Genomic DNA, 55479 nt, shown 5'->3' with positions numbered 1-55479 from the left:
GCTGGCAGGCGACGATGCCGGCGCAACTGCCCAGCCCGACGAGGTTGACGATGTTGGCGACGTAGGTGCCGTACTGCGGGGTGCCCAGGCTGACGTACTGGTCGACCTTGCCGGCGCCGCCGAGGGACTTGACGTACCAGCGGCTGACCAGGCCGCCCTCGGAGTGGGTGACCAGGTCCACCCGGGCGGCCCCGGTGGCGGCGCGGATCTGGTCCACGTAGGACGACAGGGCCCGGGCGGACTCGCGGATGTCGCCGAAGCCGAGGTTCGGCAGTTGGTAGATCCATACCCGGTAGCCGTCGGCGCGCAGTCGGGCGGCGATCGGCTCGTAGGCGATGGAGACGCCGATCAGGCCGCCGACCACGATGACCGGGTCGGCGGCCGCGGCGGCGGCCCGCTCGGCGGCGGTGACCGTGCTGGCGGGGGTGGCGGCGGTGGGGGCGTCCGCGTGGGCGGTGGTGACGGCGCTCGGCCCGGTGGGCGCGGCGGCGTGGGCGGCGGTGGCCGGCAGGAGCAGGGCGGTGGCGGCGGCGGTGGCGGCCAGGACCGTTCGGAGCAGCATGGGCTGCACCTCCGATGGGAGGAGGCACCCGGGTTGACCGGGAGGGACGGGTGGGATCCGATCGATCGTGGGAACGATGATGCGTGTCCGATTTCACACACGTCAATGAAAAGTTACGCGCCGGTAACCAGTTGTGCCGCCAGAAGCAGGAACCGGCATTTCCGACGGCGGTCCACGCCCCCCGGCGGTCGTCCCCGGATGGCATGCTGGGCGCCGTGTCCGCCCCACCGCCGCCGGAGAAGCCGCTGAAGGTGATGCCCTGGTGGCTGGCGCTGCTCGGGCTGCTGCTGGCCGTCGCCCTCGGTTGGCTCGCGCTCGACCGGCTGCTCGCCGAGGCCGACCGGGCCACCCAACCCGACGCCCGGGCCACGCTGCGCGTCGACGCCATCCGCACCGGGCTCACCGTGGTCGCCGGCACCGGCGGCGGGCTGGCGCTGCTCCTCGCCGCCCGGCGACAGTGGATCAGCGAGCGCGGCCAACGACACCAGGAGGCCGTCGCCGACCGCGACCAGGCTCACCGCGACCGGGTGCAGGCGCACGCCGAGACGGTCGCCGAGGCCGCCGCGCGGCACCAGGAACGCCAGGCCACCGCCGCCGAGCACGACGCCGCCGAGCGCCGACTCACCGAGCTGTACGTCCGCGCGATCGAGCTGGTCGGCAGCGACAACCCGGCGGTACGGCTGGGCGGCCTGCACGCCCTGGAACGGCTCGGTCAGGACAACCCGGGGCAGCGCCCGACCACGGTGGCGGTGCTCTGCGCCTACCTCCGGATGCCGGCGTCGGACGACCCGCGCGAGAATGAGGTGCGCCGCACCGCCCAGCGGACGCTCACCCGGCACCTGCGGGCGGCGGAGGCGGACACCTGGTGGCCCGGGATCGCGCTGGACCTGACCGGCGCCCGGCTGGACGGCTTCGACGCCGCCGGCTGCACCCTGGTCGACCTGGACCTCACCGGCGCGGTCTGCACCGGCACCACCAGTTTCGCCGGGGCGGTCACGCACGGCCGGCTGCGGCTGACCGCCGAGTTCACCGACGTCGTGTTCGACGACCTCACCGGCGACGCCGACCTCGTGCTCGACGACGCCCGGATCACCGGCCGGGCCGGCTTCGACCGGGCCGACCTCGGCGGCGAGCTGACCTGCCGGGGGGCGAGCTTCGGCGAGGTCTCCTTCCGAGAGGCCACGCTGCGGCAGCCGAGCAGCTTCGACCGGGCCACGTTCGCCGGCCCCGCCACCTTCCGCGAGGCGCAGTTCCTCAGCGGACTGTCCATGGAACACACCACGTTCGGCGGCTACGCCGGGTTCCACCGGGCGCGCTTCGCCGACCTGGCGCTGTTCCGCTGGACCGAGTTCGGCGAGGAGGCCTGGTTCGAGGGGGCCCGCTTCGAGGGCGGCACCAACTTCGGCCGGGCGGTGTTCCACGGTCGGGCCCGCTTCGAGGGCGCCTCGCTGGCCCGCCGCCCCCTGGTCGACCGGGCCCGCGCGTCGACGGCGGTCACCCACCTCTGGCCCCCGGACGTCACCGTCACCCGACGCGACGGCGACTGGCTCGTCCTCACCGACCCGTGACGGCCGCTCAGTTGCCCAGCGCCTGCACCTTGGCGATGGTCTCCTGCACGTGCTGGCGGGCCGGCTCGCCGCCCTGCGCGGCTTGGGCGAGCGCCTGCCGGTAGGCGTCGATGACGCCGATCAGCGGGCCGGCCGTGGCACCCTCCAGCGCGCCCGCGACCAACGCCCGCGCCTCGGCCGCGTCCTGCGCGGCGGCGGCCGTGCGGGCCTTCGCCTCGTCCAGCTTCCGTGCCGCCGCCGCCAGCCGCGCGATGACCTCCGCAGCGCTCACAAGCCCTCCCCGCGTCGCCTCGGGCCAGCCTACCGCCCGCCCCCGGAGCCTTCCTCGGTCAACCGAGGGCCGGGCCGGGCGGGGCGGGCGGCTCAGCGCAGGAGGCGGAACAGGGCCAGGTAGAGGCAGAACAGCGACGGGGAAACCAGCGCGCAGATCACGAAACCCAGCGGCACGTAGCGCCCGGCCGGGGCCTCCCCGTCGGCAAGCATCGGCCGCCCCCACCTCGCCAGCACGAGCTGACCGGCCACGAAGGACATCAGCGGCACACCCGCGCAGGACACCGCCGCCACCAGGTCCATCCCGGAGACCGGCAGCGGCGTGCCGGCCAGCGCGACAAGCATCAGCAGCGACCCGATGAGCGCGCATCCGGCGTAGACCGCGACCGCCCGGCCCGGCGCGGACCACGTCGGCAGCAGCACCGGCCGCCGGGCCAGCGCCTCGGTCTCCTGCCCGTGCCGGTCGGCCTCGTCGGCCAGCCGCCCGGCCGCCGCCAGCTCCACCGCCGGGTCGCCGGTCGGCACGCTCCCCCCGGGATACGCCCCGACGCCCGGCCGCCTCGGCGCGGCGGCTGCGCCGCCGACCGTCCCGTCCCCCGTTTCGGGTCCGTGTCCAGGGCTCGCCACGGATCCGGCGCCCGAGCCGGGCGCGGCCGTCCTGCCCGGCGCGGGTCCGGCCGGCGGCGCGTCCGGGACGGACGCCATCGGCGTGCCGAGCGCCGCCCCGAGCCGGTCGAGGTACGCGCCCTGGGCGGCCAGTCGCGTCCCGAGCGTGTCCACGTCGGACTGGAGGCCACGGCGGCGCTCCGCCTCGGCGGCGACCGCCCGTTCCCCGCCGCGCTGCCGGGCGGACAGTTCCCGGACCAGCGCCGCGTACTCGTCGAACCCACTCATGATGCGTCCTGGTCGGCGGCGAACGGCACCATCAGGGCGGTGCGGTGCTCGTGCCGGTCGACCAGCAACGCGCGTCCCTCGCGTGGCGTCCAGGCGAGGTCGTGCACGCCCAGGTGCAGACCCAGGTCGGCGGCCGGCACGTTCACCGCGACCAGCGCGGTCACGTCGTCGCGGTGCCCGCTGCCGCCGAGGTCGTCGGCGAGCCGGCGCAACCCGCGCCACCAGCCGAGCACGTGCACGCCGCGCGCCGGGCCGTGCCGCAACACCGCGCGCAGGTCGTCGTGGCCGGAGCGGAACGTGCCCGGATCGGTGGCGGCCAGCGCGCCGGCGGCGGCGTCCATCCCGAACGCCACCAGGTAGGTGCGGCCCGAACCGAGCTCGTCGCCGGCCGCCTCGGCGAGGAAGGCGCGCAGCGCGTCGGCGTCGAGCCGGCGCACCGCCTGGCCGGCGGCGGCAAGCGTCATGGCCAGGTCGTCGGCGAGGTCGGTGGTGCCCGGGGCCAGCGGCGCGAACAGGAACCGGGCGGTGCCCGGAGCGTGCTGGCGGGCCAGCGACAGCACGGCGCAACGCAGCAGCTCGGCGCCGGCGGCGGCGGTGCCGACCACCGCCAGGTGCCGGCCGGGGCTGGTGTCGAGGGCGAACCCGGCCGCGCTGCCGGCGACGTCCACGACGCGACCGAGCAGGGCGTACGGCGGGTCGGCGCCGGGCGCCAGCGCGGCCCAGGCGGGGTCGTCGGTGAGCCGGGGCGTCTCGTGGCCGCGGAAGACCGACGGCGGTCGGGAGCCCGGCGGCCGGGCCGCGTGCAGCTCGTGGCGCAGCGCCGCGAGGTCGGCCGCGGCGGCGTGCGCGTCCGGGAACCGCACCTCGACGTCGGCGCCGGGCGCGCCGGCGGCGGTGTTCACCACGGCCGTGCCCACGGTGAGTCCGCGCGCGGCGTCGTTGCGCGGGTCCAGCACGGCGTCCCCGCCGGGCAGCGCGATGCGCAGCGGGAACTGACCGAAGATCGCCTCGGCCCGGCCGTAGAGGGCCTCGATGCCGGTGGTGCTCTGGCTGGCCAGCACCAGGTGCAGGCCGTACGAGCGGCCCTTGCGGGCCAGTTCCTCGATCAGGTCGACCGCCTGCCGGGCCAGCGCGTCGTTACCGGCGAACAGCACGTGGAACTCGTCGACGACGGTGACGACCCGGGGCGGCCGGGCGTTCGGCGGCAGGTCGGCCAGCCGGCTGACGCCGTGGCGCTTGAGCAGGTCGGCCCGGTCGGTCAGCTCGGCGCGCAGTTCCCGGAGCACGGCCACGCCGTACTCGCGGTCGGACTCGATGCCGACCGCGCGGGCGTGCGGCAGCCAGGACGGGTCACGGTCGGTGGGCACGAACTCGGTGAAGCTGACGCCCTCCTTGAAGTCGAGCAGCATCAGCCGCAGCTCGGCCGGGGAATAGCGGGCGGCCAGCCCGTAGAGCACGTCCAGCAGCAGCACCGTCTTGCCGGCGCCGGTGCGCCCGCCGACCAGCCAGTGCGGCGTGGTGTCGTCGAACGCGACGGTCACCGGCTTGCGGCCGGCCCGACCGAGCACGGTCCGCAGGCCGGCGCCGGCCGATCCGGCCCACCGGGACGCCGGCAGCAGGTCGGCGAACGTGACGCCGGAGCTGTCGTCGGCGGCCTCGGCCAGCCGGCGGGCCAGCGCCGTCACCGTCGCGTGCGACGGGTCGCGGTCGAGCACCACCGGCGCGGCCAGCCCGCTGCCGTCGGTGCTGAACGGCCGCCCCGGCGGGTCGCCGACAAGCGTGTAGCGCCCGGTGACCCGCAGCTGCGTGGTCGCCCCCAGCGGCGGCGCGCCGCCTGCCGCCGCCGGCCCGACCGGCCACTGCCCGGCCGCCGACGTGGACGCGCCACCCGGCCCCGCTCCCTGCGGACCGGTCCGGCCCTCAGCGGCCGGCGGATGGCCGGCCGTCCCCGCCGGCCCGGCCGGCGCGTAGCCGGCCAGCAGCACGCAGACCGCCGCGGCCGGGCCGGCGTGGGTGAGCGCGGCCAGCCGGGCCAGCTCCCGCGCCGGCGGGGTCGAAGCGGCGACCACCACCAGCAGATCGCGGTCCTCCGGGTCGGCCCGCTGGGCGGTACGCGCGTGCCGCTCCGCGGCGTCCAGCAGCGCGGTCGTCTCCGCCTCGGTGGTCGCCGCCGCCGCGAGCACCCCGGCGTCGTGCAGCGGGCGCAGCGGCAGGAACGCCGCGCCGAACGCCGCCTGGTCGATGCCGACCACCCGGACCGCGCCGGCCGGGGCGGCGGTGAGCAGCCGCACCACCACCGCGCGCAGCAGCTCGCCGACGCGCGGGTCGCGGGCGTCCGCGTCGATCGCCAGGTGGGCGCCGGCCCCCACCGGCACCAGCACCGGGAACGCGCCGTCGACGGTGGTCGCCTCGCCGAGGCGTACCGGAACGGGGTGGGTCGCGACGCGGGCGGTGCCCGGCACCGCGGCGGCCAACTCCCCGCCGAGGCGGGCCAGCCGGGCGACCAGCTCGGGGCTGCCGACCGGGGCCGGGCCGGCGGCGCCCAGCGCCCGCCGGGCCGCCGCCCAGTGCCGCAGCGCCGCCCGGTGCCGGTCGACCGCCTTCCGGTACGCCGTCGCGAGCCTGTCCACCGTCCGCCCTCCGACGCCGTCTGCGATCGAGGGAACCCTAACGGACGGGCGCGAGCGGAGCACGACGCGCTCGGCACCCGAGGTTCGTCCACTGTTCACCCGGCGGGCGCCGGTCCCGCCGCCCACCGTTCCCGGGACCCGGCTTGCCTGCCAGTGCAACCTCGTGTGCACAGGAAGGCGACGACGTGACCTCCTCTCCCCTCTCCCGGCGGGCGCTGCTGGGTGGCGCGGCCGGCGGCCTCGGCATCGTGGTGGCCGGCAACCTGGACGCCATCGCCGGCCCGGCGGCGGCCCGGGCCGCGTGCCGGCCCGCGGCCGGCTACGGCGATCTGGTGCCCGACCCGGCCGGCCTGCTGGCCCTGCCGCCGGGCTTCTCCTACACCGTCGTCGCCGAGGCGGGCGCGACGCTGCTGGAGTCGGGGCAGCCGACCCCCAGCGACGCCGACGGCACCGGCTGCTTCCGCGGCCCGCGCGGCTCGGTGCTGGTCAACAACCACGAGATCGGCGGCAGCGAGCCCCACCCGGTGCCGGCGCTGCCCGGCCTCACCTACGACCCGGGCGCGCACGGCGGCACCACCACCATCGAGGTGGACAAGCACGGCCGGCGGCTGCGCGAATACGTCAGCGTCGCCGGCACGCACAACAACTGCGCCGGCGGCATCACCCCGTGGGGCACGTGGCTGACCTGCGAGGAGACCGAGCAGCGCGCCGGCGGGCAGTTCCTCAAGGACCACGGGTACGTCTTCGAGGTCGACCCGCACGACCGGTCCGCCAACACCGACCCGGTGCCGCTGACGTTCCTCGGCCGTTTCTCGCACGAGGCGGTGGCGGTCGACCCGTACACCCACTCGATCCACCTGACCGAGGACGCGAGCGGCCCGAACGGCCTGTACTTCCGGTGGACGCCGCCGCCCGGCTTCCGGGCCGGCAAGGGCGCGCTGCGCGCGCTCGCCCAGCGGCCCGACGGCGGCACCGCCGGCACCCTGGAAGCGATGCGCTGCCTGCGCGGCGACACGCACGTGGCCGACCTGTCCGAGGCCACCACGCCCGGCACCCGGTACAAAGTGGAGTGGGTGGAGGTGCCGGACCGGGACGCCCGGACCGTGTCGGTGCGCAAGCAGTTCACCGACGGCGAGGTGACCCGCAGCCGCAAGCTGGAGGGCGCCTGGTGGGGCGACGGCGGAGCCTACTTCGTGGCCAGCTACGCCCGGCACACCGACGGCAGCGTCAACGAGCACGACGGCCAGGTCTGGTTCTACGACCCGCGCCGGCAGACCGTCACGCTGAAGACCATCTTCGGGGTGAACACCGACCCGGAGGCCGACAGCGGCAACTACGACGGGCCGGACAACATCACCGTCTCCCCGTACGGTGGGGTGATCCTGGCCGAGGACGGCGAGGGGGTGTCGCACCTGGTCGGCGTCACCGCGCAGGGCAAGGCGTACCCGCTGGCCCGCAACGAGCTGAACGACAGCGAGTTCACCGGGCCGACGTTCAGCGCCGACGGGAAGATCCTGTTCGCCAACATCCAGACGCCGGGGTACGTGTTCGCGATCACCGGGCCGTGGGGGCGGCCGAGCAACGCACACCGCTGAATTGTGTCGGCCGGCGGTTCCCGTCACGGGAGTCGCCGGCCGGCACGCCCGGTCAGCCCGGGAAGGCGATGACGGGCAGGTCTCCCCCGTCGCCGTACGCCTTACCCTCGCTGGTCAGCACGCTGGCGTCGTGATCGAGGACGGCCATCGCCGCCGCGGCGAGGTCGGCCCGGCCGGTGAGGCGGCGCCAGTATGCCAACTCCAGCCAGTCCTCGCCCCAGGTTGGCAGAACCGCGCAGGCGGGACGCTCCAGCAACCGATGCAGCACCGCACGGTCACCCGGATCGTCGATCATCGCCAAGGCCTCGGCCACGACGACCGCCGGCACGCCGAAGCGCACCCCGTCGTGCGCGACCTCGTGCAACGGTTCGGCCACATGCATCGAACCGGCCACGTATCCGACCAACGCCGAACGGTCCAACACCAGGCGGACCGGCGGTCCAGCAGCGGTCATGCCGCCGGCGCCTGAGGATCTGTCCCGTCGAGCATCTCCCGCGCCGCCCGACGCGACCGCTCGCGCAACGCCTGACGACGACCGGGCGACCATTCCTGTTCCACCTGGGCGCGCTGCGCCCGCGCACGAGCACGACCCTCGGCGGAAACCGTCATCCCACGCCGGGCCAGTTCGGCATCGAGATCCTCGGCGCGCATCCGCGCCCGCACGGCGTCGACGACGTAGGCGCTCGCGTTCGGCTCACGCTCCAGACGCTCCGCGACGTCCGCGGGCAGCGAGAACGACTTCTTGCTCACCGGGCTGGTCACACCAGGAATGCTATCGCATCGCACCGCTAGTCACCGTGCGCCACGCGGGATCCAGCGTGCCGCTCAGGGCGCGCTGCCCGAGTCCACCACCTTCCCACCACTTGGTCGTCGACCTGATGCGAACCTCCTTACGCGCCAGGTGGCGAACGGAGACGGCCGTCACCCTGGCCACGGCGAACGCCGCCGTATGGGGCTGCGGGTGAGGGTGGTCGGCCCGCCAGAACGCGAAGACGAGGACCAGGCCGCCGTCGTTTAGGTAGGCATACTTCGACACGTTGTCGACGGTCTCGCCCCACTGGAGGAACAAGAATCGCTCCCGGAACGCGCTCTGGTCCCCGTGCAGGCGTCGGAAGTTCTCCTCCGGCGTCCGGCCCGGACAGTCGACGTGCCGCCGCTTACGGCAGCCCGGATAGGGGCAGGGTGCGACCTCACCCTGGCGCACCAGCGCCGCCGTCGACCGCAAGGCAGCGCAGAAGCGCGGCAGGACGGTCCAGTTGTCGTGGGCAGTCAGCAGTGCGCCGGCGGCCCAGAGGTCGACGACGCCCAGCGCCAGAGACTTCGCCCCGCCGACCTTCACGGCGAAGGTGGCGCGGTCACCGAAGCGTCGAGTCATCGGCGTCCTGGTGCCGGACGACGCCGTGAGCGATCGTGCGGAGCGCGTCCGCGTCCGCCGCGTCCGGGTCGACCAGCACGTCGACCGCCAGACCGGGTTCGACGATCCAGAACGCTTCGGCGTCGCTGGTCAGGCCGGGTCCGTCGGGGTGGGCGAAGTCGGCAAGCTCCCAGATGGCGGCGTCGCGCTCGTGATACGCGGCGAGGAACTCGCGGAGGGCAGTCAGATCGGCGAGACGCTCACCGTGGAGCACGTGCACCCGCAAGTCGACCTGGTAGCCGCCCTCGACCTGGCGCTCCCAGACGCGGGTGGCGAAGCGGACGTCCTCCCACTCGGTGGCGAAGTCCGACACCGAGTCACCGACGCCGGTCGGCAGATGTGCAATGTGGAAGCCGTCCAGCTCCCCGCCGCCACGCGCCATCCCGCCTTAACTCCAGACCATGGAAGGAAACGGCCCTCAGGAGGGCCCGCCGTTTCCAAGATCTCGCATTCTCCGGGTCAGCGCGACCCGGGGCGCTCGGCGACGAACACGCCGAGGCCGTGCACGCCCTCCACCCATCCCTGCGTCTGAAGCACGAGGATGGCCTGGCGGACTACTGTCGTCGAGACGCTGTGCTCTGCCTTGAGCTGCGCCGTGGACGGCAACTTGTCCCCCGGCGCGAGTTCTCCTGACTGAATCTGAGTGCGGAGCTGGTCCGCGAGCTGTTCCCACTTCGGTTTGACGGGCATATGGACTCCCAGGTCTGCCCCGCCATTCGATCACGCACGACTAGCCATGACAAGCAACGTGTTGTCGTGCTTGCATTGCGTGACTAGGCGTGTAAAGCTCGATCTGACCGGCTCCCAGGTCTGCAAACCGGAGTTGGTCTGTTCCCACCGCGCAGAGCGCTCGGCCGACCAATCCCCCGGACGGCCGGGCGTGCGTACCTGTCACCCACACGTCGCACCCCGACGGGAGGCCCGATGGGCGAGCGCACCGACGATACGTCCCCCGCAGAATCCTTTGTCTCGGCGCAGGACATCGAGGACGCCGACGACATCCTCTTCGCCCACCCGCCACGCAGGGTCGTCCGCTGGGTGTGCGGCTGCGGCGAGGACTACCCCTGCCTGGAGGTGGTCTACGCACGCCTGGTCAAGGCCGCCGTGACCGGTCCCGACGAGCCACGGTGAGCGCGCATCCGATCCGGGCGGGAGATTTTCTACGGCTCGACCGTGCGGCGAGCGTGCAGTTCTGTCGCCCGATCACCGTGCGCGTCATTCGCGAGATCACCGACCGCCGAACGTTCGACGGCTGGGCATGGATCGAGGTGTACGAGTTGAACGACAGGGGCGATGCGGTCGCCAAACGAGAGTTGTTCGTGCAGCCGGCTGGACTGCGCCGGCTGAACGCGAGGGCCGGCGAGCACCCAGCCGCGAGCCGGATTGCCCCCACCACCACACCACTGCTGGTGCCAGCATGAACACCGACACCCGCCCGCATCTACCCATGCGCCCACTCTGGATCTGCCGGCACTGCGCTCACCCGTGGCCGTGCGCGGAGGCTCGGCTCGCCCTGCTGGTCGAGTACGCGGGTGACCGCCTCGCCCTGTCGGTCTATCTGTGCGGACAGCTCTACGACGCGGCTGAAGAGCTGCATCGCCTCAACCCGACGAGGCGCCGAGTCCACAAGCGCTGTTCGCGCGATTCATCGGCTGGGCACCGCTACGCTCGCCGCCCCTTCCGTGAGGACAAGCTTCGCTACGCCTCTGCCGCGAGATCCTTCGACCTCGACCCGAGCGCCTCGGCGATGGCGGCAAACTCGGCCAGGGCTGCTTGCAGATCGTCGACGATCTCCTGAGCGATCACCTCGGGTGGCAGCAGCGAGTCGGCATCCTCCAGCGACGCATCCTTGAGCCAAGTGATGTCCAAGTTCACCTTGTCGCGGGCGATCAGCTCGTCATAGGAGAACGCGCGGAACCGCTCGAGAGCCGCGAGCTGCTTGAGGGCGGGACGGTCGATCTCCACGTGCCACGTCACAGATCAAGCTCCCGCTTGCCTGCTCCCATGGGACGCCGCTCGCCCGGCCGGCGCGGTAGGCGGCCAGGCGGTCGGCCGCGTCCGGCAGTTCCCGCAGATCGTCGAGCATGTCCTGCAACGCCTCGACCATGGCCCGGGCAAGTTCGTCGTCCCGGCCCGCCTCCACGCTGGCGATCCAGGTCTGGAGCAACCTCTCGCCACTCACCGGATCACTCTCGACAATGGGCTCCACCACGGCGAGCAGCCCTTCGACGATCGTCTCGATGTCCGCCTGACTGCGCTCGGCGGGCACGACCGCAGCGACACGACGACCGCTGCGGGTGAGGTAGACGACGTTGCCGTCGACCGCCCGGTCCACCGCCTCGGTGGGGGCAGGCGAATGCTCGGGAACCTCGAATTCGTAGGCATGAGCAGCGGACATGCCTGAGATGCTAGTCCGTCTCCACGCACCTTCGGCGTAGACAACGCCGAAGGTGCTCACCTGTGCGGTCCTCGTAGACCTTGGTACGCAGGCGCCCTCGGAACGGCGTGCGCGTACCAAGATTCAGCTATCGCGACGTCGTCGTGCGGCAGCCCGGATCCGGACCGGCGTCGGCCAGGCCGCAGTGGAACACCTCGACCGGGGCGGCGTCGACATCGGGCACCTTCGCCACGGTGAGCAGCGCCAGGCGCTTCGCGACCGGCTCGCCGGAGTCCGGGGCGTACCGGATCAGGCCGCTGACCCCCGGGTAGCCGCCGGCGGCGTTCTGCCGCAGCACCTCGGCGTGCACGCCGACCGGGTTGACCGCCCGCGGCTCCCAGCGGCGGCCGGTGTCGGCGTGCCGCAGCCGGGCGGCCAGGCTCTCCAGCGCGCGCACCATCATCATCGCGGCGTCGTAGGCGAGGCTGACCCGCTCGCCGACCGGCGGGCCGGCGCCCTCGCGGCAGCGCGGCGGGTCGAGCAGGTCGTCCGCGCCGATCCAGGTGAGGAAGCTGCCCCGGGCGTCGTCGCGGGCGGCCTGCGCGGCCCGCAGCGCGGCGCAGGTGGCCAGCGACGCCTTCGACACGTACGTGACCGGCAGGTTGCCCGGCGCGCTGGCCCGCAGCCCAGGGTTGGCCATGTAGCGGTTCACCGAGTCGTCGGTGACCAGGTGCCGGGGCGGGTTCGAGCCGCACTCCTTCAACGCCCGCAGGAACCCGTCGAACTCCGACCAGCGGCCGGCGAAGAAGAGCATCCCGGAGTAGCCGCACTCCTGGGTGAGCCGCCGGCCGCTGCGCCACTCGTCGAGCCGGGTGATCCGGTCGCCGAACCGTTCCCGCAGGCCGTCGACCAGGGTGGCGACGTAGAGGTCCCGGGTCAGCGAGCTGCCCTCGCCGGTGGTCCAGTAGACGTGCGCCTCCCCCACCCGCAGCACCTGCCGGGCGTACGCCTCGACCATGGTGACCTGATCCCGGTTGGGCGCGGACATGGCCAGGTAGAGGCTGGAGTTGGCGTCCATCCGGTCGGCCGACAGGGTGGGCGCGAGCACCGGCAGGCCGACCCGGTTGAGTTCACGCAGCGCCGCCGCCGTGCTGGCGCGGCTGTCCACCAGCCCGACCACGCCGAGCACGCTCGGGTCGTCGCGGGCCAACCCCTCCAGCATCCGCACGGCGTCGCCGGCGTGCCGCATCTGCCGGCCGGCGTTGGCCACCACGATGTGCAGCAACGCCGCGTCGTCCGCCGCCGCCGACTCCTTCAGCAGCGCGTACTGGGCGGTGGCCATCCCCTCCAGTTCCTCCCGCTCGGAGACGTAGGACTCCTCGTCCGCGCGGGTCCGGTTGCCGGTGAGGCTGCCCAGGTAGACGAGCGTCAGATAGGGGCGGCGGTGGTCGCTGCGCCGCCACACCTCCTCGGTGGCCCGGTTCTGGGCGAAGATGCGCCGCTGCACGGCCCGCAGCCGGTCCTGCCCGGGCTCGCTGTTGAAGACCTGCCCGGCGGTGTCGCTGTAGCCGACGCACTCGCCGCCGACCAGGCGCACGCTCACCCGGTCGGTCGGCCAGGGCCGGCAGTCCGGCGCCCACCGTCCGTGCGCCCACACCCCCACCCCGGCGAGCAGCATCAGGGCCACCGCCGCGGGCAGGAACCGCCGCGCCCACCAGGGCGGGTCCGGCGCGGTCAGCGCCGGCGGAGCGACCCCCGCGGGTACGCCGCCCGCGTCGGGCGTCGCCGCCAGCACCATCAGCCAGGTGCCGGGGCGGCGCAGCCGCCGGCGTTCCGGCAGCGCCTCGGCCCACTCCTCGTACGCCTCCTCGGCCTCGACCAGCGGCCGGGACGCGGCCGGTTCCGGCGGCGGGTCGGCGGCGACCGCGACCACCAGCAGCGGATCGTTGCGGCCGGTCTCGTTGCGGACCTCGTCGAAGATCCGGACCAGGGTGTGCCCGACGTTGTCCGGGCGTACGCCGTCGAGCAGCACCACCGGGTAGGCGGTGCGACGCCAGTCCCCCGGCCGCCAGAACCGCCGCCGGTAGGCCAGCCGCAGGTCCTCCAGGAACGCGTGCAGCAGCAACTTCTCCACCTGTGCCGGGTGCTCGCCGTCGCGCCAGCCGGCGGTGAGCCGCTCGGCGAAGCCGAGGAACGTCACCGACTGCCGGGGCGCGAGATACTGCTGGCGCATGAACCAGCGGTACTGCCGGCCGACCACCGGCACCCGGCCGGACACCGCGATCCGGAACACCACGCTGGGCACCGCCCGGCGCAACAGCCACAGCAGCAGTTGCAGCACCGCGCCGAGCCCGGAGTCGCCGCCCACCTGGGGGTCGTCGCCGGCGCGCCGGCCCCGCCAGTCCCGTAGCCGGCGCACCAGCGAGGCCCGGCCGCTGTCCGCGGCGTCCACGTCGACGGCGAGTGTCTGGTGCATCAGCCAGTCGGCGAGGGGATAGTGCCGGAACCGCAGCCGGGGCGCGCCGAACGCCTCCAGGGAGAGCTGCCGGTGCAGCTCCCGCAGGGCCGTCGCCACGTCGTCGGTGGGCGGCCGGTCGGTCAGGTCCAGCACCGCGTGCGGCACCCGACGCCCGGTGCCCCGGGCGGCGAAGCGACGCAGCAGGGCGGGCACCGCACCGTCGCCGGCCGGCCGGAGCAGCCACAGCAGCGGCAGCCGGCGGTCGCCGCGGCGGGGCCGTCGCAGCAGGCGGGCCAGCAGGGTGAGCAGTTCCAGCCCACCGGCCGGAAGCTGCTCGCGGGTGGGCCGCGGGCGGGTCACCGGTTCGCGCATGGTCACCTCCGGGTGACTGCGGGTGTCGCACCATTGTCGACACCCCACGCAACCCCCGCCACGGGTGTAAGGAGGGGCCCCTTGTTAACAGACGTCTGTTAACAAGGGGCCCCTCCTTACACCTCAGCCGATGGCGGCGGTGAGGGCGGCCAGGTAGCCGTAGCGGTAGCCGTTCGCGTTCGGGTGGTACGCCTCGATCACCCCGGTGACGTCGCGGATCCACGGGTCGGCCGCGCACACGCCGTGCCCGGTGAAGTACGGTCGCGCGTCGACGAACGTGGCGCCGGCGGCGCCGGCCCGGCCGGCGGTGACCCCGTTCAACACGTCGGCGGCCTGGTTGAGGATGGTCCGCTTGTAGCTGCTCATGGCGAACAGGCCGCACGAGCCGGTCTCGAACAGGCGCGGGTAGCCGAGCACCACGAGCCGCGCGTTCGGGGCCCGCCCGCGGATCGCGGCGTAGGTGGCGTCCAGCCGGGCGGGCAGCGTCGCGGTGGCGAACGCCTTGGCCCCGGCCACCGCGTTCTCGCAGCTCGACGTGCTGCCGAAGCGGCAGCTGGTCATCACGTCGGCGAAGCCGGCGTCGTTGCCGCCGATGGTGATGGTGACCAGGGTGGTCGAGGCGCTGAGCTGCCCCACCTGGTTGTTGAGCACGTCGGCGGTGACCGCGCCGCCGCAGGCCGGGAAGCGGAAGCTGGTGACCGCGTGCGCGGCGGCCCAGAGCGGGGCGTACGACTTCTGGCTGCGCAGGCAGGTGGACAGGTCGTACGGTCCGGCGCCGACGCCGGAGGAGTAGGAGTCGCCGAGGGCGACGTAGTTGACGGTGGCCGCCCGGGCGGCGCCGGGCAGGAGCACGGCGCCGAGGACGGCCGCCAACACCGCGGCGAGGGCGGTGCGGACGCGACGGGACATGACAGGACCTCCACGGGACAGGGGGGTGGTGGAGCCCGTTGACCGCGCGCGTGGCCGAGGGGTCGTGCTTGTTACTAGTCGGTAAGGCTATCGAAACATTCGCAAGAATTGAATAGCTCTCCGGCCCCGTTCGGGGCGGATGCGTTTACATGTGTCGATTAGGTTGACGGGGCGTACAACCGACGGAGGGAGTCCCACCCGTGCCACGCGCACTCTCGGCGGCGGTCGCCGCCCTGACCCTCACCACCGCCGTCACCACCGTGACCGGCGCACCCGGCCAGGCCGCCCGCACCGGATGGGGCCGACCGCACGTCTCGGCGGCCACCCCCACGCCGGGCAGCCCCGGGCTGGGCGACAGCTACTTCCCCGACTACGGCAACGGCGGCTACGACGTCGACCACTACGACATCCGCCTGCGCTACGAGCCGGCCACGGACCGGCTCAGCGGCACCACGACCATCCTGGCCACCGCCACCCAGGACCTGTCCCGGTTCAACCTCGACTTCGCGCTCGACGTCGAGTCGGTTCGGGTCAACGGCTGGGTCGCCGGCTCCGCCCGCGCCGGCGACCACGAGCTGGTGGTCACCCCGCCCCGGGCGTTGGTCAAGGGTCAACAGCTCACCGTCGTGGTGAAGTACGCCGGCGTTCCCTCGCAGACCAAGGTCTACGGCTACACCGGCTGGACCCGCACCGCCGACGGCGCGCTGGCCGTGAACGAGCCCGAGTCGGCCTGGTGGTGGTATCCGAGCAACGACCACCCGAAGGACAAGGCCACGTGGGACATCTCCGTCTCGGTGCCGACCGGCCTCGAAGTGGTCAGCAACGGCGTGCAGCCGCGCGACCCGCTCCCCGAGGCCGGCAACCGCACCCGATGGAGCTGGCGCAGCGTCAAGCCCGGCGCCACCTACCAGGCGTTCCTGGCCATCGGGCAGTACGACATCGTCACCGACACCGCGCCGAACGGGCAGCCGGTGGTGAACGCGTACAGCACCACGCTGGGCGAGCGCGGGCCCGCCGCCCGGGCCAGCATCGAACGCACCGCCGAGATCGTCGACTGGGAGAGCGGCGTGTTCGGCCCCTACCCGTTCGAGGCGCAGGGCGGCGTGGCCGGCCCGGTCGACGGCATCGGCTTCGCCCTGGAGACGCAGACCCGCCCGGTCTACGGCCCCGGCTTCTGGCGGCGCGGCTCGAACCCTTACGTGGTGGTGCACGAGAACGCCCACCAGTGGTTCGGTGACTCCGTCGCGGTGGCGGACTGGCGCAACATCTGGCTGAACGAGGGCTTCGCCTCGTACGCGGAATGGCTCTGGTCGGAGGAGCAGGACGAGGGCACCGCGCAGGAGCTGTTCGACTTCACCTACGACAGCTACCCGGCCGACTCGGAGTTCTGGCAGGTGCTCCCCGGCGACCCGGGCGCCGGCCGGGTCTTCGACGGCGCCGTCTACGACCGCGGCGCGATGGCGCTGCACCAGATCCGGCTGGCCATCGGCGACCCGGCGTTCTTCCGGATCCTGCGCACCTGGACGGCGCGGCACCAGTACGGCAACGGCACCACCGAGCAGTTCCAGGCGCTCGCCGAGCGGATCGCCGGCCGGGACCTCGACGCGGTGTTCACCACCTGGCTGTTCACCGCCGGGCGGCCCGAGGTGGGCACCTCGGCGCGTACCTCGGCGGCCCCGGCCCGGCCGGCCTCCTGGTCGAAGATCCGGGCCGCGCACGACCTGCTGCACCGCTGAGGGATCAGGTCGGGCGGGGCTCCCGCGCGAGCGGGGCCCCACCCGACCCCACCGCCGCCTCGACGGCGCGGATGTGCCGGTAGGCGAGCCAGAGCGGCGGGAACGCCCCCACCGCGAACGACAGGTCGACGAGCGTCCAGAACCAGGGGATGTCCCGGATCGGGCCGCAGATCAACGCCAGCGGCACGATGCCGACGCAGGCGATCATCCCGACCTGGACCACCCAGACGTTGCGCACCGGGTCGCGCAACGGCCCCCAGAACGCCACCGCGAGCACCAGGTGGGCGAAGGCCAGCCAGTCGGTGCCGTAGAGCAGGAACGGATAGTCCCGGTCGGCGGTCACCAGACCGGTGTGGACCCGCTCGATCCAGCTCACCAACGCCGGCAACCCGCCGGCGAGCGGATCTAGCGCGGCCAGCAGCCACCGCACCTCCAGCTCCAGCGGGAACGCGGTCACCCCGCTGAGGAAGAGCCCGACCAGCACCACCCAGAGCCAGCGGCGTGCCCGCCGCAGGCGTACCTCGACGTCCATGTCCGCAGCGTAACGATGATCTTCGTACCTTCGGGGTCCCGCCGGAGGAGACGTGCCCCACGCCCGGCGGGTGTTAACAGGGGCCCCCTCCTATACCGCAGGCGTTAACAGGGGGCCCCTCCTTACCTCGCGGCGAGCGGTTGCCGGGCCGGGGTGACCGGAGCGGGCAGGTCGCCCACGCCGCCCAGGTAGGCGTGGACCGCCGCCGCGGCGGCCCGCCCCTCGGCGATCGCCCAGACGATCAGCGAGGCGCCCCGGTGCATGTCCCCGGCGACGAAGACCCCGTCGGCCGCCTGCCAGTCGGAGCGGGCGTCGATTGCGCCGCGGCCGTTGCGGGCCACCCCGAGCTGGGCCAGCAACGGCTGCTCCTCGGTGCCCTCGAAGCCGATCGCGAGCAGCACCAGATCGGCCGGAATCTCCCGCTCCGAGCCCGGCAGCGGGGTGACGATCCGCCGGCCGTCGACCTTCTCCACCGTCACCTCGGCGATCCGGACGGCCCGGACCTGGCCGGTGCCGTCGTCGACGAACTCCTGCACCGCCACGGCGAAGACCCGCGCACCGCCCTCCTCGTGCGCCGGATAGGAACGCAGCACCCAGGGCCAGGTCGGCCACGGGTCGCGGGCGCCGTCGCGGTCGGCCGGGGGCTGCGGGTAGAGGTCGAGCTGGTGTACGCCGGCCGCGCCCTGCCGGTGGGCCACGCCCAGGCAGTCCGCGGCGGTGTCACCGCCGCCGATGATCACGACGTGCTTGCCGGCCGCGTCGATCGGCGTGCCGTCCGGCAGCACGGCGAGGGCGGGCCGACCGTCCCCGGCCGCTGCGACCACCTTGTTCGCCGCGACCAGGTGCGCCATCGCCTGGTGCACGCCGCGCAACGCCCGGCCCGGCGTGTCCGGGGTGTCCCGGCCCCGCAGCGCGCCGCAGGCGAGCAGCACCGCGTCGTGCTCGGCGCGCAACTGCTCGGCGGTCACGTCGACGCCGACGTCGACGCCGGTGCGGAGGCGCACCCCCTCGTCGACGAGTTGGGCCACCCGGCGTTCGACGTGGTGCTTTTCCAGCTTGAAGTCGGGGATGCCGTAACGGAGCAGGCCACCCGGGGCGTCGTCGCGCTCGTACACGGTGACGCCATGGCCGGCGCGGGCGAGCTGCTGCGCGGCGGCCAGCCCGGCCGGGCCGGAGCCGACCACCGCGACGGACCGGCCGGTCGGCGCCGACGCGGGCCGGGGACGCAGGCCGCCGCGGGCCACCGCGGCGTCGGCGATCTCCACCTCGACCTGCTTGATGGTCACCGGCTGCTGGCCGCCCAGGCCGAGCACGCAGGCCGCCTCGCACGGCGCCGGGCAGAGCCGGCCGGTGAACTCGGGGAAGTTGTTGGTGGCGTGCAGCGACTCCACCGCCGCGTCCCAGTTGCCGGTGCGGACCAGATCGTTCCAGTCGGGGATGCGGTTGCCCAGCGGGCAGCCGTCGTGACAGAACGGGATGCCACAGTCCATGCACCGGGTGGCCTGCTCGCGGACCAGTTCCTCGCCGGCCGGCGGGTAGACCTCCCGCCAGTCCGTGATCCGCACCGGGACCGGACGGCGGGCGGGCAGCCGCCGGTCGTAGCGCAGGAAACCGTTCGGGTCAGGCACGAGCCACCTCCTGGGCGGCCACCCGCGGCGCGGGCGGCAGGGACGCGGCGGCGGGCCCCGGCTGCGCCACCGGGGCGGCGGTCGCCGCCAGGGCGCTCATCACCGCGTCGTCGACGTCGTGGCCGGCGGCTTCGGCGGCCCGCATGATCTCCATGACCCGGCGGTAGTCCCGGGGCACCACTGCGGTGAACTCCTCCACCGCCTCCGGCCAGCGCTTCAGCAGCGCCTCGGCGACCGCCGAGGCGGTCTCCGCGAAATGCCGCTGGACCAGCTCGTGCAGCCGGTCGCGCTCCTCGTCGCGCAGCGGGGACAGGTCGACCAGCTCGGCGTTGACCAGCCGCCGGTCGAGCCGGTGCACGAACGCGGTGCCGCCGGACATGCCGGCGGCGAAGTTGCGCCCGGTCGGCCCGAGCACCACCACCGTGCCGCCGGTCATGTACTCGCAGCCGTGATCGCCGAGCCCTTCGACGACGGCCACCGCGCCGGAGTTGCGCACCGCGAACCGCTCGCCGACCCGGCCACGCAGGAACACCTCGCCACCGGTGGCGCCGTAGAGGATCGTGTTGCCGGCGATGATCTGGTCCTCGGCGCGCCGGCCCGGTTCGGCGTCGTCGCCGACGAACGGTGCGGCGTGGTCCGGCCGGACCACGATCCGCCCGCCGGAGAGCCCCTTGCCGACGTAGTCGTTGGCGTCGCCGTGCAGCCGCAGCGTCACGCCGCGGGGCAGGAACGCGCCGAACGACTGGCCGGCGGTGCCGTGCAGCAGGAACTGGACGGTGTCGTCGGGCAGCCCGCCGCCGCCGAAGCGGCGGGTCACCTCGCCGCCGAGCATCGCGCCCACGCTGCGGTGCTCGTTGCGGACGTCGATCTCGACCCGCACCGGGGTGCCGTCGCGCAACGCCGGGCCGGCCAGCTCGATGAGCCGGTTGTCCAGCGCCACGTCGAGGCCGTGGTCCTGGGCGCGGACCCCGCGCCGGGCCGTTCCCTCGGGCAGCTCGGGCAGGTGCAGCACGCGGCTCAGGTCGAGCCCGTGGCCCTTCCAGTGGTCGATCGCGCCGACCACGTCGAGCAGCTCGGTGTGCCCGATCGCCTCGTCGATGCTGCGGAAGCCCAGCTCGGCCAGGTAGCCCCGGACCTCCTCGGCGAGGAAGAGGAAGAAGTTCTCCACGAACTCCGGCCGGCCGGTGAACCGCTCCCGAAGCACCGGGTTCTGGGTGGCGATGCCGACCGGGCAGGTGTCCAGGTGGCAGACCCGCATCATCACGCAGCCCTCGACGATCAGCGGGGCGGTGGCGAAGCCGAACTCCTCCGCGCCCAGCAGCGCCGCGACCAGCACGTCCCGGCCGGTCTTGAGCTGGCCGTCGACCTGCACGGTGACCCGGTCGCGCAGCTTGTTGAGCAGCAGCGTCTGCTGCGCCTCGGCCAGCCCCAGCTCCCAGGGGGTGCCGGCGTGCTTGAGCGAGTTGAGCGGGGACGCGCCGGTGCCGCCGTCGTGCCCCGAGATCAGGATGACGTCGGCCTTGAGCTTGGCCACGCCGGCCGCCACGGTGCCCACGCCCACCTCGCTGACCAGCTTGACGTGCACCCGGGCGGCCGGGTTGACGCACTTCAGGTCGTGGACGAGCTGCGCCAGGTCCTCGATGGAGTAGATGTCGTGGTGCGGTGGCGGGGAGATCAGGCCGACGCCGGGGGTGGCGTGCCGGGTCCGGGCGATCCACGGCCAGACCTTGTTCCCGGGCAGTTGCCCACCCTCGCCGGGCTTCGCGCCCTGCGCCATCTTGATCTGGAGGTCGTCCGCGTTGACCAGGTATTCGCTCGTCACGCCGAACCGGCCGCTGGCGATCTGCTTGACCGCCGAGCGCCGTGCCGGGTCGTGCAGCCGCTCGACGTCCTCACCGCCCTCGCCGGTGTTGGACTTGCCGCCGAGCCGGTTCATCGCGATCGCCAGGGTCTCGTGCGCCTCCGCGGAGATCGACCCGTACGACATGGCGCCGGTGGCGAAGCGCTTGACGATCTCGGTGGCCGGCTCGACCTCGTCCAGCGGCACCGCCGGGCGCACGCCGGTGCGCAGCGTGAACAGCCCGCGCAGCGAGCCCGCCCTCGCGGCCAGCTCGTCGACCTTGGCGGTGTACTGCCGGAAGACGTCGTACTGGCGGCTGCGGGTGGCGTGCTGGAGCAGGAAGACGGTCTCCGGGTTGAACAGGTGCAGCTCGCCCTCGCGGCGCCACTGGTATTCGCCGCCCACCTCCAGCCGGTCGCTGGTCTCGGCGCCCGGCGCCGGCCAGGCCAGCGCGTGCCGGGCGGCCACCTCGGCGTGGATCTCGGCCAGTCCGATGCCGCCGATCGTGCTCGGTGTGCCGCGGAAGTAGCGGTCGACCAGGCGGGTGTCCAGGCCGACCGCCTCGAACACCTGGGCGCCGCAGTACGACGACACGGTCGAGATGCCCATTTTCGACATGATCTTCAGGACGCCCTTGCCGAGCGCCTTGACGTAGTGCCGGACCGCCTTCGTCGCATCGACTCCGACCAGCGCGCCGGTGGAGATCATGTCCTCGACCGACTCGAAGGCCAGGTAGGGGTTGACCGCCGCCGCGCCGTAGCCGATCAGGACGGCCGCGTGGTGCACCTCGCGGCAGTCGCCGGACTCCACGATCAACGCCACCTGGGTGCGGGTCTGCTCGCGCACCAGGTGCTGGTGCACCGCGGCGGTGAGCAGCAGCGACGGGATCGGGGCGAGGTCGGCGTTGGAGTCCCGGTCGGAGAGCACCAGGATGCGCACGCCGTCCTCGATCGCCTCGGAGACGTGCCGGCAGATCTCGGTCAGCCGGGCCTTGATGCCGGCGCCGCCGTCGCGGATGCGGTAGAGGCCGGAAACCCGGACCGCCTTGAACCCGGGCAGGTCGCCGTCGTCGTCGATGGAGAGGATCTTGGCCAGCTCATCGTTGTCGATCACCGGGTGCGGCAGCACGATCTGCCGGCAGCTCGCCGGCCCCGGGTCGAGCAGGTTGCCCTCCGGGCCGATGGTGGACGCCAGGCTGGTCACCAGCTCCTCCCGGATGGCGTCCAGCGGCGGGTTGGTGACCTGGGCGAAGAGCTGATGGAAGTAGTCGTAGAGCAGCCGCGGCCGGGTGGACAGCGGGGCGATCGGGGTGTCGGTGCCCATCGAGCCGAGCGGCTCCGCGCCGCTGCGGGCCATCGGGCCGAGCAGGATCTTCAGCTCCTCCTCGGTGTAGCCGAACGTCTGCTGCCGGCGGCGCACCGAGTCGTGGGTGTAGACGGTGTGCTCGCGCGCGGGCAGGTCGTCCAGCTCGATCAGGCCGGCGTGCAGCCACTCCTGGTAGGGCTGGGCAGCGGCCAGCTCGGTCTTGATCTCGTCGTCGGAGACGATCCGGCCGTTGACGGTGTCGACCAGGAACATCCGGCCCGGCTGCAACCGGCCCTTGGCCACCACGGTCGCCGGGTCGAGGTCGAGCACGCCCGCCTCGCTGCCCAGCACCACCAGGCCGTCGCTGGTGTGCCACCAGCGGCCCGGACGCAGGCCGTTGCGGTCCAGCACGGCGCCGACGATCTCACCGTCGGTGAAGGCGACCGAGGCGGGACCGTCCCACGGCTCCATCAGGCTGGCGTGGAAGCGGTAGAACGCGCGCTTGTCGGCGCGCATGTCCGGGTCGTTCTCCCACGCCTCGGGGATCATCATGAGCACCGCGTGCGGCAGGCTCCGCCCGGCCAGGTGCAGCAGCTCCAACACCTCGTCGAAGTTGGCCGAGTCGGACGCGGCCGGGGTGCACACCGGGAAGACCCGGCGGATGTTGCCGGGCAGGTTCGGGCTCTTGAGCAGGGCCTCGCGGGCCTGCATCCAGTTGCGGTTGCCCCGGATCGTGTTGATCTCGCCGTTGTGGGCGATGAGCCGGTAGGGGTGCGCCAGCGGCCAGGACGGAAACGTGTTGGTGGAGAAGCGCGAGTGCACCAGCGCGATCGCGCTGTCCACCCGCTCGTCGGTCAGCTCCGGGTAGAACGCCGGGAGCTGGTCGGGGGTGAGCATGCCCTTGAAGACCATGGTGCGGCCGGACAGCGACGGGAAGTAGGCCGGCTGGCCCCGCTCGGCGGTCTCCCGCTCGACCTGCTTGCGCAGGCAGAACGCCACTCGGTCCAGGTCCAGCCCGGTCAGCGGGGAACCGGCCGGGCCGGCCGGCGAGTCGGTCAGCCGGTGTGCGGCCACGAAGAGTTGCCGGACCCGGGGCAACGCCGCGAGCGCGGTCTCGCCCAGGTCGGACGGGTCGGTCGGCACCGTCCGCCAGCCCAGCACGTCGGCGCCCTCGACCAGCGCGTACTTGTCCACCACCTGGCGGGCGCGGGCCTCGGCCGCGTCGTCGTCGGGCAGGAAGACCAGGCCGGTGGCGTACTGGCCGGCCGGGGGCAGTGGGAAGTCGACGGTCGCGCGCAGGAAGGCGTCCGGCACCTGGATCATGATCCCGGCGCCGTCGCCGGTGTTGTGCTCCGCGCCCCGGGCGCCCCGGTGGTCCAGCCGCCGCAGCGCGCCGAGGCCGTTCGCGACGACCTGGTGCGAACGGCGCCCGTACAGGTCGGCCACGAAGGCCACGCCGCAGGCGTCGTGCTCGTACGCGGGGTCGTGCAGACCCGTCGTCCGCGGGGCCGGCTGCGGGCTTTGAGGGTACGGAAAGGCCACCGGTCCTCCTGTCGTCACTCAGGTTGGTGCATGGTGGGGACGACGTCGGCCCGCTGGGGTTTATTGAGTCTACGTTAGGGCGTACGGCACAAGGCCAGTTCAGATTGATCACACTTCCAGATGCTGGGACGTGTAGTCTCGCGCGGTGGATCTCGCGCGAGCTGACGTACTCGACCGGTTGGAGCGGTTCTACGACGCGGTGCCCCGCGACGGGGCGCGGACGGAGGAGTTCGACTCCCTGGTGCTGTTCGTCCGCGACGGCGCCGGTTGGCCGTTCTACGCCCGCCCCCGTCTCGACGCCACCGACGCGCCCACGCTGGCCGAGGTGACCGCCGTCCGCACCCGGCAGCGGGAACTGGGCCTGCCGGAGGCGTTCGAGTGGGTGCACGAGCACCAGCCGGACCTGCTGGCGGTGGCCCGCTCGGCGGGGCTGAGCGTGCTGGAGGCGCCGCTCATGGTGCTCGAACCGGAGCGGTTGCCCGATCCGGTGACACTCAGCGACGTACCGGTGCGGGTGCTGGACCCGGCCGACCCGGGCTTCGCGGCGGACATCGCGCTGCGCCGGGCCGTCGCCGCGGTCGGCTTCGCCCACGGTGGCACCGCGCGGGGCGAGGCCGGGCCGGCGGAGCGGGACGCCGCGCTCGCCCGGTTGGACGTGGACGCGCTGGAGGAGGAGGCGGCCCGGGTGGGCGACGGCCGGCGCGTCTCGGTGCTCGCCGGCACCGCGGCGGAGGGCGCGCTGGCCAGCGGCATGGCGATGCGGGTCGGCGACGTGGCGGAGATCGCCGGGGTGGCCACCCTGCCGTCCGCCCGGCGGCGCGGGCTGGGCGCCGCGGTGACCGCCACGCTGGCCCGGGAACTACGCGCCGCCGGCACCGACCTGATCTTCCTGAGCGCGGGCAGCGAGGAGATCGCCCGGGTCTATCTGCGGGTCGGCTTCCGCCGGGTCGGCACGGCCTGCATCGCCGAGCCGGCCGCGGTCATCTGAGCGCCGGCCCGCGCCCGGTCAGGACGGTGGTTGCCAGTCGGCGGCGGCCGCGGCGGCCGTGTTGCGCAGCCGCGGGCTGATCGTGCCGAGCGCGGCGTCCCGGGCGCGCAGCGCCAACCGGCCCCGGGCCTGCAACACTGCCGACATCCGGCGGGTCTGCCGGACCATGGTCGCCGCCCGGGGACGGCGCAGCCGGTCGTAGGCGGTCACCGCGTCCGGCAGCCGCGACTCGCGCAGCAGCCCGGCGAGCGTGGCCGCGTCCTCGAACGCGAGACAGGCGCCCTGCCCGAGATGCGGCGGCATGGCGTGCGCGGCGTCGCCGAGCAGCACGACGCCGCCCGGACCGACGCCGAAGCCGTACGCCCGGGGCAGCGGCCGCAGCTCGCGGACCTCCTGCTGCACCACGTCGGCCGGGTCGGTCGCCTCCAGCAGCGTGGCGATCGGCACGGGCCAGCCCGCGAACCAGCGCTTGAGCAGGGCGAGTTGAACCTCCGGCGGCTCCGGCCGGGGTGCGCCCGCCGCGGTGGCCACCCAGTAGATGCCGCCCCGCCGGGAGGCGCCGGCGGCGCCCCGCTCGCCCAGCGAGGCGGCCACGAACCGGTAGCCGGCGCCGAGTGTCTCGCCGTGCGCCGGCTGGTCGTCGGGGAACTGCGGGGCCCGGTACCAGGGGATGACCGCCCGCCAGGCGGCGCATCCCGAGCTCACCACAGCGGTCTCCGGGGCGAGTTGCCGCCGGATCTCGCTGTCGGCGCCGTCGGCCGCCACCACCAGGTCCGCCTCGAACAGGTGCCGACCGTCACCCACCGCGGGCCGCTCACCGGCCGCCGTGCGCACGCTGCGCACGGTCACCCCGGTACGCAGTTCCACCCGATCCCCCAACCCGGCGATGAGCGCGTCGTGCAGGTCCTCCCGGTGCACCACCACCGGCATCCGATCGGCCGGCGTGGGGCGGGGCTGCACCAGCCACTGCCCGTCCGGGCGGCGGATCCCCCCGTCGGGCAGCGGGGTGGCGATCGCGTCCAGCCCGGCACCGAGGCCGAGGGCGCGCAGCGCGCGTACCCCGTTCGGCCAGAGCACCACGGCGGTCGCCTCCGGCCGGACCCGGTCGGCCCGTTCCAGCAGCGTGACCTGCCATCCGGAGCGGGCCAGCACGCCGGCCACCGCCATCCCGCCGAGGCCGGCGCCGACCACCACCGCGCTGCGCATGGTTCCCCCGCTCAGCTGTCCCGGTCCGCCGGGCGCCCGCCGGCGTCCGTCCGCCCGCGGCGCTCGCCCTCGTCCGGCCCGCCCGTCGCGGCCCGGTCGTCGGCCGCCGGCCCGCCCGTCGCGTTCTGGTCGTCGGCCGCGGCGAGGTCGGGCCCGCCGCCGGCCGCCGCCCGGTCGGTTTCGTCGTCGCCGGTGGCGGCCCGGTCGGCCGGGTCTTCGTCGTCGGTGACGGCGCGGTCGGTCGGTTCGCCCTCGGTCGCGGCACCGTCGGGCCCGTCGGTCGCCGCGGCCTCCGCCGGGGGCAGCGCGCCGGTCGTCCGGTACGCGCGGAACTGCTCCTCGGTCACCACCCGGTAGCCGTCGGGTGCCACCGTCGCCGCCCCGGCCTCGCGGGCGGAGAGGTCGACCTGCGACACGTCGCCGGCCGGCGTCACCGGCACCGCCGGCTCACCTATCGGGATGAGGTATTCCCGTGGGCCACGCGCCTGGACGAAGTAGGCCAGCGCGCCGAGGAAGACCAGCGCCGCGGTCCAGACGTTGAGCCGGACGCCGAGGATGTGGTTGGCCTCGTCGGTGCGCATCAGCTCGATCCAGAACCGGCCCGCCGTGTAGCCCATCACGTAGAGCGCGAAGGCCCGGCCCCGGCCGAGCCGCAGCTTACGGTCGAGGACCAGCACCAGCGCGGCGACGCCGACGTTCCAGATCAACTCGTAGAGGAACGTCGGATGGTAGAGCCCCGGTTGCAGGACCGGGTTGCCCGCGTCGTCGCGGAGTGCGTGACCCGGATTGTCCGGGTCCATCACATGCACCTCCAGCCCCCACGGCAGGCTGGTGCGTCCGCCGTACAGCTCGTTGTTGAACCAGTTGCCCAGCCGGCCCACGGCCTGCGCCAGGGGCATGCCCGGGGCCAGCGCGTCGGCGACCACGGTGAGCGGGATGCCGAGCTGCCGCGCGGCGAGCCAGGCGCCGACCGCGCCGCCGGCCACCGCGCCCCAGATGCCGAGACCACCTTCCCAGATGGCGAACGCCTTGAGTGGCTGGCCACCGTCACCGAAGTATTTCTCCGGCGAGGTGATCACGTGGTAGATCCGGGCACCGATGATGCCCGTGGGCACCGCCCAGACGGCGATGTCGAGCACCGCGCCCGGCGCGACGCCACGGCGGCGCAGCCGGTACTCGGTGACCGCGCAGGCCACCACGATGCCGGCGATGATGCAGAGCGCGTACGCCCGGATCGGGACCGGGCCGAGCTGCCAGACGGCGGTGCTGGGGCTGGGCAGGGCCGCCAGGGGGGTCATCGGGGCGAGGGTCACGGGTGCACACGGTACCGGTGCGGACCGTGTGCGCGGCACCCCGGGCCGCCGCGGCGCGCGGGCCGAGACCGCGCGCGGGCCGACCACGGCGCACGGGCCGACCACGGCGCGCGGGCCGACCACGGCGCACGGGTCAAGGGCGGCGCCACGGGCAGGGGCGGCACCCGGATCGGAGGCGACGTGTCCGGGACGCGCGTCGGCCCGGTTCGGCCCGGAGTGCCCTGACCGATGCCTTTGGAGCTGACGTCACAAACGACTCACGGGGCTCGGCCGGGCAGTCGCCGAACGTCACCGCCGCACGGCACGAGCCTCGACCGACGAAGCACGGCGGGCGATGTCACCAACGACTCAGCTCCAAAGGCAGTCGCGGGCCGTCCCGGCCGCCGCCCGGCGACGGGCGGGCGGTCGGCACCGGGAGCGCGATGCACGCCGACGGGACACGGGCCTAACGACGGACACGGCCAACGACCGGACACGGCCCGCCGGCAGGACACGCCCAACGACCGGACACGCCCAACGACGGACACGCCCAACGACGGACACGTCCAACGACGGACACGTCCAACGACCGGACACGCCCAACGACGGACACGCCCAACGACGGACACGTCCAACGACGGACACGTCCAACGACCGGACACGCCCAACGACCGGACACGCCCCGCCGGCAGGACACGCCCAACGACCGGACACGCCCCGCCGGCAGGACACGCCCAACGACCGGACACGCCCCGCCGGCAGGACACGCCCAACGACCGGACACACCCAACGACAGGGTGCGGCAACGACAGGGTGCGGCACGGCTTGCCGACAGGACCCGGCCCCGACGAGACACGGTCCGCGGACGAGTGCAGCACGCCGGCTGGACGGCACGGCCCGGCCGGCGGCGGGTGGCCGGGCGCCGGGAAACTCAGCGCAGCGGGTTGCGGACGCCCTCGGCCAGCTCGGCGCTGAGCGTGCGCAGGGCGGTCAGGCCGGCGGCCTGGTCCGGCGCGTCGAGCACGCACCGCACCAGCGCACTGCCCACGATGACCGCGTCGGCATAGCCGGCGACGGTGGCGGCCTGCGCGCCGGTGCCCACGCCCAGCCCGACCCCGACCGGCAGGTCGGTTACCCCACGCAGCCGGGAGACCAGGACCGGCGCCGCCTCGGAGGTCTGCGCGCGTGCGCCGGTCACCCCCATGATCGCGGTCGCGTAGACGAAGCCGCGGCAGTGCTCGGCGGTCATCCGCAGCCGGGCGTCGGTGGAGGACGGCGACACCAGGAACGTGCGGTCCAGGCCGTGCGCGTCGGAGGCGGCCAGCCACTCGGCGGCCTCGTCGGGGATCAGGTCCGGCGTGATCAGCCCGGTGCCACCGGCCGCGGCCATGTCGCGGGCGAACGCGTCCACGCCGTACTGCTCGATCGGGTTCCAGTAGGTCATGGTGACCACCGACGCGCCGGTCGACGCGACCGCCTCGACGACACGCAGCGTGTCGGCGGTGCGCACGCCACCGGCCAGCGCGATGTCACTGGCCTTCTGGATCACCGGGCCGTCCATCACCGGGTCCGAGTAGGGGATCTCCACCTCGATGACGTCGACGCCCGCCTCGACCATGGCGGTCACGGCGGCGATGCTGCCCTCGACGGTCGGGAAGCCGGCCGGCATGCAGCCGATCAGCACGGCCCGCCCGTCGGCCCGGGCCTTGTCGAAGGCGACCCCGATGCGGCTCACGCTGTCACTCCTTGTCGAGGATGCCGAAGTACGCCCCGGCCGTGTGGACGTCCTTGTCACCCCGGCCGGAGAGGTTGACCACGATCACCGGTTCCCGGCCCAGCTCGGCGGCCAGGGCCGGGGCGATCCGCCGGGCGCCGGCCAGCGCGTGCGCGCTCTCGATCGCCGGGATGATCCCCTCGGTGCGGCAGAGCAGCTCGAACGCGGCCATCGCCTCGGCATCGTCGACCGGCTGGTAGGTGGCCCGGCCGGCGTCGTGCAGCCAGGCGTGCTCCGGCCCGACGCCCGGATAGTCCAGGCCCGCCGAGATCGAGTGCGACTCGATGGTCTGGCCGTCGGCGTCCTGCAGGACGTAGGTGCGGGTGCCGTGCAGGACGCCCGACGAGCCGCCGGTGATGCTGGCGGCGTGCCGGCCGGTCGTCACGCCCTCGCCACCGGCCTCGAAGCCGTAGAGCCGCACGTCGGCTTCGGGCACGAAGGCGTGGAAGATGCCCAGCGCGTTGGAGCCGCCGCCGACGCAGGCCGCGACCGCGTCCGGCAGCGCACCGGTCAGGTCCTGGCACTGCTGGCGGGCCTCCACCCCGATGCCGCGCACGAAGTCGCGGACCATCTCCGGGAACGGGTGCGGCCCGGCCGCGGTGCCGATCAGGTAGTGGGTGTCGTCGACGTTGGCGACCCAGTCGCGCATCGCCTCGTTCATCGCGTCCTTGAGCGTGCGCGAGCCGGCCGTCACCGGGACCACTGTGGCGCCGAGCATCCGCATCCGGGCCACGTTGAGCGCCTGCCGCTCGGTGTCCACCTCGCCCATGTAGACCACGCAGTCGAGGTCGAACAGGGCGGCGGCGGTCGCGGTGGCCACCCCGTGCTGGCCGGCGCCGGTCTCCGCGATCACCCGTCGCTTGCCCATCCGCCGGGTGAGCAGCGCCTGGCCGAGCACGTTGCGGACCTTGTGGGCGCCGGTGTGGTTCAGGTCCTCGCGCTTGAGCAGGATCCGCGCGCCCACCTGGGCGGAGAGCCGCCGGGCCTCGTACAGCAGCGACGGGGTGCCGGCGTAGTCGCGCAGCAGCGCGTCGAACTCGGCGCGGAACTCGTCGTCGCCCATCGCCTTGCGGTAGGCCGCGTCCAACTCGTCGAGCGCGGCGACCAGTGCCTCGGGGACGAACCGGCCGCCGAACCGGCCGAAGTGGCCGGCGGCGTCGGGGACCTGGCTGGCTGCGGGTACGGCGCTCATCGCGGGCGTCCTCTCGGTTCGGGTGGCCCGGGGCAGCTCAGCGCACCGGGCGGGGCGTGGCCGGGTGGTTGCCGGCGTTGACCAGCTCGGCGACCGCCTCGCGCGGACTCTTCTGGGTGACCAGGCCCTCGCCCACCAGGACGGCGTCGGCGCCGGCCGAGGCGTATCGGATCAGGTCGTGCGGACCGCGCACGCCCGACTCGGCGATCTTGACCACGCTGCTCGGCAGACCGGGCGCGATCCGCTCGAACACCGACCGGTCGACCTGGAGGGTGCGCAGGTCACGCGCGTTGACGCCGATCACCTGCGCGCCCGCCTCCAGGGCGCGGTCCGCCTCCTCCTCGGTGTGCACCTCGACCAACGCGGTCATACCCAGCGACTCGATCCGCTCCAGCAGGCCGACCAGCGCGTTCTGCTCCAGCGCGGCGACGATCAGCAGCACCAGATCGGCGCCGTGCGCGCGGGCCTCGTGCACCTGGTAGCTGGAGACGACGAAGTCCTTGCGCAGCACCGGGATGTTCACCGCGGCCCGCACGGCGGCCAGGTCGTCGAGTGAGCCGCCGAACCAGCGGCCCTCGGTCAGCACGCTGATCGCCCGCGCGCCACCGGCCGCGTAGTCACCCGCCAGGTCGGCCGGGTCGGCGATCTCGGCCAGCCGCCCCTTGGACGGCGACGAGCGCTTCACCTCGGCGATCACGGCCACGCCGGGCCGGCGCAGCGCCGCGTACGCGTCGAGCGGCGGCGGTGCGGCGGCGGCCAGCTCACGGATCCGCTCCAGCGGAATCTGCTCCTGCCGCCGGGCGACGTCCGCACGCACGCCGGCCAGGATCTCGTCGAGCACGCCTGCGGACGCCGCCGCTCCGGCGTCGTCCCCCTCCGCGTGCGCATGCTCAGCAGTCACCAACGGACTCCCCTCTCCGGGCGTCATGGGCCGATGCTAGGGGGCGCCACCTGGCGACACGTGCCGGGGGGTATGGCGCACCTCACCACATGGGCTGTGGCATGATGGCCGACTTCCGGTGAACGCGGTGTCACGCACCGCCACCCAACGCATCGACCGCCGCCCATGCCCTATCTCACCACGACCGGGCGCGCGGCGCAGGCCGGCGCCCGGCCGGCTGTGACCAAGCTCAAGGACCTCCGGCCCGCCCCAGGTCGCCCCCGCCGGCGGACCATTGACCTGTACGTCACGGTGGCGAAACGTGAGACCGGCAGCATCGTCCTCGGGCACACTCGTCGAGGCTGCCGTCGACAACCGATCTCGTGTGGGGTGAACCATGGGCGCCAACGGGCCGCACCAGAACCTCGGGCTGACGACCATCTCCCGGACCGTCGCCTCGCTCGCCGTCGGGGTGGTGCACACGCTCGAACGGGCTACGGCGGGCGACGGGCGGACGCGCACCGCGCGGGGCAACGCCTGGGAGGCGGTCTGCGCCGACCGCGCCCGGGCCGCCCAGCGGCGCGAACTGGAGCGGCTGGTGGCCGAGCTGGCCGCCGCCCGGGCCGCGGCCCGGGAACGCCGCGACGCGCGCGCGGCGCAGCGGGTCAGCTGACCGTCGGATCCTCGCCCCGGTCCAGCGCGTCCCACGCGTCCCGGGTGCCCCGCTGCACCGCCGGCCGGCCGGCGTCGACGGCCGACGCCGGCGCGGCCCGCCGGTCGTAGCGGGCCCCCATCGCCGGCCAGCCGCCGCCCCGCCACGCGGCGCACGCCCCACCGGCCGCCAGGGCCAGGCCACCCACCAGCACCAACGCCGGCCAGTGCCGGCTCACCCCGGCCTCGGTCAGGCCGACGCCGCCGCCGACCGCCAGAGCCAGCCCGACGCCGGTCAGCGACACGCCCAGCAGCCGGCGCAACCGCCCCCCGGTCGCCAGCACCGCGCCGCCGCCGGCCAGCCCGACGTAGGCCAGCGCGGACACCCACGGCAGCAGGTCCGCGCCGGTGCGGCTGCGCTGCCCGGCCGGCAGGACGTCACGGGTGGCCGGCTCCACCGACCAGGACCGGGTCGCCGCCCACGCGGCCAGCCCCGCGCCGGCCAGGCAGAGCAGCACCGCGTACGCCAGCTCGCGCCGGCTGCGGGCGGCGGTCCGGCCGGGCGCGACGGTGACCGGTGTGCTCATCGGGCCGGTCACGGGGTCGCCTCGGGCGAGCTGACCGGCAGGTCGGTGAAGAAGCAGGTGCGGTGCCCGGTGTGGCAGGCCGCGCCGACCTGCTCCACGCTGACCAGCAGCGCGTCTCCGTCGCAGTCCAGCGCCACCGAACGGACGTACTGGTGGTGGCCGGAGGTGGCCCCCTTGACCCAGTACTCCCCCCGGCTGCGGGACCAGTAGGTGGCCCGGCCGGTGGTGAGCGTGCGGTGCAGCGCCTCGTCGTCCATCCAGGCGACCATCAGCACGTCGCCCGAGTCGTGCGCGCGGACCACGGCGGCGACCAGGCCGTCCGGGCCGCGGCGCAGTTTGGCCGCGATGGCCGGGTCGAGCCGGGAGGGACGGTCCGGGGCGGGGGCCGGGGCACCGGCGGGGCGGGCGGGGGCACCGGGAACCGGCGCGTCAGAGGCGGGCACGGTTGACAATTCTCCCGCACGCGGCCCCGGCACCGGGGAGGCGCCCCGAGTGACGGGCGGCACCACGCGCAGGGCCCGGGTGAGCTGGGCCAGGTAGCGGTCCAACCGGCCGTCGGCCAGCGCCTCGGCCAGGTCCGCGCCGGCCACCGCGGCGATCTCCCCGGCGTACGGGCGGACCAGCGGGACGATCCCGGTGACCAGCCGGCCGGCGGCGGCGCCGACCTCGACCGGGTCGCCACCGCGCAGCCCGAGGCAGAGCAGCATGTCGGCACGGTAGCCCGGTGGGACGACCGGCAGGTCCAGCGCGGCGGTCAGGGCCGACCGCCGGGACACCACCCGGACCGAGGAGTTGGCCGGCCGGAGCACCGACGGGCAGAGCCGGGCCAGGTCGGCCGCGGCGAGCCGGACCCCGATCGGGTCGCCGGCCCAGCGGGCGCCGGCCACCTTGCCCAGCGTCGCGATCAACTCCTCCAGGCGCGGCTCGTCCGCGGGCTGGCAGAGCACGGGCAGGTCGATCCGGCGGCGCCACTCCGGCACCGCCCAGAGCAGCCGGGCCGGCGCGGTGACCGGGAGCCCGAACGCCCAGTCGGCGGGCTGGCCGAGCCGGTGCACCCAGGAGCGGACGTCCCGGGAGGCCACCGACACGTGCACCAGGCGGCCGTCGAACTCGGCCAGATAGGCGCGCCGGGCGGCGTACGGGTCGGCGGGGCGGGGCCGGGCGGACGGGGTGGGGCGGTCGTCGTCGGTCGCGACGAGCACGTCCACGTCGACGTCGCTGTGTGTGGTGGCGGCCCGCCGGGCGTGACTGCCGCGCAGCATGATCCCGACGACCGGGCGGTCCGCGGCCTGCCGGAGCCGGCCCGCCCAGTCGTCGAGGAATCCGGACTCGGGCAACGAAGCGGGACCCACCGCGACATGGTGCCGGAAGTCCGATCTTCGGCGCAATGACCGATGGCGGACCGGCTGTCCGCTGCGGGAGGCTTCAGCCCAGTTCCTCCTCGGCCCGCCGGTACGCCTCGATCTTGTGGTCGAGCACCTTCAGGTCCTCGGTGAGGTCGGCCATCCGGGCCAGCACCCGGACGCGGTGCGCCTCGAACAGCGCCCGCCGCGCGCCGAGCGTGCGGTCGCCCTGCCGGGCCAGCTCGGCGTAGCGGCGCATGTCCCGCACCGGCATCCCGGTCCGCCGCAGCCGGGTCAGCAGGAACAGCCAGTTGACGTCCGCCTCGGTGTAGCGCCGGCGGCCGGCCGAGTCCCGGCCGACCGGGGCGACCAGACCCTCCTGCTCGTACCAGCGCAGCGTGTAGGTGGTCAGGCCGACCCGCTCGGCCGCCTCGCCGACGCTGAGGCTCTTCTCCCGGAAACCGATGTCCACGCCGTCCAGGCTTCCAGTTGGAGCCCACTCGAAGTCAACCCGCTGTTGCCCGGGCGAGGGAATTCATCTAGCGTTGATTTCATTGGTTGACGAATTCTCGGAGGCGATCATGGACGACGCGGTGTCGGTCCGTGACCTGGTGGTCGACCGGGGCGGACGGCGGGTGCTGCACGGCATCAGCTGCGCCGTGCCCCGAGGCACGGTCACCGGGTTGCTCGGACCCAGCGGCAGCGGCAAGACCACGCTGATGCGCGCCGTGGTCGGCGTGCAGACCATCGGCGGCGGCACGGTCGACGTGCTCGGCCGGCCCGCCGGCTCCACCGAGCTGCGCCGCCGGGTCGGCTACCTCACCCAGGCGCCCAGCGTCTACGCCGACCTCACCGTGCGGGAGAACGCCCGCTACTTCGCCGTGCTGCAGGGCCGCGGCCACGCCGAGGCCGACCGCGCGGTGACCGACGTCGGCCTGGCCCCGGCCGCCGACCAACTGGTCGGCACGCTCTCCGGCGGCCAGCGCAGCCGCGCCTCGCTCGCCTGCGCCCTGGTCGGCGACCCGGAGCTGGTCGTCCTCGACGAACCCACGGTCGGGCAGGACCCGGTCCTGCGGGCCGACCTGTGGGCCCGGTTCCACGCCATGGCCGCCGCCGGCACCACGCTGCTGGTCTCCAGCCACGTGATGGACGAGGCGGCGCGCTGCGACCGACTGCTGCTGATCCGCCAGGGCCGGCTGGTCGCCGACGACACCCCGGCCGCGGTCCGCGCCGCCACCGGCGTCGACGACCTGGAGGAGGCGTTCCTCCGCCTGATCCGTGACAGCGAACCGGAGGCCACCTCATGAACGGGCGCATCCTGGCCGCCACGACCGGGCGGATCCTGCGTCAGCTCCGGCACGACCGGCGCACCGTCGCGCTGCTCGTCGTGGTGCCGGCCGTGCTGCTCACGCTGGTCTACTTCATGTACGTCGACCAGCCCACCCCGCCCGGCGCGCCGAGCACCTTCGACCGGGTCGCGCTGATCATGCTGGGCTTCTTCCCGTTCATCATCATGTTCCTGGTGACCAGCATCGCCATGCTCCGCGAACGCACCACCGGCACGCTGGAGCGGTTGCTCACGACGCCGCTGGGCAAGCTCGACCTGCTCTTCGGCTACGGCATCGCGTTCGGCCTGGCCGGGGTGCTCCAGTCCACCGTCGCCTCGCTGCTGGCCTACCAGGTGTTCGGGCTGGACACCGCCGGGAGCCCCTGGCTGGTCGTGCTGATCGCCGGCGTGAACGCGGTCCTCGCCGTGGCGCTCGGGCTGTTCTGCTCCGCGTTCGCGCGCACCGAGTTCCAGGCGGTGCAGTTCATGCCGGTGGTGGTCGCACCGCAACTGCTGCTCTGCGGGCTGTTCGTGCCGCGCGGGCAGATGGCCGGCTGGCTCCAGGCGGTCAGCGACGTGCTGCCCCTGTCGTACGCGGTCGAGGCGTTGCAGGAGGTCGGCGCGCACGCCGACGCGACCGCCACCATGTGGCGCGACGTGGCGGTCGTGGCCGGCGCGGCGGTGCTCGCGCTGGTGCTGGCCGCCGCGACGCTGCGCCGGCGCAGCGGATGAGCCGCCGCGACGCCGACGCCCAGCCGGCGAGCCCGGATGGCGACGCCGAGCCGGCGCGGCGGACGAGCCGGCGGCGCACCGGACGGCGGCCCGGCAGGCCGGACACCCGGGAGGCCATCCTGGCCGCGGCCCGGGCCTCGTTCGCCGAGCGCGGCTACGACGCCACACCGATCCGGGCGGTCGCGTCCGCCGCCGGGGTGGACCCGGCGCTGGTGCACCACTACTTCGGCAGCAAGGAGGACCTGTTCCGGGCCGCCATGGCCATCCCGGTCGACCCGGCGGAGCTGGTGCCGCGGGTTCTCGCGGGCGGCCCGGACGAGGTCGGCGAGCGGCTGGTCCGCACGTTCCTGACCGTGTGGGACTCCCCGGCCGGCGTCGCCGCGGTGGCGCTGCTCCGCTCCGCGGTGAGCAACCAGTGGACCGCCCGCCTGCTGCGGGAGTTCCTGACCACTCAGATCCTGCGCCGGGTCGTGGCGCAACTCGACCTCGACCCGGCCGAGGCGCCGTTGCGCGGCGCGCTGGTCGCCACCCAGGTCGCCGGCCTGGCCATGATGCGCTACGTGATCCGCCTGGAGCCGGTCGCGTCCGCGTCGGCGGACACGCTGGCCGCCACGATCGGCCCGACCCTCCAGCGCTACCTCACCGCCCCGCTGGAGCGGACCCGCTAACGGGTCTGCTCCAGCCAGGACGCGTAGAGCAGGGCGTAGACCGAGTCGGCGTCGCGCACCAGTTCCTCGTGCGGGCCACGCTGGACGATCCGGCCCCGGTCCACCACGATCACCTCGTCGGCCGCCTGGGCGGTGGAGAGCCGGTGCGCGATGGCGAGCGTGGTCCGCCCCCGGGTGACCGCGTCGAGCGTGCGTTGCAGGCGCACCTCGGTGGCCGGGTCGACCGCGCTCGTCGCCTCGTCGAGCACCAGCAGGTCGGGGTCGGCCACGTAGGCGCGGGCCAGCGCCACGAGCTGCCGCTCGCCGACGCTGAGCGCCTCGCCGCGCTCCCCGACCGGCGTGTCCAACCCGGCCGGCAGCCCGGCCAGCCAGTCGGCCAGGCCCAGCTCGGTGAAGGCGGCGGTGAGCCGCGCGTCGGTCAGCTCCGGGCGAGCGAAGCGGACATTTTCCGCAACCGTGGTGTCGAACAGGAAGCCGTCCTGCGGCACCATCACCACCCGGGTACGCAGCGAGTCGAACCGCACCTGACGCAGGTCGACGCCGGAGAGCAGCACCTGCCCCTCGCTCGGGTCCATCAGCCGGGTGAGCAGCTTGGCGAACGTGGTCTTGCCACTGCCGGTCTCGCCCACCACCGCCACCCGGCTCTTCGCCGGGATGTCGAGCGTCACGCCGTGCAGCACCGGCGGCCCGCCCGGGTAGGCGAACGTCACGCCGGCGAAGCGGACGTCGAGCGGACCGACCGGCAGCTCAAGGCCCTGCCGGCCCGGGTCGGCCACGTCCGGGGCGACGTCCAGCACGTCGAGCACCCTTCGCCAACCGGCGATCGCGTTCTGCGCCTCGTTGAGCACCTCGGTGGCGATCTGCACCGGCTGGATGAAGAGCGTCACCAGGAACAGGAACGCGGTGAGCTGGCCGACCGACAGGGTGCGGTCGACGCCGAGGCTCACCCCGACCACCACCACGCCGGCCAGCGCCAGGCCGGCGGCCAGTTCGCCGACCGAGCTGCCCAGGATGCTGATCCGGATCGCCCGCTGCTGGGCCACCCGCTGCCCGTCGATCGCCGCGTCCAACCGCCGCGCGGTGCGCCCGGCGATGCCGTACGACCGGATCACCGGGGCGCCCACCACGCTCTCGCCGATCACGCCGAGCAGCGCGCCGGTCCGCTGCCGGACCAGACCGTACGCGCCGGCCAGCCGGCGCTGGAGCTGCCGGATGACCAGCACCGCCGGCGCGAACGCCACGAGCACCACGAGCGTCAACTGCCAGGAGTACGCCAGCATCACCGCGGTGGTGACCACCAGCTGGCCCAGGTTGACGATGAGGATCACCCCGCCCCACTGGAGGAACTGGGTGATCTGGTCGACGTCGCTGGTCACCCGGGAGACCAGTGACCCGCGCCGCTCGGACTGCTGGTGCAGCATCGACAGGTCGTGCACGTGCCGGAACGCGCGGGTGCGCACGCCGGCCAGCGCGGTCTCGCTGACCGTGAACAGCCGGCGCATCATCAGGTAGCCGCAGGTGGTGGTGACCACCAGCACGGCGGCGGTGACCGTCACGGTAAGCGAGATGACGTCCAGGTTGAGCCCGCCGACGATGCCGTGGTCGATGCCGCGCTGCACCGCCACCGGCACGGCCACCCGGCCGACCATGTAGACCAGCGCCAGCGCCAGCGTGCCGGCGAGCCCGGTCTTCAGCTCCGGGGAGAGCGCCAGCCCGCGCCGCAGCGTCCCCCACGTCGTCTCGGTCCGCGCCTCGGCAACGGCAGTCACCGGTCCACCTCCAGGCCGGAGGTCACCGGGGTGACCTCGTCGTACGTGCGGTTCTGTTCGCGTTCCTGCTCGGCCTGCTCGTACGCGGTGACCAGGTCGGCGTAGCCGGGCACGGTGGCCAGCAGCTCGGGGTGTGTGCCGCGGGCGACCACCCGGCCCTGCTCCACGTAGATCACCTCGTCGGCGAGCGCGATGGTGGCCCGCCGGTACGCCACCACCAGGATCGACGCCGGCGCGCCGCCGTCGGCGGGGGCGCGCAGACCGGCCAGGATGGCCGCCTCGACCCGTGGGTCGACGGCGCTGGTGGCGTCGTCGAGCACCAGCAACCGGGGCCGGCCGGCGAGTGCCCGGGCCAGCGTGAGCCGCTGCCGTTGGCCGCCGGAGAGCGAGGTGCCCCGCTCGCCGACCATGGTGTCCAGCCCGTCCGGCAGCGCGGCGACGAAGCCGTCCGCCTCGGCCAGCCGCAGCGCCGCCCACACCTCGTCGTCGCCGACGCCGGCGCGGTCGAGCGTGATGTTGGCCCGCACGGTGTCGTCGAAGACGAACGGCACCTGGGCCACCAGCGCCACGTTGGCGGCGAGCGAGGCGGCGGTCAGGTCGCGCACGTCGACGCCGTCCAGGGTGACCCGGCCGGCGCTCGGGTCGACCAGGCGCACGGCCAGCGACGCGATGGTGGACTTGCCGGCGCCGGTCGGCCCGACCAGGGCCACCGTCCGGCCGGCCGGCACGGTGAAGGTCACCTCGCCGAGCACCTCCGCCCCGGGCAGGTGCGCCTCGGCCGGCTCGTAGGCGAAGTGGACGTCGGCGAAGCCGAGCGTGGCCGGCGTCCGACCGGCCGCGTCGAGCGTCGCGTCGCCGTACGGCATCTCGCCGGCGGCGTCCAGGACCCGACGGACCCGGTCCCAGCCGGCGACGCTGCGCGGCAGCTCGGCCAGCACCCAGCCGATGGCCCGCACCGGGAACGCCAGCACGGTGAACAGGAACGCCACGCTGACCAACTCGGTGACGGTGATCGCGCCCTGCCGGAACCGGACCGCGCCGACCACCAGCACGGCGAGCGTGCCCAGGCTGGGCAGCGTCTCCAGCATCGGGTCGAAGACGCCGCGCAGCCGGCCGACGGAGATCAGCGCGTCGCGCAGCTCACCGGCGCGGGCGGCGAAGCGGGCCGTCTCCTGCGACTCGCGGCCCATGGTCTTGACCACGAGCGCGCCGTCGAAGCTCTCGTGCGCGATGCCGCTGACCTCGGCGCGCAGCCGCTGGGCCCGGGCCTGCCGGGGCGCCATCCGGCGGGAGTAGACCACGTTGAGCGCGAACAGCGCCGGGAAGACGGCGAGACCGACCAGGGCGAGCGCCCAGTCGGTGAGGAACAGCGAGGCCACGGCGCCGACCAGCATCACCAGCGTACCGACCGCGAACGGCAGCGGCGCGATCGGATACCAGGCGGCCTCGACGTCGGAGTTGGCGTTGGACAGCAACGTGCCGGTGGAGTTGCGGTGGTGCCAGGCCAGCGGCAGGTCCAGGTAGCGCCGGGTGACCCGGCGGCGGTAGGCGGCCTGGAGCCGGTACTGCATGTAGCCGGCGCCGAGCCGCCGGCCGAAGATGCCGACCACCCGCAGCACACTGATCCCGAACAGCGCCGCCGCGGCGAGCGCGAGTGCGCTGGTGGCCACCTCGCCGCGTTCGACCGCCGGCACCACCACCTCGCCGACCACCGCGCCGACCACGTACGCGCTGGCGATCACGAGCAGGCCGAAGAGCACGCTGCCGCTGACCGCCACCGCGAAGATCCGGGGTTGTTCGCGGATCGCCCGGCCGAGCACCCGTAGCCCTCTGCCCAGCACGTCCCGACTTGTCCCGCTCGCCACGCTCTCCCCCGCCGTAAGCCACAATTTTCTCCCCCATCCTTACCGCTCGCCGCCACGTCCGCCGACCGCCCCGGATATGTCCGCCGTCACGCTCCCCCGGACCTGCGACGACCCCGGCGATCCGACCCGCCACCGCGCCGACCGGCGCGATCGGGCCTACGATCGGGCCATGCCGCGGTACGCCCGGGCGGAGCGCGAGGCGCTCGCCGACCTGATGCTCGAACTCGGACCGGACGCACCGACGGTCAACGAGGGATGGACCACCCGTGACCTGGCGGCGCATCTGCTGGTGCGGGAACGCCGGCCGGACGCCGCCGGCGGCCTCCTGCTGCCCCCGCTGCGCGGCCACGGCGAGGCGGTCCGGCTGCGGATCGCCGCTCGCCCCTTCGCCGACCTGGTCGCCCAGGTCCGCCGCCCGCCGCTGTGGAGCCCGGTGAGCAACCCGCTCACCGACGAGCTGGTCAACGGCGTGGAGTTCTTCATCCACCACGAGGACGTGCGCCGCGGCCGGCCGGGCTGGCACCCCCGCGACCTCCCGGCCGGCGAGCAGGCGATGCTCTGGAAGCGGGTGACCCTGCTGGCCCGGATGGCGCTGCGGCGGTTCCCGGCCGAGGTGCTGGTGCAGGCGCCCGGGCACGGCGAGGTCCGGGCCGGGCGGGGCGGCGAGCGGCTGCGGCTGGTGGGCGCGCCGGGCGAGCTGGTCCTGTTCCTCAGCGGCCGGCAACGGGTGGCCCGGGTGCAGGTGGACGGCCCGACCGGAGCCGCCGACCGGCTGCGCGCAGCCGAGCTGGGCTTCTGACCGAGCGTGTGCGGGCGGTGACCCGCTCATCGCGCACAATGCGCTTCCCAGTGATGAACAACGATCTTTTCTGCCGTACGCTGCTGTCCGCCACCCGGCCCACCGGGCGGCGGACAGGGGGCACGGATGCGCGGTTTCGCGCTCTCGGCGCTGCACGAGCCACCCTTCCCGGCGCGGCGGCACCCCGAGGTCGATCGGGTCGCCGCGGAGAGCGCCGACTGGGCGCGCGGCCTCGGCCTGGTCGATGATCCGGCCGGCCGGCACCGGCTGGCCGGGGCGCACGCCGCGGAGCTGGCCGGCCGGTCCGGCCCGGAGGCGTCCCTGACCGGCCTGCGCCTGCTCACCGACCTGGTCAACTGGCTGTTCGTGGTGGACGACGCCTGCGACGACGACGAACTGGGCGTCGACCCCACCCGACTGGCGCCCACCGTGGCGGCGTTGCTGACCGTGCTCGACCGGCACGGCGACCCGGCCCCGCCCGTCCCGGCCGACGCCGGCCCGCTCGCGGTGGCCCTGGACGACCTGTGCCGGCGGGCCCGGGACGCGCAGCGGCCGGCGTTGCTGCTGCGCCTGGTCAGCCAGTTGCGGGAATACCTGCTGGCGCTGCTCTGGGAGGCGGCGAACCGGGAGCACCGGCGGGTGCCGGGGGTGGCCGAGTACGTGCAGATGCGCCGGCACACCGGCGGCGTGCGGCCGAGCTTCACGATGACCGACCTGAACCGCCCGGGGCGGCCCGGCCCCGCCCGGCGGGCCGACCCGGCGCTGGCCGCGCTGGACGCCCTCGCCACCGACCTGGTCTGCTGGTGCAACGACCTGTTCTCCTACGGCAAGGAACGCGGCCTCGCCCCGGCGACGCACAACCTGGTCACCACCATCGCGGCGGAGACCGGGCAGGGCGAGGAGGCGGCGCTGCGCGCGGCGGCCGAGAAGTTCAACGCGGCGCTCGCGGCCTACGCGGAGCGGGACGGGGCGCTGAGCGCCGCCGCCGCCGACGACGGGGTGCGCGCGTTCCTGGCCACCCGGCGGGACTGGATCCGGGCCACCTACGACTGGTCCCGCGCCGCGGCCCGATATGCCTGAACCGGCCGCTCAGGCCGATCAGCACTAGCCGCTGCCCCCGTGCACGCAATACTCTTCGGTAACCGCAGGCCGGCGTGACCCCCGTCACGTCCCTCCACCCCTGAAGGCGGCTACCACGATGGCTCTCGATATACCGTACCGTTCCGTACCGGACATGTTCCTCAAGCGCGTGGCCGATTCCCCCGACCGGCACGCGTTCGCCCACCCCGCCCCGGACGACTCGGGCCCGGTCTGGCTGACGTGGGAGCAGGTCGGGCAGCGCGCCAAGGCCATCGCGGCCGGGTTGCACGGGCTCGGTGTGGGACTCGAGGATCCGGTGGCGATCCTGGCCAACACGCGGCTGGAGTGGGTGCTCGCCGACTTCGGCATCATGTGCGCCGGCGGGGCCACCACGACCGTCTACCCCACCACGGAGCCGGCGGACGCGGTCTACATCCTGGCCGACTCCGGCTCGCGGGTGCTGTTCGCGGAGAACCCGGCCCAGGCCGAGAAGATCGCCGGGGCGGAGCTGCCGGCGCTGACCCACGTGGTGCTCCTCGACGGCGCGCCCGACCCGGCCGCCACGGTCCCCCAGCTCACGCTGGCCGAGCTGGAGGAGCAGGGGGCCGCGGCGCTCGACGGCCGGCCCGACCTGATCGACTCGCTGGTCGCCGCCATCGGCCCGGAGCACCTGGCCACCCTGATCTACACCTCGGGCACCACCGGCCGTCCCAAGGGCGTGGAACTGCTGCATGGCGGCTGGTGCTGGGAGGGGGTGGCGCAGGCCGAACTGGGCCTGCTGCGCGTCGACGACCTGCAATACCTCTGGTTGCCGCTGTCGCACTCGTTCGGCAAGACGCTGCTCTGCGGCGCCACCCACGTCGGGCTGCCCACCTACGTCGACGGCCGGGTGGACAAGCTGGTCGAGCTGCTCGGCGTGGTCCGGCCGACGCTGATGTGCGGCGCGCCCCGGGTGTTCGAGAAGGTCTACAACAAGGCGGTCACCACGGCCCGGTCCGCCGGCGGCGCGAAGGCGAAGATCTTCGCCTGGGGGGTCGCGGTCGGCAAGCAGAAGGTCGCGCTGGAGCAGGCCGGCAAGCCGGTCCCGGCCGGGCTGCGACTGAGGTACGGGCTGGCCGAGAAGCTGGTCTTCAGCAAGCTCCAGGCGCGGCTCGGCGGCCGGATGCGGGTCCTGGTGTCCGGCGCGGCGCCGCTGAGCCAGGAGATCGCCACCTTCTTCGCCGCCGCCAACCTGCCCATCTCCGAGGGGTACGGCCTCACCGAGACCAGCGCCGGCGCGTTCGTCAACCCGCCCGACGGGCTCAAGATCGGCAGCGTGGGCCGCGCCATGGGTGACCTGGAGTGCCGGGTCGACGCCGACGGCGAGATCCTGGTCCGGGGCCGCCCGGTCATGCGCGGCTACCACAACCTGCCCGAGGAGACCGCGGAGGCGTTCACCGACGACGGCTTCTTCCGCACCGGCGACATCGGCGTCCTCGACGACGACGGCTACCTGCGCATCACCGACCGGAAGAAGGACCTGGTCAAGACGTCCGGCGGCAAGTACGTCGCGCCGTCGCACATCGAGGGCCTGTTCAAGGCGGTCTGCCCGTACACCTCCCAGGCGGTGGTGATCGGGCAGGCCCGCAACTACTGCACCATGCTGGTCACCCTCGACCAGGACGCGATCCAGACCTGGGCCGCCGGCACGCCGCTGGCGGGGCGCGACTACACCACGATCGTCACGTCGCCCGAGGCGCAGGAAATGGTCGAGGGCTACGTGGCCGAGCTGAACACCAGGCTCAACCGCTGGGAGACGATCAAGAAGGTGACCATCCTCCCCCGCGACCTGACCATCGCCGACGGCGAGGTCACCCCCTCGCTGAAGATCAAGCGGCGCAGCGTGGAGACCAACTTCGCCGGCCAGATCGACAAGATGTACGAGGGCTCGCTCGCCGAGTTGTAGCCCGCACCCGGCGCCGCGCCGGCCGTGCCCCACCGTCCCGGGGCACGGCCGCGCGGGACCGGCCCGGCGTGGCGCCCCGGCCGGCGGCCGCCCGGTCGGTCACAGGTGTCGCTGCCGCCACCGGCTCTGCTCGGCCTCCGCGGCGAGTTGCTCCTCCAGGGCCAGCTCGCGCACCCGGCGTCGCCGGCCGTTCTCGCTGCGGGTCTCCCAGGCGACGCCGGCGACGGTGAGCACCGCCAGCACGCCCAGTGCGATCAGCTCCGGAATCGGCGCGACGAGCGGGGCGACCGCGGCGAGCGCCACCACGGTGACCAGCAACGGCCGGTGCACCTCCCGCAGCGCCAACCACCAGCAGCCGGCGAGGCTGAGCAGATAGAGGCTGATCCCGCCGTAGAAGACCGTGACCCAGAACCCGCCGAGCGGCAGGCCCCAGCTCGGGTTCTCCGGGGCGGCCGCCTCGGCCAGCAGATCCTTGAGGCCGAGCGCGAACAGGATCGTCCCGACGATCACCGGCAGGTGCAGGAAGGTGTAGACGTCGCGCGTCAGTCGCAGCCGGGCCGTGGGGTCCCGGGCCTGGTGCAACGCCTGTTCGAGCGCGAACGCCAGGGTGTCGAAGTACGCCCACCAGAGCGCCGCCACGATCAGGATGCCGAGCAGCGCGGCGATCGTGACCGGGCCGGTCAGGGGCAGCCCGGTCTTGGGGCCGAGCCCGAGCGCGATGATCGACTCGCCGAGCGCGACCAGCACCATCAGCGCGTGCCGTTCCGCCCAGTGCCCCGCCGACACCACCACCCACCAGTGCCGCGCCAGCGTCAGTCCGACGACGTACTCGACCAGCAGCGCCAACGTCCAGAGCGCCAGTTGCAGCCCGACCGCGAACGGTCCCGGTGGCAGCCGGGTGGGCACGGTGCCGGCCACCACCAGCAGTGCGGTGGCCACGGTCGGGACCAGCGCGCGCAGCAGGAGTCGGCGGCGGCGGACCGGGTCGGCACGTTCTGCCCAGCCGAGGATCGTGAGCTGGGCCATCCGGATCACGAAGTAGCTGCCGGCGAAGACCAACGGGCCGGGCAGGCCGCCCGGACGGTCCTGGAACGCACCCGGTGCGCTGAGCACCAGCAGGAACGTCGCGGCCACGGTGACGAAGCCGACAAGCGGCAGCACGCCCTGGTCGGCGCGCAGCGCGTTGCCCATCCGGGCGAACCCGGTCCACGACCACCAGAGCAGCGCCAGCACCAGCAGGAAGCGGTAGAGGTTGGCCGGGGTGAGTTCGGTGGCGGCCAGCGTGGTGAAGCTCAGGAACGCGAAGACGAACACCAGGTCGTAGAAGAGCTCCAGCCGGGTGGTCCGGGAGCCCGGCGCGCCGGGCCGCACGGCCCAGGACCACCGGACACCGCCGCTCCCCACCTGGACAGTCTCCGGCCCTCGGCCGGCCCGGCGCGCGGGATTCCCGGATCACCACCGCAACGGGCGGCGGGTCAGGCGATGACGGTCGGCTCCCGCCACTGCGGCCGGCCGGCCCGGTCCAGGTCGTAGCGGACCGCGGCCAGCCGTCCGACCGCCTCGACCAGCTCGGCGGCCGGCAGGGTGAAGGGCAGCCGGAGGAAGCGCTCCAGCGTTCCGTCCAGGCCGAAGCGGGGACCGGGCGCCAGCCGTACGCCGGCCTCCTCGGCCGCCCGGGCCAGCGCGCTGGAGACCGGGCCGTCCAGCTCCGCCCAGAGTGTGACGCCGCCGCGGGGCACCCGGAACCGCCAGTCCGGCAACCGCTCGGCGAGCGCGGCGACAAGCGCGTCGCGCTGGGCGGCGAGCTGGGTCCGGCGGGCGGCGACGATGGCCGGCGCCTGGGCGAGCAGGTGCACCGCGACGAGTTGGTCGAGCACCGGACTGGCCATGTCCACGCCGACCCGGGCGGCGGCCAGCCGCTGCACCTGGGGTGCGGAGGCGCGCACCCAGCCGATCCGCAGCCCGCCCCAGTAGGGCTTGCTCATCCCGCCGATGCTGATCACCCGGGAGTGCCGGTCGAAGACCGCGACCGGCGGCGGCAGCGGGGTGCCGTCCAGCGGCAGGTCGACGAAGGACTCGTCCACCACCAGATCGGTCCCGGCCGCGTGGGCCGCGCCGACCAGCCGCTCGCGCAGGTCGGCCGCCATCAGGTGGCCGGTCGGGTTGTGGAACTCCGGGATGACGTACGCGAGTTTCGGCCGGGTCTGCCGGAGGCTGCCGAGCAGCAGGTCGGCGTCCCAGCCGGTGTCGGAGAGCCCGTGGGTGGCGATCCGGGCGCGCCGGGCCGCCAGCGCGGCGAGCGCGTTGGGGTAGGTGGGCGACTCCACCAGCACCGGTCCGCCGGGCGACAGCGCCAGCCGCAGCACCAGGTCCAGCGCGTGCTGGGTGCCGCTGGTGACCATGATCTGCTCGGGGCTGGTGGGCAGCCCGCGCTCGGTGTAGCCCCGGGCCACCGCCTCACGCAGCTCGATGATGCCGGTGGGGTGGTAGCCGGCGCCGCCCAGATAGCGGGGCAGGTCCTCGGCGGCGGCCCGGGCGGCCGGGACGAGCTGCGGCGGGGCGGAGAGCGCGGCGACCCCGAGGTCGATCATGTCCCGGTCGTCGAGCGGGGTCCACAGGCCGGTGCTGGCCACCCGGTGCGTGCCCGGCAGCATGGTCCAGCTCCCGGCGCCGCGTCGGCTGGCCAGGTGACCACTCTCCCGCAGTTCCCGGTAGGCGGCGGTGACGGTGGTCCGGCTGATCCGCAGCGCCTCGGCCAGTTCCCGCTCGGCCGGCAGGCGTACCCCGAGGGGGAGGCGGCCGTCGGCGAGCAGGCCGCGGACGGCGCCGGCCAGCGCGACGTAGTCGGGGCTGCGGCGGCGGCCGGGCAGCGCGTGCCACTGGCCGAGCAGTCGCGCCAGTTGGACACCACGCACCTGACTGGTCATAGCCACCCTTCCGCGATTGGCCCCTTCTGCGCCGGCAATTGGCCCCTAGGGTGGCATGCATGGCACAGTTTGGCAATCTCCGGCATCGGCCCGCACGGCGACTCATCCAGCTCTACGCCGGCCTGACGCTCTACGGGCTCAGCATGGCGCTGATGATCCGGTCCGGGCTCGGCCTGGACCCCTGGGACGTGTTTCACCAGGGGCTCGCCCGGCAGACCGGCCTGACCTTCGGCACCGTCACCATCGCCGTCGGCGCCGTGGTGCTGCTGCTCTGGATCCCGCTGCGGCAGCGCCCCGGCATCGGCACGGTGAGCAACGTCGTGGTGATCGGGCTGGTCGTCGACGCCACCCTGGCCGTGCTGCCGCCGGGCGAGGGCCTGCCGGTGCGCGTCGCGCTGCTGGTCGTCGGGATCGTCGCCAACGGCGCCGCCACCGGCCTCTACCTGGGCGCGGGGTTCGGCCCCGGGCCGCGCGACGGGCTGATGACCGGGTTCACCGCCCGCCACCCCCGATGGTCGCTCCGGCTGGTCCGGACCATCATCGAGGTGACCGTACTGGCTCTCGGCTGGCTGCTCGGCGGGACCGTCGGGCTCGGCACCGTCGCCTACGCGCTGGCCATCGGACCGCTCGCCCAGTTGTTCCTTCCGATGTTCGCGGTGCCGCCCCGACCGGCCAACGCCTACGCTGCGTGATCATCACCGGGCCGACCGCCACCGCGCGGCTCGACCGGGCGGCCCTGAGCTGCGACGACGTACGACCGGGAAACCGGGTGTTTCCTCTGCCGTCATGGGCGGGCATCATTCGTGCATGGGGGAGAATGGATGGCGTTGGAGCGACGCCTGGATCTTCGTCGCATTGGTCATCGCGAGCGGCGCCGGCCGGCACCGCCGGGCCGCCGCCACACGCCGCCCCGAGGGGGTGCGCCTCGCCGACGTCCTCTCCACCGCCGACCACCTCAACCAGGCGATTCCCGAGCGGCACGAGGTCGAGGGGGCGGTCCGCCGGCTCACCGGGGCCGGGCTGGTCAGCGTCTGCGACGGCTGGTTCCGGGTCACCCCGGACGGCGAACGGCTCTGGCGCACCCGACCCAGCGCCGGGCTGGGCACCACTGTCGACACGGTGCAGGGCGTGCTGACCCGCCGGCACCCGCCGGGCGAGGCCGAGTGGCAGCTTGCCGAGGACGACCACGCGGCGGCCGTCCAGGAGTATGTGGTCCGGTCCATCCCGATGCCCCGCCGCTCCCCGGAGGGGCGGTCCGGCCGGCCCTGACGCCGGCCCGACCCGGCTCAGCGCACCGGGTGCCCGGCGCCGCGCAGGGCGTCCTTGACCTCGCCGACGGTCAGCTCGCCGAAGTGGAAGACGCTGGCGGCGAGCACCGCGTCGGCGCCCGCCGCGACGGCCGGCGGGAAGTGCGCCACCGCGCCCGCGCCGCCGCTGGCGATCACCGGCACCTCGACCACGTCGCGGACCGCCTGGATCAGCGGCAGGTCGAACCCGACCTTGGTGCCGTCGGCGTCCATCGAGTTGAGCAGGATCTCGCCCGCGCCCAGCTCGGCGCCACGCGCCGCCCACTCGACCGCGTCCAGCCCGGCGCCGCGCCGACCCCCGTGCGTGGTCACCTCGAAGCCGCTCGGCGTCACCCCGGCCGGGGCGCGCCGCACGTCCAGCGAGAGCACCAGCACCTGCCGGCCGAACCGGTCGGCGATCTCGGCGATCAGCTCCGGCCGGGCGATGGCCGCGGTGTTCACCCCGACCTTGTCCGCACCGGCGCGCAGCAGCGTGTCCACGTCCTCGACCCGGCGGACGCCACCGCCCACGGTGAGTGGGATGAAGACCGACTCGGCGGTGCGCCGCACCACGTCGAGCATGGTGCCGCGGTCACTGGAGGAGGCGGTCACGTCGAGGAACGTCAGCTCGTCCGCGCCGGCCCGGTCGTACGCCGCCGCCAGTTCCACCGGGTCGCCGGCGTCGCGCAGGTCGAGGAAGTTGACCCCCTTGACCACCCGTCCGGCGTCCACGTCCAGACACGGAATGACCCGCACCGCCACCGTCATGCCAGGAAGCCTAGCCAACACGGGGGCGGCGGCGACCGGCCGGTGAGGCCGATCACCGCCGCCGGGGCGCGCGCCGGTCAGAGGCGGACCAGCATCTTGCCGAGGTTCTCGCCGCGCATCAGGCCGAGGAACGCCTCCGGGGCCTGCTCGATGCCGTCGACCACCGTCTCGTCGTAGGACAGCCGGCCCTCGCGCAGCCAGCCGGCCATCTCCTGGACGAACTGGGCGCGCAGGTGACCGTGGTCACCGACGAGGAAGCCGCGCAGGGTGAGCCGCTTGCCGATCACCAGCGCCAGGTTGCGCGGGGCGGCCGGTGGCTCGGCCGAGTTGTACTGGGCGATCATGCCGCAGATGGCGGCCCGGCCGTGCAGGTTCATCGCCCCGATCGCCGCCTCCAGATGGTCCGAGCCGACGTTGTCGAAGTAGACGTCGACGCCGTCCGGGGCGGCGGCCTTGAGCTGCTGGTACACCGGCCCGTCGTGGTAGTCGAAGGCGGCGTCGAAGCCGAGCGCGGTGAGCCGCTCGACCTTCGCCCGGGAGCCGGCGCTGCCGACCACCCGGCCGGCGCCGCGCAGCTTCGCGATCTGCCCGACCATGCTGCCCACCGCGCCGGCCGCGCCGGAGACGAAGACCGTCTCCCCCGGCTTCATCGCGGCCACGTCGAGCAGCCCGGCGTACGCGGTCAGCCCGGTCATGCCGAGCACGCCGAGGTAGGCGCTGACCGGGGCGACGTCCGGGTCGACCTTGCGCGCGGCCTTGGCGTCGACAAGCGCGTACTCGCGCCAGCCGAGGCTGTGCAGGACGACGTCGCCGGGCTCGACGCCCTCGGCCGCACCGGCCACCACCTCACCGACCGCGCCGCCGTCGAGCGGGGCGTCCAGCGCGAACGGGGGCAGGTAGGACTTCACGTCGTTCATCCGCCCGCGCATGTACGGATCGACCGACATGAACTGGTTGCGGACCACGAGCTGCCCCGGGCCCGGCGTCGGCACCTCGGTCGTGACCAGTCGGAAGTTGTCGGCGGTGGGCCAGCCGTCCGGGCGGGAGGCCAGATGGATCTCCCGGTTCACCGGGCCTCCCGGACGGTCAGCGCGACCTCGATGTTGCCGCGGGTGGCGTTCGAGTAGGGGCAGACCTGATGGGCGGCCTCGACCAGCTTCTCGGCGGCCGAGCGCTCGACCGCGGGCAGGTCCACCACAAGGGTCACGGCCAGACCGTAGCCGCCGCTGCCGTTCGGGCCGATGCCCACCTCGCCCTCGACGACCGAGCCGGAGACGTCCGCCTTGGCCTGGCGGGCCACGATGCGCAGCGCGGAGTGGAAGCAGGCCGCGTAACCGGCGGCGAAGAGCTGCTCGGGGTTGGCGGCCCCGCCGGCGCCGCCCATCTCCTTCGGCACGGCGAGGTCCAGCTCGACGGTGCCGTCGGAGGTGCGGACGTGGCCGTCGCGGCCGTCGCCGGTGGCCTTGGCGGACGCGGTGTAGAGGACCTGCATGTCACTGCTCCTTCTGTCGGTGGATCGTCTCGGTGACCCGGGTGAGCGTGTCGCGGAGGTTGACCAGTTCGGCCTCCGTGAGGCCGGTGGCCCGGGCCACCCGCAACGGCACGTCCGCCATCCGCTCGCGCAGCGCCCGACCTTGGGCGGTGAGGCTCACTTCGACCCGGCGCTCGTCGACCGCCGAGCGGGTGCGCACCAGCAGGCCGGCCGCTTCCAGTCGCTTGAGCAGCGGGGAGAGCGTGCCGGAGTCGAGCCGGAGCCGCACGCCGAGTTCGGAGACCGTGGGAGCCTCGTCGCCGTGCTCCCAGAGCACCAGCAGCACCAGATACTGCGGATAGGTCAGGCCGTGCTCGTCGAGGATGGGCCGGTAGACGTCGGTCAGGGCGCGCGACGCCGCATAGAGCGCGAAGCACACCTGCCGGCGCAGCACCAGATCATCGGTCACGCCAATAAAGGTAGCCCGCAATCAAGTTGTGTACAACTTATCTGCCGCCGGGCGGCTGCGACACGTGTCACTTAGGAGCGCCTTTGGAGCTGACGTCAGAAACGACTCAGCGGCGCAGCCGCGCCGAGCCGGACGCCCGGCGGGCCGAACGGCGGATTCTGGCCGACCACGGTGTCCGCACCGTGCCGCCCGAGCCGGCGGGCGGGTGAAGACGGGCCACCCGCGCCGACATCGGGCGAGTCGTTTGTGATGTCAGCTCCAAAGGCAACCGAACCAGACTCGGCCACCCGCCGGCGGCACTGTCGAAAGCTCTGCCCGACGATGGTCAGCACGCGGGGACGTACGCCTCCAGCTCCACCTCGACCAGGTGATCCGGGTCCAGCAGGCCGGCCACCACCACCATCGTCGCCACCGGGCGCACCGGGCCGAACACCGCGTTGTGCGCCCGACCCACCTCGTCGGCGAAGAGCCGGTCGGTCACGTACATCCGGGTCCGCACCACGTCGCCCGGCTCCGCGCCCACCTCGGCGAGCGCGTCCAGACCGATCCGGATCGCCTGCGCGGTCTGCGCCGCCGCGTCCCCCACGTGCGCGACCCGACCGTCCACCGTGGACGTGCAACCGGCGGTGATCGCCAGCGCGCCGGCCCGGACCACCCGCGAGTAGCCGTAGAGCGCCTCCCACGGTCCGCCCGACCCGAGCCGGGTCACCACCGGGCCGTCGGCCGGCGGCCCACCCACCTCGATCGTCACGCGCCGGCCCGCAGCGTGGCGAGCGCCTCCGCGACGGTGAACGCGCCCGCGTAGAGCGCCTTGCCGGCGATCACGCCCTCCACCCCGACCGGCTCCAGCGTGGCCAGCGCCCGTAGGTCGTCGAGCGTGGACACGCCGCCGGAGGCGATCACCGGGGCGTCCGTGCGGGCGCACACCGCACGCAGCAGATCCAGGTTGGGCCCGCGCATGGTGCCGTCCTTGGTGATGTCCGTGACCACGTACCGCGCCGCGCCGGCGGCGTCCAGCCGGGCCAGCACGTCGTAGAGATCACCGCCGTCGCGGGTCCAGCCCCGCGCCGAGAGGGTACGGCCGCGCACGTCCAGGCCGATCGCCACCCGGTCGCCGTACTCGCCGCAGATCCGGTCGCACCACTCGGGATCCTCCAACGCGGCAGTGCCGATGTTGACCCGGGCCGCGCCCGTGCCCAGCGCCGCCCGCAGCGACTCGTCGTCGCGGATCCCGCCGGACAGCTCCACCTTCACGTCGAGCTTGCCGACCACCTCGGCGAGCAGCGCGGCGTTCGTGCCCCGGCCGAACGCGGCGTCCAGGTCGACCAGGTGGATCCACTCGGCGCCGTCGGACTGCCAGGCCAGCGCCGCGTCCAAGGGGTCGCCGTAGGCGGTCTCGCTGCCGGCGGCACCCTGCACGAGCCGGACGGCCTGGCCGTCGGCGACATCCACGGCGGGCAACAGGTCAAGGCTCAACGGTTGTCTCCTCGCATCCTCAACGACGGTCCAGCGTGATCACCACGATCGCCGGCAGGACCAGCAGCAACAACACGACCAGCGCCAGCCGCAGCGCGAGGTCGTCGACGAAATTCCAGATGCCGACCACCGCGACGGCGGTGAGCAGCACGATCGCCGCCCGCTCGCCCCGGCTGTGCCGGCGCAACCGGCCGGTGCGGCCACGGCGCAGCCGCGGCGTCAGCCGGCGTACCAGCGAACGGCGCCGCTGCCGGCGCGCCACCCGGCGGGCCCGGGCGGCCCGCTCCCGCTCCTGGTCGGCCTCGCGGGCCGCCCGGCGCCGCGCCCGTTCCTTGCTCACCCCAGCAACCCGAGCCAGTTGCGCAGCAGCGCCGCGCCCGTGTCGGCCGACTTCTCCGGGTGGAACTGGGCGGCCGACAACGCGCCCCGCTCGACCGCGGCGACGAAGTCGCCGCCGTGGCGGGCGGTGGTCACCGCGGCACCGGCGGCGGCCAGCGCGGCCGGGTCGGTGACCCCGTAGGAGTGGACGAAGTAGAACCGGGCGTCGGCCGGCAGGCCGGCGAAGAGCACCGAGCCGTCCGGGGCGTGCACCGTGTTCCAGCCCATGTGCGGCAGGCGCCGCGCGGGCAGCCGGGTCACGCCGCCGGGCAGCAGCCCGAGCCCCTTGGTGACCACGCCGTGCTCCTCGCCGTGGCCGAAGAGCACCTGCATGCCGACGCAGATGCCGAGCACCGGCCGCCCGGCGGCGACCCGCTCGGCGATGACCGGGCCGGCGCCCAACTCCTCGATCCCGGCCATGCATGCGGCGAACGCGCCGACGCCCGGCACCACCAGGCCGTCGGCCGCCGCGGCGGCGGCCAGGTCGGCGGTGACGGTCACGTCGGCGCCGGCCCGTTGCAGCGCACGCTCGGCCGAGCGCAGGTTGCCCGAGCCGTAGTCGAGCACCACCACCCGCCGGCCCATCAGCTCTCCCCGGGCAGCAGCCACAGCACGCCGCCGGCGGTGGCCAGCAGCGCCAGCAGGCCGGTGACCAGCACGGCGGCGCGAGGGGCGCCCTGCTTGTGCAGCGACCACGTCCCGCCGACCAGCACCCCGGCCAGGATCAACAGCAGCGTCGGCCACACCCGCACGGTTACAGCGCCCCCTTCGTGCTCGGCACCACGCCGGCGCTGCGCGGGTCGATCGCGGTGGCCTCGCGCAGCGCGCGGGAGACCGCCTTGAACTGGGCCTCGACCACGTGGTGCGCGTCCGGGTGGCCACCCGGTCGGGCCGCCCGCAGCACGTCGACGTGCAGCGTCACGCGGGCCGCCTGGCCGAACGACTCCCAGATGTGCCGGGTCATGCTGGTCGGGTAGACCGGCCCGATGTACGGCGACAGCGCCGGCTCGTCGTGCACCACGTACGGCCGGCCGGAGAGGTCGACCGCGGCCCGGACCAGCACCTCGTCCATCGGCACGGTGGCCGCGCCGTACCGCCGGATGCCGGCCTTGTCGCCCAGCGCCCGGTCGAACGCCGCGCCCAGCGCGAGCGCGGTGTCCTCCATCGTGTGGTGCGCGTCGATCTCCAGGTCGCCGACCGTGTGCACGGTCAGGTCGAAGCCGCCGTGCCGGGCGATCTGGTGCAACATGTGGTCGTAGAAGCCGACGCCGGTGGAGATGTCGGCCTCGCCGGTGCCGTCGAGGTCGATCTCGACGAGCACCTTGGTCTCGGTGGTGACCCGCTCGATCCGGGCGGTGCGGTTCATGACAACTTCTCCATCGCGGACAGAAAGGCGTCGGTCTCGGCCGGGGTTCCGGCGGTGACCCGCAGCCAGCCGGGCAGGCCGACGTCGCGGACCAGCACGCCGGCGTCGAGCAGGGTACGCCAGGCGACGCCCTGGTCGCCGCCGACGGCGAAGAGCACGAAGTTCGCGTCGCTGTCGGCCACCCGGTGCCCCCGCGCGCGCAGCTCGGCGACGATCCGGTCGCGCTGCTGCATGATCGCGGTGACGGTGCCGAGCAGGACGTCCCGGTGGGCCAGCGCCGCGCGGGCGGCGGCCTGGGTGAGCGCGGAGAGGTGGTAGGGCAGCCGGACCAGCTGCACCGCCGCCACCACCGCCGGGTCGGCGGCCAGGTAGCCCAGCCGACCCCCGGCGAACCCGAACGCCTTGCTCATGGTGCGGGTGACCACCAGCCGCGGATGGTCGGGCAGCACGGCGAGCGCGCCTACCGTGCCGGGCCGGGCGAACTCGGCGTACGCCTCGTCCACCACCACCATGCCGGGCGCCTCGTCGAGCACGGCGGCGACCACGCACGGGTCGAGCGCGGTGCCGGTCGGGTTGTTCGGCGAGCAGAGGAAGACCACGTCCGGCCGGTGCTCGCGCACCTGGGCGACCGCGTCGGCGGCGGTGAGCCCGAAGTCGGCGCCCCGGACGCCGGCAACCCACCCGGTGCCGGTGCCGAGCGCCAGCAGCGGGTGCATCGAGTAGGCCGGGGTGAAGCCGAGCACGGTGCGACCCGGGCCGCCGAACGCCTGGAGCAGTTGCTGCTGGATCTCGTTGGAGCCGTTGGCCGCCCACACCTGCTCGACCGTCAGCCCGTGGCCCAGGTAACCGGCCAGGTCGGCGCGGAGCGCCACGGCGTCCCGGTCCGGGTAGCGGTTGAGGTCGCGCAGCTCGGCCGCGACGGCCTTGCCGATCGCCTCCACCACCGGCTCCGGCACCGGGTAGGAGTTCTCGTTGGTGTTCAGCCGCACCGCGACGTCGAGCTGCGGCGCGCCGTACGGGGTGCGCCCCCGCAGGTCGTCCCGGATCGGCAGGTCCTCCAGGCCGGTCACGACACGCCCCCGGGGAAGCGGACGCTTACCGCCTGGCCGTGCGCCGGCAGGTCCTCCACGCCGGCCAGGGTGACCACGTGCGGGGCCACCTCGCGCAGCGCCGCCTCGGTGTATTCCACCAGGTGCACGCCGCGCAGGAAGGACTGCACCGACAGGCCGGAGGAGTGCCGGGCGCAGCCGCCGGTGGGCAGCACGTGGTTGGAACCCGCGCAGTAGTCGCCGAGCGACACCGGCGACCAGGCGCCCACGAAGATCGCGCCGGCGTTGCGCACCCGCAGCGCCCACTCGCGGGCGTTCTCGGTCTGGATCTCCAGGTGCTCGGCCGCGTACGCGTCGACCACCCGCAGCCCGTCCTCCAGGTCGTCGACGAGCACCACCCCGCTCTGCTCGCCGCGCAGCGCGGTGCCGATCCGCTCGGCGTGCTTGGCGGCCGGCACCTGCCGGGTCAGCTCGGCGTCGACCGCGTCGGCCAGCTCGATCGACGGGGTGACCAGCACGCTCGCCGCGAGGGGGTCGTGCTCGGCCTGGCTGATCAGGT

56 protein-coding genes and 2 pseudogenes (2 of these 58 cut by a window edge) are annotated in these 55479 nt (G+C 74.2%); 16 read left to right on the top strand and 42 right to left on the bottom strand.

Going from position 1 to position 55479, the window contains the following annotated elements; genetic code table 11:
• On the bottom strand, positions 1-562 hold the 5' portion of the coding sequence (locus tag AB0H28_RS16680; protein WP_358040178.1) for an alpha/beta fold hydrolase. The gene continues 278 nt to the left of window position 1, outside the view; the window shows 562 of its 840 coding nt (coding positions 1-562); the start codon lies at positions 560-562; its stop codon lies off the left edge, out of view.
• A gap of 215 nt (positions 563-777) precedes the next feature.
• Between AB0H28_RS16680 and AB0H28_RS16675 the strand changes: the two genes are divergently transcribed.
• Positions 778-2130 carry a pentapeptide repeat-containing protein gene (locus tag AB0H28_RS16675; protein WP_358040175.1) on the top strand — a complete coding sequence of 451 codons (1353 nt, stop codon included), beginning with the start codon at positions 778-780 and terminating at the stop codon, positions 2128-2130.
• Between the two features lie 7 nt (positions 2131-2137).
• Here the strand turns inward: AB0H28_RS16675 and AB0H28_RS16670 are convergent, their stop codons facing one another.
• The 3 genes from AB0H28_RS16670 to AB0H28_RS16660 all read right to left on the bottom strand — a co-directional run bounded on the left by AB0H28_RS16670 (position 2138) and on the right by AB0H28_RS16660 (position 5924).
• Complete coding sequence (locus tag AB0H28_RS16670; protein WP_107157547.1) at positions 2138-2401, bottom strand: DUF6244 family protein; 264 nt, start codon at positions 2399-2401, stop codon at positions 2138-2140.
• A 92-nt stretch (positions 2402-2493) separates the two neighbouring features.
• Positions 2494-3294 carry a hypothetical protein gene (locus AB0H28_RS16665; RefSeq protein ID WP_358040172.1) on the bottom strand — a complete coding sequence of 267 codons (801 nt, stop codon included), beginning with the start codon at positions 3292-3294 and terminating at the stop codon, positions 2494-2496.
• Entirely contained in the window at positions 3291-5924 is a 2634-nt protein-coding gene (locus AB0H28_RS16660) for an FtsK/SpoIIIE domain-containing protein (protein WP_358040170.1), read from the bottom strand. Before AB0H28_RS16660 ends, AB0H28_RS16665 begins: the two co-directional genes overlap by 4 nt.
• 185 nt (positions 5925-6109) lie before the next feature.
• On the opposite strand from AB0H28_RS16660, the gene AB0H28_RS16655 reads away from it, so the two are divergent.
• Positions 6110-7519: an alkaline phosphatase PhoX gene (locus tag AB0H28_RS16655; protein WP_358040167.1), complete on the top strand. Its 1410-nt coding sequence runs from the start codon at positions 6110-6112 to the stop codon at positions 7517-7519.
• A gap of 52 nt (positions 7520-7571) precedes the next feature.
• Here AB0H28_RS16655 and AB0H28_RS16650 read toward each other — a convergent pair whose 3' ends face one another.
• The 5 genes from AB0H28_RS16650 to AB0H28_RS16630 all read right to left on the bottom strand — a co-directional run bounded on the left by AB0H28_RS16650 (position 7572) and on the right by AB0H28_RS16630 (position 9623).
• The gene (locus AB0H28_RS16650) at positions 7572-7973 is read right to left on the bottom strand and encodes a hypothetical protein (protein WP_358040164.1); all 402 of its coding nucleotides are present in this window, start codon (positions 7971-7973) and stop codon (positions 7572-7574) included.
• Positions 7970-8281, bottom strand: coding sequence for a hypothetical protein (locus AB0H28_RS16645; protein ID WP_358040161.1), 312 nt, complete (start codon positions 8279-8281; stop codon positions 7970-7972). The genes AB0H28_RS16650 and AB0H28_RS16645 overlap by 4 nt, the downstream gene beginning before the upstream one ends.
• A 10-nt stretch (positions 8282-8291) precedes the next feature.
• Positions 8292-8894 carry a hypothetical protein gene (locus AB0H28_RS16640; RefSeq protein ID WP_358040158.1) on the bottom strand — a complete coding sequence of 201 codons (603 nt, stop codon included), beginning with the start codon at positions 8892-8894 and terminating at the stop codon, positions 8292-8294.
• Complete coding sequence (locus tag AB0H28_RS16635) at positions 8875-9315, bottom strand: hypothetical protein (RefSeq protein WP_358040155.1); 441 nt, start codon at positions 9313-9315, stop codon at positions 8875-8877. Before AB0H28_RS16635 ends, AB0H28_RS16640 begins: the two co-directional genes overlap by 20 nt.
• Positions 9316-9392: 77 nt before the next feature.
• Positions 9393-9623: a winged helix-turn-helix domain-containing protein gene (locus tag AB0H28_RS16630; protein ID WP_358040152.1), complete on the bottom strand. Its 231-nt coding sequence runs from the start codon at positions 9621-9623 to the stop codon at positions 9393-9395.
• 234 nt (positions 9624-9857) lie between these two features.
• Between AB0H28_RS16630 and AB0H28_RS16625 the strand changes: the two genes are divergently transcribed.
• The 3 genes and pseudogenes from AB0H28_RS16625 (at position 9858) to AB0H28_RS16615 (ending at position 10619) form a co-directional block, all read left to right on the top strand.
• Positions 9858-10064: a hypothetical protein gene (locus AB0H28_RS16625; protein ID WP_358040149.1), complete on the top strand. Its 207-nt coding sequence runs from the start codon at positions 9858-9860 to the stop codon at positions 10062-10064.
• Positions 10061-10354, top strand: a complete 294-nt coding sequence (locus AB0H28_RS16620) for a hypothetical protein (protein WP_358040146.1) — start codon at positions 10061-10063, stop codon at positions 10352-10354. Before AB0H28_RS16625 ends, AB0H28_RS16620 begins: the two co-directional genes overlap by 4 nt.
• A pseudogene (locus AB0H28_RS16615) lies at positions 10351-10619 on the top strand (hypothetical protein). The gene AB0H28_RS16620 and the pseudogene AB0H28_RS16615 overlap by 4 nt, the downstream one beginning before the upstream one ends.
• A gap of 12 nt (positions 10620-10631) precedes the next feature.
• Here the strand turns inward: AB0H28_RS16615 and AB0H28_RS16610 are convergent.
• The 4 genes from AB0H28_RS16610 to AB0H28_RS16595 all read right to left on the bottom strand — a co-directional run bounded on the left by AB0H28_RS16610 (position 10632) and on the right by AB0H28_RS16595 (position 15049).
• On the bottom strand, positions 10632-10898 hold the full coding sequence (locus AB0H28_RS16610) for a hypothetical protein (RefSeq protein WP_358040143.1): 267 nt from the start codon (positions 10896-10898) through the stop codon (positions 10632-10634).
• Positions 10831-11331: a hypothetical protein gene (locus tag AB0H28_RS16605; protein WP_358040141.1), complete on the bottom strand. Its 501-nt coding sequence runs from the start codon at positions 11329-11331 to the stop codon at positions 10831-10833. Before AB0H28_RS16605 ends, AB0H28_RS16610 begins: the two co-directional genes overlap by 68 nt.
• Before the next feature lie 127 nt (positions 11332-11458).
• Positions 11459-14140 carry a hypothetical protein gene (locus AB0H28_RS16600; protein WP_358040138.1) on the bottom strand — a complete coding sequence of 894 codons (2682 nt, stop codon included), beginning with the start codon at positions 14138-14140 and terminating at the stop codon, positions 11459-11461.
• 123 nt (positions 14141-14263) lie between these two features.
• A complete protein-coding gene (locus AB0H28_RS16595; RefSeq protein WP_358040135.1) occupies positions 14264-15049 on the bottom strand; it encodes an SGNH/GDSL hydrolase family protein in 786 nt (261 codons plus the stop codon).
• Between the two features lie 200 nt (positions 15050-15249).
• Here AB0H28_RS16595 and AB0H28_RS16590 point away from each other — a divergent pair, with 200 nt between their 5' ends.
• Complete coding sequence (locus AB0H28_RS16590; protein ID WP_358040132.1) at positions 15250-16785, top strand: M1 family metallopeptidase; 1536 nt, start codon at positions 15250-15252, stop codon at positions 16783-16785.
• A gap of 4 nt (positions 16786-16789) precedes the next feature.
• Here AB0H28_RS16590 and AB0H28_RS16585 read toward each other — a convergent pair whose 3' ends face one another.
• The 3 genes from AB0H28_RS16585 to gltB all read right to left on the bottom strand — a co-directional run bounded on the left by AB0H28_RS16585 (position 16790) and on the right by gltB (position 23632).
• Positions 16790-17317, bottom strand: a complete 528-nt coding sequence (locus AB0H28_RS16585; RefSeq protein WP_358040129.1) for a hypothetical protein — start codon at positions 17315-17317, stop codon at positions 16790-16792.
• Positions 17318-17439: 122 nt separating this feature from the next.
• A complete protein-coding gene (locus tag AB0H28_RS16580; protein WP_358040126.1) occupies positions 17440-18945 on the bottom strand; it encodes a glutamate synthase subunit beta in 1506 nt (501 codons plus the stop codon).
• On the bottom strand, positions 18938-23632 hold the full coding sequence (gene gltB / locus AB0H28_RS16575) for a glutamate synthase large subunit (protein ID WP_358040123.1): 4695 nt from the start codon (positions 23630-23632) through the stop codon (positions 18938-18940). Before gltB ends, AB0H28_RS16580 begins: the two co-directional genes overlap by 8 nt.
• 145 nt (positions 23633-23777) lie before the next feature.
• On the opposite strand from gltB, the gene AB0H28_RS16570 reads away from it, so the two are divergent.
• Positions 23778-24620 (top strand): GNAT family N-acetyltransferase, encoded by an 843-nt coding sequence (locus AB0H28_RS16570; RefSeq protein WP_358040120.1) that lies wholly within the window; start codon positions 23778-23780, stop codon positions 24618-24620.
• Positions 24621-24638: 18 nt separating this feature from the next.
• Here AB0H28_RS16570 and AB0H28_RS16565 read toward each other — a convergent pair whose 3' ends face one another.
• From AB0H28_RS16565 to trpC, 5 genes are all read right to left on the bottom strand, one after another.
• Positions 24639-25826: an NAD(P)/FAD-dependent oxidoreductase gene (locus tag AB0H28_RS16565; protein WP_358040117.1), complete on the bottom strand. Its 1188-nt coding sequence runs from the start codon at positions 25824-25826 to the stop codon at positions 24639-24641.
• 11 nt (positions 25827-25837) lie between these two features.
• On the bottom strand, positions 25838-27139 hold the full coding sequence (gene lgt / locus AB0H28_RS16560; RefSeq protein WP_358040114.1) for a prolipoprotein diacylglyceryl transferase: 1302 nt from the start codon (positions 27137-27139) through the stop codon (positions 25838-25840).
• A 910-nt stretch (positions 27140-28049) separates the two neighbouring features.
• Positions 28050-28853 carry a tryptophan synthase subunit alpha gene (trpA, locus tag AB0H28_RS16555; protein ID WP_358040111.1) on the bottom strand — a complete coding sequence of 268 codons (804 nt, stop codon included), beginning with the start codon at positions 28851-28853 and terminating at the stop codon, positions 28050-28052.
• A gap of 4 nt (positions 28854-28857) precedes the next feature.
• Positions 28858-30084, bottom strand: a complete 1227-nt coding sequence (trpB, locus tag AB0H28_RS16550; RefSeq protein ID WP_358040108.1) for a tryptophan synthase subunit beta — start codon at positions 30082-30084, stop codon at positions 28858-28860.
• A gap of 37 nt (positions 30085-30121) precedes the next feature.
• Complete coding sequence (gene trpC / locus AB0H28_RS16545; RefSeq protein ID WP_358040284.1) at positions 30122-30925, bottom strand: indole-3-glycerol phosphate synthase TrpC; 804 nt, start codon at positions 30923-30925, stop codon at positions 30122-30124.
• A 436-nt stretch (positions 30926-31361) separates the two neighbouring features.
• On the opposite strand from trpC, the gene AB0H28_RS16540 reads away from it, so the two are divergent.
• The gene (locus AB0H28_RS16540) at positions 31362-31637 is read left to right on the top strand and encodes a hypothetical protein (protein WP_358040105.1); all 276 of its coding nucleotides are present in this window, start codon (positions 31362-31364) and stop codon (positions 31635-31637) included.
• Here the strand turns inward: AB0H28_RS16540 and AB0H28_RS16535 are convergent.
• From AB0H28_RS16535 to AB0H28_RS16520, 4 genes and pseudogenes are all read right to left on the bottom strand, one after another.
• Positions 31630-32202 carry a Trp biosynthesis-associated membrane protein gene (locus AB0H28_RS16535; RefSeq protein ID WP_358040282.1) on the bottom strand — a complete coding sequence of 191 codons (573 nt, stop codon included), beginning with the start codon at positions 32200-32202 and terminating at the stop codon, positions 31630-31632. The genes AB0H28_RS16540 and AB0H28_RS16535 overlap by 8 nt on opposite strands.
• Positions 32203-32210: 8 nt before the next feature.
• The gene (hisI, locus tag AB0H28_RS16530; RefSeq protein ID WP_358040279.1) at positions 32211-32645 is read right to left on the bottom strand and encodes a phosphoribosyl-AMP cyclohydrolase; all 435 of its coding nucleotides are present in this window, start codon (positions 32643-32645) and stop codon (positions 32211-32213) included.
• Between the two features lie 180 nt (positions 32646-32825).
• Positions 32826-33464, bottom strand: a pseudogene (locus AB0H28_RS16525) (phosphoribosyl-AMP cyclohydrolase); the annotation flags it as partial.
• Between the two features lie 163 nt (positions 33465-33627).
• A complete protein-coding gene (locus tag AB0H28_RS16520; RefSeq protein ID WP_358040102.1) occupies positions 33628-34017 on the bottom strand; it encodes a MerR family transcriptional regulator in 390 nt (129 codons plus the stop codon).
• A gap of 109 nt (positions 34018-34126) precedes the next feature.
• Here AB0H28_RS16520 and AB0H28_RS16515 point away from each other — a divergent pair, with 109 nt between their 5' ends.
• From AB0H28_RS16515 to AB0H28_RS16505, 3 genes are read left to right on the top strand one after another with little or no spacing between them, the layout of a single operon-like run.
• Positions 34127-34852, top strand: coding sequence for an ABC transporter ATP-binding protein (locus AB0H28_RS16515; RefSeq protein ID WP_358040276.1), 726 nt, complete (start codon positions 34127-34129; stop codon positions 34850-34852).
• Positions 34849-35604, top strand: coding sequence for an ABC transporter permease (locus tag AB0H28_RS16510; RefSeq protein WP_358040099.1), 756 nt, complete (start codon positions 34849-34851; stop codon positions 35602-35604). Before AB0H28_RS16515 ends, AB0H28_RS16510 begins: the two co-directional genes overlap by 4 nt.
• Positions 35601-36272, top strand: coding sequence for a TetR family transcriptional regulator (locus AB0H28_RS16505; protein ID WP_358040096.1), 672 nt, complete (start codon positions 35601-35603; stop codon positions 36270-36272). The genes AB0H28_RS16510 and AB0H28_RS16505 overlap by 4 nt, the downstream gene beginning before the upstream one ends.
• On the opposite strand, the gene AB0H28_RS16500 is transcribed toward AB0H28_RS16505, so the two are convergent.
• Together AB0H28_RS16500 and AB0H28_RS16495 are read right to left on the bottom strand one after the other, a co-directional pair.
• Complete coding sequence (locus AB0H28_RS16500) at positions 36269-38041, bottom strand: ABC transporter ATP-binding protein (protein ID WP_358040093.1); 1773 nt, start codon at positions 38039-38041, stop codon at positions 36269-36271. The two genes, AB0H28_RS16505 and AB0H28_RS16500, sit on opposite strands and share 4 nt — an antisense overlap.
• Positions 38038-39906, bottom strand: a complete 1869-nt coding sequence (locus AB0H28_RS16495; protein ID WP_358040090.1) for an ABC transporter ATP-binding protein — start codon at positions 39904-39906, stop codon at positions 38038-38040. Before AB0H28_RS16495 ends, AB0H28_RS16500 begins: the two co-directional genes overlap by 4 nt.
• A 169-nt stretch (positions 39907-40075) precedes the next feature.
• Here AB0H28_RS16495 and AB0H28_RS16490 point away from each other — a divergent pair, with 169 nt between their 5' ends.
• From AB0H28_RS16490 to AB0H28_RS16480, 3 genes are all read left to right on the top strand, one after another.
• Positions 40076-40705, top strand: a complete 630-nt coding sequence (locus tag AB0H28_RS16490) for a TIGR03085 family metal-binding protein (RefSeq protein WP_358040088.1) — start codon at positions 40076-40078, stop codon at positions 40703-40705.
• Between the two features lie 126 nt (positions 40706-40831).
• Positions 40832-41785: a terpene synthase gene (locus tag AB0H28_RS16485; protein ID WP_358040085.1), complete on the top strand. Its 954-nt coding sequence runs from the start codon at positions 40832-40834 to the stop codon at positions 41783-41785.
• A gap of 118 nt (positions 41786-41903) precedes the next feature.
• Positions 41904-43730, top strand: a complete 1827-nt coding sequence (locus AB0H28_RS16480; protein ID WP_358040082.1) for a long-chain fatty acid--CoA ligase — start codon at positions 41904-41906, stop codon at positions 43728-43730.
• Positions 43731-43829: 99 nt separating this feature from the next.
• Here AB0H28_RS16480 and AB0H28_RS16475 read toward each other — a convergent pair whose 3' ends face one another.
• Positions 43830-45101: a low temperature requirement protein A gene (locus tag AB0H28_RS16475; protein ID WP_358040273.1), complete on the bottom strand. Its 1272-nt coding sequence runs from the start codon at positions 45099-45101 to the stop codon at positions 43830-43832.
• Positions 45102-45205: 104 nt separating this feature from the next.
• Positions 45206-46657, bottom strand: a complete 1452-nt coding sequence (locus tag AB0H28_RS16470; protein WP_358040079.1) for a PLP-dependent aminotransferase family protein — start codon at positions 46655-46657, stop codon at positions 45206-45208.
• A 59-nt stretch (positions 46658-46716) separates the two neighbouring features.
• Between AB0H28_RS16470 and AB0H28_RS16465 the strand changes: the two genes are divergently transcribed.
• Together AB0H28_RS16465 and AB0H28_RS16460 are read left to right on the top strand one after the other, a co-directional pair.
• Positions 46717-47349: a hypothetical protein gene (locus tag AB0H28_RS16465; RefSeq protein ID WP_358040076.1), complete on the top strand. Its 633-nt coding sequence runs from the start codon at positions 46717-46719 to the stop codon at positions 47347-47349.
• Between the two features lie 115 nt (positions 47350-47464).
• Complete coding sequence (locus AB0H28_RS16460) at positions 47465-47926, top strand: hypothetical protein (protein WP_358040074.1); 462 nt, start codon at positions 47465-47467, stop codon at positions 47924-47926.
• A gap of 17 nt (positions 47927-47943) precedes the next feature.
• On the opposite strand, the gene hisF is transcribed toward AB0H28_RS16460, so the two are convergent.
• From hisF to hisD, 13 genes are all read right to left on the bottom strand, one after another.
• Positions 47944-48711 carry an imidazole glycerol phosphate synthase subunit HisF gene (gene hisF / locus AB0H28_RS16455; protein ID WP_358040071.1) on the bottom strand — a complete coding sequence of 256 codons (768 nt, stop codon included), beginning with the start codon at positions 48709-48711 and terminating at the stop codon, positions 47944-47946.
• Positions 48712-48788: 77 nt separating this feature from the next.
• On the bottom strand, positions 48789-49781 hold the full coding sequence (locus AB0H28_RS16450; protein ID WP_358040068.1) for an NADP-dependent oxidoreductase: 993 nt from the start codon (positions 49779-49781) through the stop codon (positions 48789-48791).
• Complete coding sequence (locus AB0H28_RS16445) at positions 49778-50203, bottom strand: organic hydroperoxide resistance protein (protein ID WP_358040065.1); 426 nt, start codon at positions 50201-50203, stop codon at positions 49778-49780. Before AB0H28_RS16445 ends, AB0H28_RS16450 begins: the two co-directional genes overlap by 4 nt.
• 1 nt (position 50204) lies before the next feature.
• Positions 50205-50651 (bottom strand): MarR family transcriptional regulator, encoded by a 447-nt coding sequence (locus AB0H28_RS16440; RefSeq protein ID WP_358040062.1) that lies wholly within the window; start codon positions 50649-50651, stop codon positions 50205-50207.
• A 95-nt stretch (positions 50652-50746) separates the two neighbouring features.
• Positions 50747-50983: a hypothetical protein gene (locus AB0H28_RS16435; RefSeq protein ID WP_358040059.1), complete on the bottom strand. Its 237-nt coding sequence runs from the start codon at positions 50981-50983 to the stop codon at positions 50747-50749.
• Positions 50977-51402, bottom strand: a complete 426-nt coding sequence (locus AB0H28_RS16430) for a Rid family hydrolase (RefSeq protein ID WP_358040056.1) — start codon at positions 51400-51402, stop codon at positions 50977-50979. The genes AB0H28_RS16435 and AB0H28_RS16430 overlap by 7 nt, the downstream gene beginning before the upstream one ends.
• Complete coding sequence (gene priA / locus AB0H28_RS16425; protein WP_358040053.1) at positions 51399-52127, bottom strand: bifunctional 1-(5-phosphoribosyl)-5-((5-phosphoribosylamino)methylideneamino)imidazole-4-carboxamide isomerase/phosphoribosylanthranilate isomerase PriA; 729 nt, start codon at positions 52125-52127, stop codon at positions 51399-51401. The genes AB0H28_RS16430 and priA overlap by 4 nt, the downstream gene beginning before the upstream one ends.
• 19 nt (positions 52128-52146) lie before the next feature.
• Positions 52147-52467 carry a hypothetical protein gene (locus tag AB0H28_RS16420; protein WP_358040050.1) on the bottom strand — a complete coding sequence of 107 codons (321 nt, stop codon included), beginning with the start codon at positions 52465-52467 and terminating at the stop codon, positions 52147-52149.
• Positions 52464-53090: an imidazole glycerol phosphate synthase subunit HisH gene (gene hisH / locus AB0H28_RS16415; RefSeq protein ID WP_358040047.1), complete on the bottom strand. Its 627-nt coding sequence runs from the start codon at positions 53088-53090 to the stop codon at positions 52464-52466. The genes AB0H28_RS16420 and hisH overlap by 4 nt, the downstream gene beginning before the upstream one ends.
• A complete protein-coding gene (locus AB0H28_RS16410) occupies positions 53090-53257 on the bottom strand; it encodes a hypothetical protein (RefSeq protein WP_358040044.1) in 168 nt (55 codons plus the stop codon). Before AB0H28_RS16410 ends, hisH begins: the two co-directional genes overlap by 1 nt.
• Positions 53258-53259: 2 nt before the next feature.
• The gene (hisB, locus tag AB0H28_RS16405; protein WP_358040041.1) at positions 53260-53871 is read right to left on the bottom strand and encodes an imidazoleglycerol-phosphate dehydratase HisB; all 612 of its coding nucleotides are present in this window, start codon (positions 53869-53871) and stop codon (positions 53260-53262) included.
• Positions 53868-54941: a histidinol-phosphate transaminase gene (locus AB0H28_RS16400; RefSeq protein WP_358040038.1), complete on the bottom strand. Its 1074-nt coding sequence runs from the start codon at positions 54939-54941 to the stop codon at positions 53868-53870. The genes hisB and AB0H28_RS16400 overlap by 4 nt, the downstream gene beginning before the upstream one ends.
• Positions 54938-55479: the 3' end of a histidinol dehydrogenase gene (gene hisD, locus AB0H28_RS16395; protein WP_358040035.1), read on the bottom strand. Its footprint extends 781 nt past the window's final position; only the last 542 of its 1323 coding nucleotides appear in the window; its start codon lies beyond the right edge, outside the window — the gene reads right to left on this strand; its stop codon occupies positions 54938-54940. Before hisD ends, AB0H28_RS16400 begins: the two co-directional genes overlap by 4 nt.

The organism is Micromonospora sp. NPDC050980 (genome assembly GCF_040653835.1).
In the GTDB taxonomy this organism is placed as follows: Bacteria; Actinomycetota; Actinomycetes; order Mycobacteriales; family Micromonosporaceae; genus Micromonospora.
The sequence above is the reverse complement of the archived record's forward strand: the minus strand, read 5'-3'. Positions and strand labels throughout refer to the sequence as shown.

Bases quoted from the DNA above. Each gene is read 5' to 3' on its own strand.
- AB0H28_RS16665 (WP_358040172.1), bottom strand. From the start codon at position 3,294: ATGAGTGGGTTCGACGAGTACGCGGCGCTGGTCCGGGAACTGTCCGCC.
- AB0H28_RS16650 (WP_358040164.1), bottom strand. From the start codon at position 7,973: ATGACCGCTGCTGGACCGCCGGTCCGCCTGGTGTTGGACCGTTCGGCG.
- AB0H28_RS16640 (WP_358040158.1), bottom strand. From the start codon at position 8,894: ATGACTCGACGCTTCGGTGACCGCGCCACCTTCGCCGTGAAGGTCGGC.
- AB0H28_RS16635 (WP_358040155.1), bottom strand. From the start codon at position 9,315: ATGGCGCGTGGCGGCGGGGAGCTGGACGGCTTCCACATTGCACATCTG.
- AB0H28_RS16630 (WP_358040152.1), bottom strand. From the start codon at position 9,623: ATGCCCGTCAAACCGAAGTGGGAACAGCTCGCGGACCAGCTCCGCACT.
- AB0H28_RS16625 (WP_358040149.1), top strand. From the start codon at position 9,858: ATGGGCGAGCGCACCGACGATACGTCCCCCGCAGAATCCTTTGTCTCG.
- AB0H28_RS16605 (WP_358040141.1), bottom strand. From the start codon at position 11,331: ATGTCCGCTGCTCATGCCTACGAATTCGAGGTTCCCGAGCATTCGCCT.
- AB0H28_RS16600 (WP_358040138.1), bottom strand. From the start codon at position 14,140: ATGCGCGAACCGGTGACCCGCCCGCGGCCCACCCGCGAGCAGCTTCCG.
- AB0H28_RS16595 (WP_358040135.1), bottom strand. From the start codon at position 15,049: ATGTCCCGTCGCGTCCGCACCGCCCTCGCCGCGGTGTTGGCGGCCGTC.
- AB0H28_RS16585 (WP_358040129.1), bottom strand. From the start codon at position 17,317: ATGGACGTCGAGGTACGCCTGCGGCGGGCACGCCGCTGGCTCTGGGTG.
- AB0H28_RS16565 (WP_358040117.1), bottom strand. From the start codon at position 25,826: ATGCGCAGCGCGGTGGTGGTCGGCGCCGGCCTCGGCGGGATGGCGGTG.
- trpB (WP_358040108.1), bottom strand. From the start codon at position 30,084: ATGAGCGCCGTACCCGCAGCCAGCCAGGTCCCCGACGCCGCCGGCCAC.
- AB0H28_RS16540 (WP_358040105.1), top strand. From the start codon at position 31,362: ATGGGCGCCAACGGGCCGCACCAGAACCTCGGGCTGACGACCATCTCC.
- AB0H28_RS16535 (WP_358040282.1), bottom strand. From the start codon at position 32,202: ATGAGCACACCGGTCACCGTCGCGCCCGGCCGGACCGCCGCCCGCAGC.
- AB0H28_RS16515 (WP_358040276.1), top strand. From the start codon at position 34,127: ATGGACGACGCGGTGTCGGTCCGTGACCTGGTGGTCGACCGGGGCGGA.
- AB0H28_RS16510 (WP_358040099.1), top strand. From the start codon at position 34,849: ATGAACGGGCGCATCCTGGCCGCCACGACCGGGCGGATCCTGCGTCAG.
- AB0H28_RS16505 (WP_358040096.1), top strand. From the start codon at position 35,601: ATGAGCCGCCGCGACGCCGACGCCCAGCCGGCGAGCCCGGATGGCGAC.
- AB0H28_RS16490 (WP_358040088.1), top strand. From the start codon at position 40,076: ATGCCGCGGTACGCCCGGGCGGAGCGCGAGGCGCTCGCCGACCTGATG.
- AB0H28_RS16485 (WP_358040085.1), top strand. From the start codon at position 40,832: ATGCGCGGTTTCGCGCTCTCGGCGCTGCACGAGCCACCCTTCCCGGCG.
- AB0H28_RS16480 (WP_358040082.1), top strand. From the start codon at position 41,904: ATGGCTCTCGATATACCGTACCGTTCCGTACCGGACATGTTCCTCAAG.
- AB0H28_RS16470 (WP_358040079.1), bottom strand. From the start codon at position 46,657: ATGACCAGTCAGGTGCGTGGTGTCCAACTGGCGCGACTGCTCGGCCAG.
- AB0H28_RS16465 (WP_358040076.1), top strand. From the start codon at position 46,717: ATGGCACAGTTTGGCAATCTCCGGCATCGGCCCGCACGGCGACTCATC.
- AB0H28_RS16460 (WP_358040074.1), top strand. From the start codon at position 47,465: ATGGGGGAGAATGGATGGCGTTGGAGCGACGCCTGGATCTTCGTCGCA.
- hisF (WP_358040071.1), bottom strand. From the start codon at position 48,711: ATGACGGTGGCGGTGCGGGTCATTCCGTGTCTGGACGTGGACGCCGGA.
- AB0H28_RS16445 (WP_358040065.1), bottom strand. From the start codon at position 50,203: ATGCAGGTCCTCTACACCGCGTCCGCCAAGGCCACCGGCGACGGCCGC.
- hisH (WP_358040047.1), bottom strand. From the start codon at position 53,090: ATGGGCCGGCGGGTGGTGGTGCTCGACTACGGCTCGGGCAACCTGCGC.
- hisB (WP_358040041.1), bottom strand. From the start codon at position 53,871: ATGAACCGCACCGCCCGGATCGAGCGGGTCACCACCGAGACCAAGGTG.